Consider the following 41,772-nt stretch of genomic DNA (forward strand, 5'->3'; position numbering starts at 1 on the left):
GTGTTAGATGTATGTGGTTTTTTTTTAAAACACTTTAAGAAAGGAAGACAGGTTGGCGTCATTTTTTGTTATGCCAAGTTTATTTCGAATGTTATCCCGATGTTTTTCAATAGTGCGAAGGGATATATTCAGCAGTTTGGAGATTTCTTTGCTTGTGAGTCCGCTTTTTATCATATTGCAAATTTCAATTTCTCTTGGGCTGAGTTTATATTTTTTCTTCGTCAGGTTTAAGCCGAATGGAGAGGTTAATTCCTCTATATTTTTTTTTAATAAATCAAGATACTTTTGCGAATCTCCATCTATTTTGAGTTTTTGTATTACCGGCAGCAGTAAAGTTTCCACATTGGCGATTATATTGTCTTGCATCTGTTTTTTCTCGATTTCGAGTCGTCCGAGGATTTCACCAAGGGCAATATTCTTTTGCGTAATTTCCTGTGTTCTTTTTTTAAGGGTCTCCTCTAACGATTTCGTATAGTTTTTTTCTATTTGCCTGAGTCTATGAAATTCAACGGCCTTCTCCAAACTATTCATCAGGATTTCCGGGTTAAATGGTTTAAAGATGAAATCAAACGCCCCTTCTTTTAAAGAGGAAACAACATAATTTATATCTGCGTATGCAGTGATTAGAATTACCGGTATTTCGGGATCAAATCTCCGGAATTCTTTGAGAAGTTGTATACCCGATATGCGCGGCATTTTTATATCCGTAAGAACGGTATTAATGTTGTTCGTATTTATCATTGCCATTGCCTCTTCCGGCCTGGGACAAATGACTGCATTGTATCCATATTCTTTGATAAGGGCAGATAAAAAATCAAGGACAGTAGTGTCGTCATCAACAACAAGTATATTTTTCCCTTCGTTTTCGTTTATGTTATCCATTGTTTTTTTCATTTCATGATGTATTTAAGAGGATGTATAAGTATAATTATTCGTTAAGAAATTTTATATTTATACCATACTATCTAAGGAAGAAACAATGGATTTGGATACAAACAGCAACAAAACGGCGCAGGAACTTTCTCTTTCTGCAAAGCAGGTAAGCACAGTAATAGCCCTTTTGGATGAGGGAAATACGGTGCCTTTTATTGCGAGGTATCGGAAAGAAATGACCGGTAGCCTGGATGAGGTGGCGATATTGGCAATAAGAGACAGGATAACCCAATTGCGTGAACTGGATAAACGAAGAGAAACTATTTTAAATTCATTGACAAAGCAGGAAAAACTTACCCCTGAATTAGAAAAGGCGGTGAAAGAAGCAGAAACCCTAACGGCGCTTGAGGATATTTATCTGCCTTACAAGCCGAAGAGGAAAACGAGGGCAACTGCCGCAAGGGAAAAAGGGCTGGAACCATTCGCGAAACTGATTTTTGAACAGAAAGAGTTTGATGTGCATACCGAAGCTGCCCGTTATATTGATGCGGAGAAGGGGGTAACTACAGAAGAAGAAGCATTGCAGGGAGCCAGAGACATCATTGCCGAATGGGTCAATGAGGATGCGGATACGCGGAAGGCAATGAGGGAACTGTTTCTTAAGGAAGGTATTCTTACCTCAGAAGTGATAAAAGGAAAGGAAGAGGATGCGCAAAAATATAAGGATTATTTTGAGTGGAAGGAGCCTGTCGCTACCGTTCCTTCACACAGGATGCTTGCCATGCGCAGGGGAGAAAAAGAGCAGTTTCTCTTGCTGAGCATAGCGCCCCCGCAAGAGATGGCAATCGATCTTTTAAAACGAAAATACCTTGTTTCGGAAAACGAGATATCGGCACAGGTGGAACTAGCCCTTATGGATGCGTACAAAAGGTTGCTGAGCCTCAGCATGGAAACAGAGATACGGTTGAACGCCAAGAAGGAAGCAGACGAAGAGGCGATACAGGTGTTTGCGAAAAATCTCAGACAATTATTACTGGCATCCCCGCTGGGACAGAAAAACATTCTCGCCATAGACCCCGGTTTCCGCACCGGATGCAAGGTGGTATGTCTGGATAGACAGGGTAAGCTGCTCCATAATGAAACAATTTTTCCGCATGAGCCGCAAAAGAAGATTGCTGAATCGGCTTCAGCGCTGCAAATCCTTTGCAAAAAATTTGCGATTGAAGCAATCGCGATAGGAAACGGCACGGCGGGTAGAGAAACGGAACGTTTTGTAAAAGGCATGGACTTGCCCGGCAGTATTATTACCGTGATGGTAAATGAAAGCGGGGCGTCCATATATTCTGCCAGCGATATTGCCAGGGAGGAATTCCCTGATTATGATATAACCGTTCGCGGTGCAGTATCTATTGGCAGAAGGCTGTCTGACCCCTTGTCAGAATTGGTAAAAATAGACCCCAAATCCATTGGTGTGGGACAGTATCAGCACGATGTTGACCAAACGGCTCTCCGGCAGTCACTCGATGATGTGGTAATGAGCTGCGTGAATTCTGTGGGTGTGGAACTGAATACGGCAAGCAGTGAATTGCTTTCATATGTTTCCGGACTCGGACAGCAACTGGCAAAAAAGATCGTTGAATACAGAAACGAACACGGGCCCTTCCGTAGCAGGAAGGAACTGGTTGAAGTGCCGAGGCTTGGTGATAAGGCGTTTGAACAGGCGGCAGGGTTCCTGAGGATAAGGAACGGCGAAAATCTTCTGGACGCCAGCGCAGTGCATCCTGAAAGTTATTATATTGTTGAAAAAATGGCGGAACATTTAAATTGCGGCGTAGAAGATCTCATGAAAAACCCTGCGTTTCGCAGCAAAATCGACCTTAAGAAATACGTGACTGAAGAAACAGGACTGCCAACGCTCAATGATATTCTCAGTGAATTGGATAAACCCGGACGCGACCCCAGGGAAAAGTTCGAAGCCTTTTCTTTTCAGGATGACATTAACGCAGTAGAAGATCTGGAAACAGGGATGACATTGCCTGGGATTGTCACCAATATTACCAATTTTGGGGCATTTGTGGATATAGGGGTTCATCAGGACGGGCTGGTGCACATCAGCAACATGGCGGATAAATATGTTAAAAACCCTGCGGACGTTGTCAGCGTTCATCAAAAAGTAATGGTGACAGTAATCGAGGTGGATATTGGAAGAAAGCGGATTTCACTTTCAATGAAGAGCGACCCTTTCGGGAAAGAAAGAAAATAAGGGAACCGGGCTACTACGAAGGACGAGGGACGATAGACGAAGGTAGCCAGACCGTCTCGGTCTGGGTATGTCTGGGTATGTGGGACGAAGGACGATTTACGAAGTACGATTTAAAATTTCCGCGGGTTCAGGTTTGTAACCTGAACCAAACGTTTTATGCTTCCAATCCCACCTTATATTAGCAGAAAAATGCCAAATAAATCCCAGATGACAAACAGGGTTTTTACCGCAGTACATGACCTCATTATACGCATAAACTCATAGGTTCAGGTTGCAAACCAATGTCATTAAGTTAAGCTACCTGCCATAAAAGTCCCCCTTAGAAAAGGGGGATAAAGGGGGTTGTCTTGGTCAAATAATCCTTAACTTAATGACATTGGGTTGCAAACCTGAACCCGCCTGGAGGTACGAGGTACGATTTAAAATCGTAAATCGTAAATCTAAAATCATGTAACATTTTAGTTTTTTGAAAACATATTGCAGTTTAGCTTTGGGTGGCACGGACAAGCTGTGCTTGTCCGTGCCACCCATGTTGAGCAAAAATATGTGTATCAATTTTCAAAAATTTAAAGTGTTGTAAAATCATAAAGTTTTCCGCAAAATTTTACCGCTTTTAATGCCGGAGTGTTTACCCTTCTGCACGGTAACGTTTCCATTTACAATTACATATTCAACTCCCACCGAATATTGATGAGGGTTTGCAAAGGTACTCTTGTCAGTAATTGTTTCCGGATTAAAGATTGTTATGTCGGCAAAATATCCTTCTTTTATGAAACCCCGCTGGTCTAATCCCGCCTTTTGGGCAGGGAGGCCTGTCATTTTCCGGATCGCCTCTTCTACCGAAAAAAGCTTTTTTTCTCTGCAAAACTTCCCCAATATCCTGGAAAACGTCCCATAACTTCGCGGATGAGGGTTGCCCTCAGCAAGTACGCCCTCGCCAGATCGGGTGGAACTATCGGAACCCACGCATACAAAATCCCAACTCAATATGCTTTCCAGATTTTTTTCAGACATATTAAACAAAAAAATATCCACCCTGGTATCCTCTTCTATCAGAAGGTCTAGCACCTCCTCCAGCGGGGGTTTCTTCTGTATCGCAGCGATTTCTGCAATAGATTTACCAGTCATCCACCTGTTTTTCTGAGTAGAAACAGAAGAAATAACTATATCTGACCAAAATGGCGCCTCATCACCTTTTGACATCTCTTCAGCAATGCGCTTTCTTACCGCACGGTCTTTTAATCTTTGGATTTGATCTTCTATACCTCCATCGTATACCCAGGCAGGCAAAATGACGTCGAGGTCTGTTGCTGCTGCTGTATAGGGATAGCGGTCACAGGTAACATTCACCCCTGTGTTTATTGCATATGCTATCAATGCCTTTACCTTCTCCAATTTGTGCCAATTTTCCTGTCCCATTGTCTTAATATGCGATATCTGCACATTAACGCCGGTCTCTTCCGCCACCTTTATCGCTTCAGCAATGGCATTTTCCAGGTCTTCGCCTTCATTTCGTACATGGGTTGCATAGAGTCCGCCATATTCATTCACCCTATTGCACATTGTTACCAGTTCGTCAAATTCCGCATAACAGCCCGGCGGATAAACCAGACCGCTGGACATGCCAAAAGCGCCGGCTTTCATAGCTTCTTCCAGGTACTTGCACATTACCGATAATTCAGCTTTAGTAGCAACCCTGTTATCATATCCTACAGCACACGCTCTGATATTCCCATGACCCACAAGAAAAGCCCTGTTTACAGAACTATTTATCCCTTCCGCAACATCAAAAAACCCTTGAGCAGAACGCCATGAGGGAACGATGCCGTATTTTGACAATCCTTGCCTGCGCCGTTCCAGTAATTTTCCCCGCAACGGAAAAGCAGATAACCCACAATTGCCACAAACCTCCGTAGTGACGCCGTCCAGTATTTTGCTTTCACTTTCCCGACACGCAAGCCACAGAAAATCGCTATGAGAGTGAATGTCAATGAATCCCGGAGCAACGATCATCCCCTCTGCATCAATTCGTGTGCAGGTATTACAGGAAATACGATCTTCTATTACTTCAATCTTATTTCCCTTTATACCAACGTCCATTTTTTTACCGGGCATTCCGGTACCGTCTATCAATAAACCTTTTTCTATTATCAGATCAAGATCCAATTTTCGCATTATCTCTTTTCGCTCTATTCTGTAAACCTGGGGGGGGAAGGGATTTTATTCTTCTACTAATGAGGATGGTTTATCCAGCCCCAATACTGTATCTACATCTTTGTGGAGTGAATCGAGGTCTGTCTTGATGGTGTCGATGTGCCTTTTGCAGTGTGTGGAGGAGCAACCGGTAAAATAAGTAAGAGCTACTATTAAAAAGACTGGCAGAAAGAAGTGTACTTTAAAAGAATTTCGTTTCATGATTAAATGTCCAAAAAATAAGTGTTCTTTTTATAAATGTTTCATCCGGCAAAGAAAATCGGCAATCGGCAATCTACAGTCGGCAAATTGCAGATTGTGAACTGTAGAAATTATTATAAAAACTCGGCGCGGGTTCAGGTTTGCAACCGTTCGGCTGAGCTCACGAAGAACGGTTGCAAACCTGAACCCGCATGGGACTTCTTTGCATTTTTTGGCAAAATATTTAATTTTTTAATTAGTGCAATCTGTGTAATCTGTGGTTCCACCTTTCGTACTTCCTGCCTGGTTGGTTCTGGCGACCCCAGCTTAGGATTTAGGATTTTAAATCGTACTTCGTAAATCTAATATGCTTTTCGCTGCCTTGATGAGGGTATTTTTAGAATACGGCGGTATTTGGTGACCGTTCTCCTGGCTATGTCTACCCCTGAGGCGCCTAATTTATCTGCAACCTCTTCATCGCTCAATGGGTTTGATTTATCTTCTTTTGCAACAATTTCAATAAGTTTCTGCCGGATAGATTCCCATGATTCCATATTACCGTCGGCATTCTGAAAACCTCCCGTGAAGAAAAATTTCATTTCAAAAACGCCCTGCGGGGTTTGAATATATTTATGGGCAATTGCACGGCTCACCGTTGAAACATGGACGCCAACAATATCGGCAACGTCCTGCATCTTCAATGTTCGCAGGCGGTGAACTCCTTCATCTAAAAACCCCTTTTGCATGCTTACAATTTTGCATGCTACTTTATATAATGTACTCCTCCGTTGCTCTATGGCGTCAACCAGCCATTTAGCAGATTCAATCTTCTTCTGTATATACTGGCGCGTTGAACTATCAATATTGCCTTCACTCAAAGATTTTCTATAAAAGGAGCTAATATGCAAATGTGGTATATTCGCATTATCAATCAAAAATACCTCATATTCCCCGTCAATTTGTTCTACCTTCACTTCAGGGACCACATAAGGAATTGTTTCATCGTTAAATACAGAACCTGGTTTTGGGTTTAGTGTACGAATAAATTCTACCTGTTTTTTGATAGTTTCAAGACTATATCCTGTTTTCTTTGCTATGGCAGGATATTTTCTTGATTCGATTTCTAATAAATAATTTTGCAGAAGATCCTTTGTTATGTGGTAATTCGGATCACGATTGTCTAACTGTAACAGTAAACATTCCTGTAAATTTCTCGCTCCGATACCAGGCGGCTCCAATGTCTGTACAATTTCTAACGCCTTTTCGGCGTCCGCCAAAGAAACAGGTTTTTCAAAAGACGAAACTATTTCTTCTAACGGACCGGATAAATATCCGGAGGTATCAACAGAATAAATAATATTCTCACATGCTTCATAAAGATGTTCAGGAACTTCCATAAGCGATAACTGCCCCAGCAGGTAATCATGAAGCGACATTGGTTTGGCGGCAGTATTTTCCAATGCCTCTTGTTTCTGATCACGTTCATCAGAAAGGGCACTCTTCCGGATTGTCGTCTTCGAATAATATTCATTCCAATCTTCCGCCATCTCATTATGCCGGTCAACCTCTGCCTTTTTGGCGTCATCCCATTCAGTTTGAGCAGCATTTTCTCCGGCAATTGAGCCGTCTTCTGAGACAGGGCTATCTTCTTTCGGTTGTTCAACCACCTCCTCAAGAACCGGGTTATCCATCAGCTCTTGCTGTACGCGCTCTGCCAGGGCCAATAACGGAAGCTGGAGTATTTCTATAGACTGAATTATCTGGGGAGACAACTTCATCTTTTGCTGGAGTTGCGGCAATAAAGAAGACTGCATTTTCATTAAAAATCACCTTCCCAAAAATTAACTATAAATATATGGTGTTGTGTTTCAGTAAAAAGCATACGTTAAACTAGTTCCTCATCTCATTCCTATCACTGACCGCATCGGCTACGATAGCAGTATTTGCATATTCAAGATAACTGCCAGTCGGCAACCCGCGGGCAATCCTCGTAACTTTAACGCCAAATGATTGTAATTGTTTATATATATATACGGCGGTTATATCCCCTTCCATATTCAAATTAGTGGCAAGTATCACCTCTTTAACGCCGTCGTCTTTTACTCTTTGCAAAAGTCTGCCAATAGTAAGTAAGTCGGGGTCAATACCCTCAAGGGGGGAAATATGTCCCTGGAGTATATGATAATGGCCGTTATATTTGCCAGTTTTTTCAATAGTTAGTAAATCTGCGAACTGTTCAACAACGCAAATAATTGAACTATCCCTGCGTATATTACTACAAATATGGCACGGGCTATTTTCTGAGACGTTAAAACAAACAGTACATATTTTCATATATTTCTTTACATCGCGAATAGCGTACGCCAGCTTCATAGCATCGTCAACCGGCTGTTTTAAAACATAACAGGCTAACCGTTCTGCGGTCTTCTGCCCAATCCCAGGCATTTTCCCAAACTCACTAATAAGTTTATTCACTGTTTGCGGATAAGTATTCAAAGCACATACCTCTTTATGATCAATGAACGAATCATCCCCCAAACATTCCTGACATGCCGGGAATATTTAGCCCGCCGGTAAATTTCCCCATCTCGGATTGATATAATTCCTGAGATTTTTTCAACGCCTGGGAAACGGCGGAAAGGATAAGATCTTCCAGCATCTGAACATCTTCCGGGTCTACCACTTCCGGGTCAATTTTTATAGAAAGGATTTCCTGCTTCCCATTCATGTGTACCGTAATCATACCGCCACCGGAGGTAGCCTCTATTACACGTTCTTTCAAATCTCTCTGGGCATCCTCCATCTGCTTTTGCATTTTCTGCGCCTGCTTCTGCATCTGTTTCATCATTTCTGTCATATTGCCAAAACCCTTCATTTCACCCCCCTATCGGTTAACTTTAATAACACGACCGTCAAATAATTCTAACGTTTTTTTTACTGCCGGTTCTGAAAACACCGTATCGTTTATTTGCTGTACACCACCACCATTGTCTAAACTTTGGTTCTGTCTGTTCTCTTCCGGCTCTTCTTTTTCAAATAGTACAAGCTTCAGTTCCCTAAAGCCCGGCACTACTTCTTTCGCACAATTTTCTATAAGTTTTTTTTCTTCCGGTTGCTCCAATCTTTCTTTCTGAAAAAGAAATTTTCTGGAAAATGCAACTACCAATACTCCCGCATCGCTGCTTACCAGCCGGCCTTCCTTGAAAAACGCCCAGGTAGATTTCTTCTTTTTCTGAATACTTTTAAGGATATCCCCCCATACCTCGTTTTTTTCCCTCGCGATTCCGGAAGTTATTTTTTCTTCTTTTGTGGGAGGTATCACATCGCCTTCTTCTATTGATTTTTCCGACACTGTCTGCCGGGCAAGCGATTCCGCAGGAAGGAGAATATCATCACTTCTCTTGCCAGTGATATTGTCAACTTGTTCCAGTTTTCCCTCTAATGCCGTTATGCGTCCAACAAGGTCAGACAATACGCCGATAGATTCCATCCGGCACAGTTTTATGACGGCCATTTCCGCAGAAATCCGCTGCAGTAAAGAATCCGTAGAGCGTATCCTCATCACGGAAAGCATTTGGATCATATACATAAGTGTATCGCCTGAAAATGATTTTTCAAAGCTATGAATAAAAGACTCGTCATACTCAGCCCATGCTGCATCCGGACCACAGGAAGAAAATACCAAAAGATCTCTTAACCGCAGAAGCAACTGATCAATAAACTCCGCCGGAGTCTTTCCCTCATTCAAAATATCATCCACAATTCTCAGCGCGCCTGAAGCATCTTTGTTCACAAAACACTCAAACATACTATAAATCTTATCATCATCAATATACCCCAGCACATAATTCACATCCGCCGATGTCACCTTATCATCACAGAAAGAAAATAGTTGATCGAGTACAGACTGTGAATCCCTTAATCCTCCCTTTGCATATTTTGCAATCGCATGGAGGGCAGCGGACTCTATTTGTTTCCCTTCCGTTTTGCATATTTCCAAAAGGTGTTTTTCAATATCATTAACGGAAATATTCTTAAAATCAAATCGCTGGCACCGCGATTGAACTGTTTCAGGAAGACGGTTTGCCGCAGTTGTCGCAAATATAAACTTAACATGAGATGGAGGTTCTTCGAGGGTTTTAAGAAGGGCATTAAATGCTTCGCGGGTAAGCATGTGTACTTCATCAATAATGTAAATTCTATACCGCGCTCTCGATGGGGCAAACCCTACATTTTGGCGTATATTTCTTATTTCATCAATTCCGCGGTTTGAGGCGCCGTCAATTTCCAGAACGTCTATGTCGCTTCCTTCGGAAATGCTCTGGCAGATATCGCATACGTTGCATGGGGTATCAGTAGGTCCATTAACACAATTTAACGCCTTTGACAGTATACGCGCCGTAGAGGTCTTGCCTACGCCCCTCGGACCGGCAAACAGATAAGCATGGGCTACCCTGTCGGTACGTATTGCATTCCCAAGGGTTTTTACTATAGGCGCTTGCCCTACTATGTCGCTAAAGGTTTGAGGTCGGTATCTACGGGCTAATACTACATAAGACATTGAAAAATCACCTGCATTCCTTTTCAACCATACAGTTTTTTAACACACTTCAGTAACTTCTCAATAAGTTGTTGAATCTCTCGGTAAAAACCACCACATAAAAGGTTTTATAAACGGCCGTGCACTTTTTTCGTGCCCCCTTCTGTTAGTTTACCAATGCAGTTAGCTCAGGCCAGACTAACTCACGGCACATGAGGACAAGTGTTTATGGCTGCTTGCTTCCGCATCTGACCAGATTCGCATCGTCTCCCATTGCATGAGATCCAACCTTCATCACCACTTACATTAACAAAGATAACAGTCGTGAGCCCTCAGAAAAGCGATCAATCCTGCTATAGCGGGTTGCAGGTTACAGGGTACCGCTAGCTCCCCATCTAGCACGGCCAATTTTTTAATGATGGCGGAGAGGGCGGGAGTCGAACCCGCGATACCGTTTTAAGCGGTATACGCGCTTTCCAAGCGCGCTCATTCGGCCACTCTGACACCTCTCCGTCTTTAATCTTCCAGTGCTATTCATTTAAAAAACATACGATTATTTCCGTCACCCTTCATCGCCACTTGCAATAAAACGTTACCACATTTTACCTTTTTTGATGGCGGAGAGGGTGGGATTCGAACCCACGTTCCGCAACCGCGGAAAACGGTTTTCGAGACCGTCCCGTTCAACCGCTCCGGCACCTCTCCGGTTTTTACCTATAAAAAATACGAAATACGAAGCACGAAACAAATCCGAATAACAAAGCATAAAATTCAAAACACATTTAAAACATACAACAATGTGAAGCATGAAATCCGAGAGACGAAAGAGGCTTTTGTTTAGAATTTCAAATCATTTTGTCATTAGAATTTGTTTCGGATTTCGTGTTTCGTATTTCACAGTTACCGGATTTCACCAGTAAATATTTTGCCAAAAAAGTGCAAAGAAATTACTGCTAAGGTACTAAACGTTTACTTAGTGCGGCAATTCTCTAAAAAAAATCTCTTTAATATATCCCTGCATTCATCAGCAAGGATATCGGGTATTACTTCCAAACGGTGATTCAACTTAGTATTTTGGACAAGATTCATGACGGACACGCAAGCGCCCGCCTTTTTATCAACAGCCCCATACACAAGCTTATCAATCCTTGACTGCACCAAGGCCCCGGCACACATTGCGCAGGGTTCCAGAGTTACATAGATAGTAGACCCGGTTAGTCGCCAATTTTGCAAATACTCAGCCCCTTGGGTTATCGCTATCATTTCCGCATGGGCTGTCGGGTCTTTAAGCATTTCCCTTTGGTTATGCGCACGGGCAATAATCCGGTTATCATACACAATTACGGCGCCTACCGGAACTTCATTAATATCCGCAGCCTTTTCCGCTTCTTTAATCGCTTGCCGCATAAAATACTCATGATTACTGCTTGCGCTTTCCATACCCATTGCCTTATTTAATACTATCATGTTCTCTGTGTGTTTCGTGATTAAAATCTTTTTGGTTGCGGCTATGCTGCGTTGCGAGATAGGTATAAAATTTCAATCCCGGTATTGTTAAGAAAATAATATATATCCGCACTCTTTAATTATGAATCAATTCCGATGCCGTTCATCATCTATGATAAAACACCTCAGCTTATTTGATATGCATTCTATAGGGGCAAAACACAAACGGGTATAGGAAAGATGATAGATCGTTAAGTAAAAACGCGCCCAGGAGGACTTGAACCTCCAACCTCCGGATTCGTAGTCCGTGACTCTATCCAATTGAGCTATGGGCGCAAAGTCTTAAAGGCTTTAAAAAACTGTACACTTAAAACACCAGGCAACAACAATATCGTTGGCGATATTTACAGCATTTACATCAAAATCGTGAGTGTTTTGAGCTAAAGTGCTGTAAGTTTTATATTCGAATGTTTTGTCATGTTTGTCGTATTTAGTAAATAACGCATGGTTTGGAAATTTTATAAGAAACGTTCGTTTTAGTCAAGAAGCATTTCAACAAGCTTGAAAGTCAAAAGGGAGCTATTTACCGTTGGAAAAACAATAGTGGATAATATAGAATTAAAAAAGATTTTATAATCCTACATTTTTAGAAGTACGATTTACGAAGTACGATTTTTTAAATCTAAAATCTAAAATCGTAAATCCGAAAAGGAGGTTTTGCAGGCAGCGATAACCGTTGAAAATCAGGCAGAACAATGATAATATTCTAACCAGGAGGCTAAAATATGCCAATAACCAAAGAACTCAGCAATATCAGAAAGTTAGAAGCAGTCGGATTCCCGCATGAACAAGCCGAGGTGCTTACGGATATAATAGAGGAATCCCACGTTGACGGACAGCAGAGTTTAAAAGACTTTATCGGCAAAATGCACGAAGACACAAACAGGCAATTCGACGAGATTAATAAAAGATTCGATGACGTTAATAAAAGATTCGACGGCATTAATAAACAATTCGATGAGTTTCGCAAAGAAATGCACACAGAAATGACTACTTTGGAATGGCGCATAAAGGCCTCACACTCCTATCTTTTCATGAAAATATTCGCTATCGTCGCAGGCTGCACGAGCATTGCAGTTGCAGTCGCAAAGATATTATAATCCCCTCCCCCCTCCACATCGGGTCATAAACTATAGAAATCAGACAGCACAACGATAATATTCTATGCAACCCTCGCCATCGCAAAATTTTTGCGGTATACTGTATGAGTCCACAAATAGGGATTTCTAAAATTGTAACACTTTAGTTTTTTGAAAAAGTATGGGCGAAGCATTTGCCCGTTTGGGCATAAACGCATTTATGACAATTTACAGCAAATGCTTCGCCCCTACACTGCGATTATTGGAATTTTTCATAAAACTAAAGTGTTACCTAAAATTAGATTTAACTTTTGTTAACATAAATAATTATAGCATCTCTGGAATCACATTTTGTGAACCCCTTGAGTATAGTTCAGAATAGAGAAAAATTACCCATGCAAATAAATTTAAAGCTATTTTTTAATGAAGAACAAGAAGATTGGGCGAAATTAACACCTGAACAGAGACACATTGAAAGCTCTAAACTTTGGCCGATATATTTAGAACTTAGAGGGAGTTTTGATCCAGAACCCGATTCACAAAGCCCTTTTGACTTTCCAGAATTGCAGCGTTCGATACCTGCTCATGGGAGGCCAGGCGTGCATTTTATACGGCGGATCTGAGTTCAGTCGTGATATAGATTTTTCTATCGGAATTGATACAAAGAACATTTCAGCGACGAGGTCATGCATGCCATTTCCGTTGCAATGCAGAAGGGATAGAAGGCTTGCGCATTGACATGATGGCTAAAATGCGAGGCTGCTCCGATTTTGAGCAATTATGGGAGAGAATGTCCATTGTGAAGTTGCCGGAGATTGGTGAGATGGGTATTCTTTCACTACCGGATTTAATTCAGACTAAAAAGACGCAGCGCGAAAAGAACTGGCCCATGATTCGCCGTCTCATTGAAACCGACGTCACGCAGAGTTATAGAAAAGCCGGGAAAGAAAAGATCGTTTTCTGGCTCATGGAATGCAGGACTCCTGTTTTACTCATGGAAATAGCAAGGAAAAATGCTGCATTATGTAAAAGTCTTATACCTACCCGGTCCCTGCTTAAAGCAGTATTAAACCAAAACGTGGAAGAAATTGAATCTCTCCTCATACAAGAAGAAAGCGCCGAAAGGAAAAAAGATCGGGAATATTGGCTGCCATTAAAAAAGGAATTGGAGCAATGGCGCCTTGGCCGTAAATCATAACTTTAATTCTGTGTTAAAACAATACAGAGGATGCCTGTCTCACGCCGGAATCATATTTGTAAAGTTGCAGGACATTTATGATGCCTGCGACGTATTTTGAAAAACCCCGCCGCTGGAGATTGAAATGCCGGATAAGATCGATCATCCATAGGGGTACCTGCATGGTGTAGCACTTGAGTTCCAGTATGACGTTGCATTCCGGGGCAAAAAGCGTTTCGTCATCCAGCGGAACCAATTTATTCTCGTCCGGAATAATACAATATCCCTCTGCCGGCTGATATCTCAGATCGGTGTCGAACGTTACCCTCGCATATTCATTCACATTGGATACATATGCCTTCCTCCAATATTGAGACAACATTTTAGGCGTTGCATTATAGAAATATGCCGTCTTCAGGAAATGCGTTTTGGACGAATTCGGGTCAAAATCTTTTTCTTCACACAATGAATAATCCTGGTCTTCAAACATCCTGCGCCAGTTTTCATCATAAAGAGGCGCCCTGTATTTATTGATGATATCCCCGGTCTTCTCTTTCACTTCAAGAAAGCAATGATACTTTCCGGAATGGGGATACGAACGAATCCTCAGATGAAGTCTCCTGTTACATTTGTCCAGCCTTTGCATAAGAAATAAATAATCTGGGGTATCAAAATGCAGATTGTTTATGCAATAAAAACCATTATCAGTATTTGAAGAATATTTGTCGGGAGAACAATAAATAGAAGCAAAACGCGAAATGGGTTCTATCATTTCCTTTGGAATGACAAATTTCGACTCGTATCGCTTTCGGATAGTTAGCGCTGTCTCTTCAAACATATATTTATAACTCAATTTGCCCTAAGTCCGGGGAAAGATAATTTCGAATAGGGCGTCTGGTTAATTGCCCTGAAATATCCAGGTATTCAAGGTACTTTGTGTAAATTTCATATTGCTTTTGCTTAATGAGGATGTCCGTTTTAACAATGCTTTCCTGCATATCCAGCAGCATTAGCGGATCGACGCCTTCTGTTTCCATATATTTTTTTAGTGCTGATTCCGTGCCGCCAGTTGTTTTTTCTTCCATAAGCACATCATACTGCCGAAACATGTTGTTCATTTCCCCGGAAAGTAATCGCACATTTTCTCCCAGAGACCTTTTTAGTTCTTCGTGTTCGCCCTTTGCAGATAAAAATTGAAGTTTTCTGCGATTGACATCCATGCGGTTGGAACGAATGAAGGGGAGGTTTATGCCTACTCCAAAAGAAATTGAATCAGACGGACGGCCGCCTTCATCATTGTCATATGCGGCTTCAAAAAAATTGAGGTATCGCTTCCCCTCTGCTTTTTCAAGTTCAAGCATGCCTTGTACGATTTCTTTATCGTAATTGCTGTTTTTTAAATAAATGTTATCGTCGTCAACATGGTGGTCAAATTGCAGAAATGTTTTCCTCACCAGATCGACGCCGGCCAAGGTTTCTCCTTTCAGCGCAATCGAATTTTCTGTCTGCATACACAACCGGATTGATTCCTCAACGGCGCTTATTTTATTTTCCAGCCCGATAATCTCAATCTGTAACTCCACCAAAGTATCTTTCGCTTTAATAAATTCTGTTATCCTGAAATCAGGGGTATTTATCCTGCTGTTTAAAACAATCGCTTTATCTTCATGGACGAGCATTAGTTTCTTTTTCAAGTCCAGGTAATCCAATTCCTTCAACAAGTTTATTACCAGGATGTACCGTTTTTTTAATGCCCTGTGCAGGAGCAAATCATACTGCGTTCTATTTGATTTTACCGTTGCATGGTATACCTTTTCCCCTGCCTTTGTTTCTCCCTGTCCGTTAGGATACAAACGCAGGGAATAACGCTGTCCGGAATGTTCAAAACCCTCATCCGTTCGGGTTCGGAATTCGACCTTGTTAAGGAAAGGCGTATTTGGAGAAGTGGTGTGGAGAAAGGATATCTTTTCTTCCTGATTCTTTAAGAGAAAGTCGTTTTTTGCCGAAGACAGAAAATCCCCTATGGCAATCTCAAGTCCTGCTGAATTGCGGCATAATACCTGTGAAGAAACGAAGAGGGACAAAAAGAACACCGCAAAAAAAAAGAAATGCGAAGGGTGTTCTTTCCTGAGAAAAAGAGCAGTGCGTTGTTTTTCAATATAGCTTTGCTGCCGGTTAAACATAAAAAATACCTGAACAAAACATACCCATCTATAAATCATCGGCTATTTTTAATTCCATAATTTTTGAAGGATGATTGTCTCCATTATCAAAAGTAAGCAGCAGTGTATTGTCGTCCGGATTAAAAGTAACGCCTTCAGGTTTAAGGTGTTCGAAATGCCTCATATGGGTAAGGACGTCTTTCCCTATATCATAGACCCATAAGTCGCCGGCTCTTTTCTTTTTTCCGTTCATTCTGATTTTGCTATATGAAAGTATATATAAATTGTTCCTGTATAAAGAAAGGCCTGATATGCCCACCGGCGTTTTCGTACTGTTGTTTTGCAGCGAAAACTCTTTCCATAATTCGATATTCCCTTCCTCCAACAGTTCTTTATCGAAGACTTCGTGAATATTTCTGATCTTAAAGATAACTGCCTTTCCTTTGTTTAATGGCCATTTTAAACCAAGGTAAAGCGCATCTTCATGGTAAAACATCCCTTCGATATTCATTTTTATAGCATTGTCCCCATAAGCAATACATTGCGCCCATTGTGCATTTTTATCTTTCCCGGCAGCGACATTCAGCAGGTCATATAAATGAACTTTTTTATCCACTACAAAAGAATAGCCGCTCAGCTTTATTCTCAGAAGATGTTTTCTTTTGTCCGGAAGTTTTTTTTTATTACCTCCGTTGCTTTGTGAACACACAACAAAGATATTTCCCTCTTCATCTGTCGTAATGGCTTCCATATCGTCAATTTTGTTTACACCTTCTAAATAAACGGCGTCGTCGATGTTTCCTTTATTATTCATTACATAGAGTATTAATTGATCATTTTGTGTCGTATCGCTGATAACAAGGTATTTTTTTATATCTTTCAGATAGATAATGCCGGAAGCCTCAATATTAACGCCGCCGGTTAAAGACTGGTCTGCCTGTATGGCAACCGGTTCTCCGGGATTATTATTTACAGGGTATTTTTCAGCGACCGTTGCTCCGGCGCTGTTGTTTTCCGAAAAGAGGTAGCTCTTAACAATTTCTGGCGTGTGTTTTCCTGTTTCGTGTTCAACGATTATGATGACCTTTTCTCCTAATAAGAGACGGTTGTCTTCGGGGATTTTCACAAACACCTCTCTGCCATAAAGCGGTTGTGCGGAAAGTATATTTCTTAATCTGTTTGGATATTCAATGTTCCTGTGTCCTACTGCCACTACCTCGCCGGTCAGGTTGTATGAAGGGTTTGTAGCAGAGACGATTTTTGTTTTCTGCCCAACGTAAACACTGGAATACATATTTTCGGGTATATAGCCGGTTATGAACCCCGGTGATACTGTGTGAAGTTTCAAAATGGCGTCATGGGGAGAGACTTGCTCACCCGCCTTGCATAAGACGGTGCTAACCTTTCCTGATATAGGCGCAGAGACCGAGAGTTTGCGTTTTTCTTCCTCTAAAAGCGCCAATTCTTTCCCGAGTCTTTGGATTTGTGTTTCAAAAGGATTTTCGTCCGATTTCAGATTCCCTTCAATGATCTGTTCCCGGCCTTCCGTTTTGATTTGCATCGGGGTCTTAGAAACGGCACTGTTTCGGTAAGCGTAATATTTTTGCAGGCTTTTTAGTTCCGGAACGAGTTTTCTGTTAACGTTATAGTGCTCCTTAAGTTCTTTTAATTTATGGGAAATGTCATTTATGTCTTTGTCTAACCAGGAGCTGGCAAGCAACACAAGCGGATCACCCTTATTTACCTGCTGTCCGGGAAGGACGTATACCTCCTTAACTTCCACCGCCCTGTTTGAATTAATAACAATTTCCCTTGTTTCCGCAGCGCCATAAAAGGTCGTAGTTTCATTCCGGTGATTAAATGAAATTACTACAATTATCGCAACTGCGATAATCCATGAAATATAAAGGGGTTTGATGCTTCTCATTTATACTGTGCCTGAAATGCGGGAAAATGAAAATACCATTCTATCTCCAGATGTTATAGTCGTGCTTAATAATTGAGGTTCTTCTGCGGTATTCGGCTCAAGATGTTATTTGCGGGTTCCGGTTTGTAACCAGAACCCAACGTTTGTTTATAACTCTACCGTTTTTTCCTGCATTAATAAATGCACGCCGTTTATTGTTTCTATTTTTTTAAGGGCAGTGATAAAATCATCATTCCTTTTCCCCCTTTTCAGTTTTATATGATAGGCGTAATCAAGACGATTGCCCTGCGCCATATCGCGGAGTGTAATGAGCGCAAAGATTTTACAATAGTCATGAAGCACCTTTTCAAGCATATTTTTTGAAGAGGGAATGTTTTCAAGGTTAAACCGCAGCATGCCGTCAAAATAACTGGTTTGTCCGAATGGGGAAAAATACAGGATAACGGCAATAACGCAAAAACCAATGGCGCCGCCTGCCGCAATAGTATACCCTTTAACTCCTACAGAAATACCTGCCGCGAGGCTTGCAAACATGAAAATAATATCTCTTGGGTCTCTGAAATTGGTTCTGAACCGAACAATTGCCAATGCGCCAAGCATACCGAGCCCCCTTGCAAGGCTGTCCCCTATCGCCTGCATAACGGTTGCCGCCACTACGGAACTGAGGATGAGCGCCTGAACAAAATTTCTTGAGTAGGAAAGCCCCCGAAAGGTCTTCTCATAAGTAATTGCAATTAAGGTTGAAAGCACAAACGAAAGGAGTACGGCATAAATGACTGATATTGGCGTGGCATTGCCTGAATGTAGTTGTAATTTTAAAATATCTAACATTTTTAATGGTTCTCATTATTTGCGGAAAATAGTTTATCCATTTGGTTTTTTGAAATATATACAGTTACCGTATGCATGTCAATAGAATATGTGAGCAAATATAAGGGTTTTGCATGGTTGCCATTAACGCTGCAATTGATAAAATGCATGGTTTACAGTGAAGCGTTTTATTTTCCATTTGACAAATTTGACTTGCTCAAAGTAGAATCCCGAAAGTCTTTCATGCATCAGACCGCTCTTTTATTTACTATTACTATGTTCGATTACAGGTGATTTCTCATTATTGCAGAAATAAAAAGGGAATCCATGCCGCAAAACAGGATTTGCGGCGAGGAGCGGACCCGCCGCTGTAACCGGGGACGAACGTCACAACGCCACTGGAAAAGCCACTTAAAAGGCTTTCCGGGAAGGAGTGACCAGTAGAACGATCCGGGAGCCAGAAGACCTGCCTGTAATTGCTTCACGAAATCTTCGATGGTAAAGAAGGTGAAGTTTTTGAGTGTAATCATTTTTATGAGAATAGGCGGCAGGCTTATTTTTTCAATAAAATAGAAACCCATATCTTCAACATTGAAGGTATGGGTTTTTTTGTTTTACGGGAGAAAGTTTTGAAAAGTACAAAAATGTTTATGTTGATTATAGCAGTTTTTTTGCTCGTGTTCCTTGTTTCAGATAAGGCTGCATATGCAATGCACATTACAGAAGGAATTCTGCCTTCAGAATGGGCAGTAACATGGTTTGCCGTATCGATTCCTTTTTTAGGTATTGGAATTTACCATGTGAAACGGAAGAAAAGAGAGATGCATAGTTACCTGCCGTTAGTTGGCATGCTGGGGGCGGCAGTATTCGTTTTTTCGTGCTTTCCCGTTCCTGTTGTAGCATTAAACGGAATGGCAACATCACATCCATGCGGCACAGGCATGAGCGCTATTTTGCTGGGACCTTTTGTCAGTGTACTGATAGCGGGCATTGCCTTGCTTATCCAAGCCTTATTTCTGGCGCATGGCGGACTAACAACGCTGGGTGGGAATATATTTTCCATGGGTATTTTAGGCTCTTTCTCCGGATTTTTTGCGTTTAAAATAACCCGGCGCTGCGGCATGCCGTTGTTTTGGTGCGGCTTCTTTGCAGGGGTAATTTCTGATTTATTTACTTATTTGGGCACCTCTATTGAACTGGGATTGCTCGTGATAAATAATGGCGGGTCTTTCTTCAGGGCGACCGCAGAAATATTTGGCGTCTTTATGATGACCTCGCAGGGGGTCTTATGTATTGTGGAAGGCGTGGTTGTGGGGTTTATTCTGGTTTTTATAGAAAAAAGAAGGCCGGATATTTTGGTTCAACTTGGGATGATAAAGAAAAATGCAAAACCTGTTTAAACTTACCGTGTGTATCTTTTTTTTATTTTATTTGGCCGGGATGGTTTCATTTTTATCTGCGGCGCATGCAGATAATTTTGAGATGATTCGTGCAACCGAACATGAAAATCAGGCAAATGCCTCTGAAATGGCCGGAACAGTTCCTCCAGGTGAAGGCGAAGGCGCGTGGACCGGAATTGATGTGAGCATAGTAGGGAAATATGCCAGCCAGTATGGACGTCCACCCCGTGATCCTTACCTTAATACTGACCAGGGGGATTTGCTACTATTTGTATTCACCCTTGCCGGTGTAATAGGGGGCTTTGTTATAGGGTTTAACGTCAGAAAGATATTTTATGAGAAATAATGCAGTATCTTAAGAGGTAATGCCTCAGACCGGCAAAAAGGATTTTAACCACAGAGCAGAGAAAGTTTTTTAGAGAAGGTGTCTCATTATGGGATTTTTTCATCTCACATTTACCGACAGGTATGCCCGGAGGGATAACTGGTTGACCAGGATTGATGTAAGGGTCAAGTTGATCTATATCTTATCAATGCTGGCAATAAATATATGGGCAAAAAATGTTTTTGTGTCCCTCTCTTTTCTTTTCATATCGTTCGTTTTTCTGCTTACACTGAAAATTTCCCCTCTGACAATAATAAAAAAGATGGTATTGCCATTATTATTTGCGGTTATGATGCTCGTGGTCAAGGGGTTGCATGAAGGACAAGAGGAATGGTTTTCTTTTTCCGTTGGGGGATATATCATGTCCTTAAAGAAAGAAGGTCTTCTTGGCGGGCTGCAAACCGGAAGCAAAATACTTGGGGGGATTTCTCTGGTAATTTTATTTGCCTTTACTACAACAATGAGCAGGCTAAATGCAGGACTTAAATGGTTTCGCATGCCGGATACCGTTCTGGAACTTATGTCTTTTATGTATCGGTACATTTTCCAATTATTGGATGAAGTGTCTGCAATCTGGTTTGCGCAAAAGGCGCGTTTAGGGCATGCCTCATGGTTAAAAGCGATAAAATCCCTCGGGATTTTGGGTGGAATGCTTATTATCCGCGCTGTTGAAAGGGCGGAGCGTACTTCTGAGGCGATGTATGCACGAGGCTATAAGGGAGGATGTACATTAACCTGTCATTTAAAGCCCTTGGGTAAAAATGAATATATTTATTTCTCAGGGATGATCCTCTTTCTTCCTTTTCTTCTCTATGCGGGGAATATACGGATATGGTAATACTTCAGGCTAAAAATATCCGGTATAAATATTCGGATGGGACGCTTGCCCTTGGCGGGGTATGTTTGGATATTGAAAAAGGTGCATTTTTGGCAATCCTTGGGCCAAACGGGTCCGGGAAAACCACCTTATTGAAACATTTCAACGGTTTATTGAAAATACAAGAGGGGGAGGTTCTTTTAGACGGAAGGCCGTTACGGAAGCACCCTTCCCGTGAGATAGTTCAACGGGTAGGTATTGTGTTTCAGGATCCTAATGATCAATTGTTTGCTCAGACAGTACAGGAAGACGTGGCATTCGGGCCTATGAATTTAGGGCTTTCAAAGGAAGAAATTGAGCGGAGAGTGGAAGAGGCGTTGACGTTAGTGAATATGCGACACTGTGCAGATAAATTTGTCGGGTATTTAAGCTATGGACAGAAAAAAAGGATTTGCATTGCCGGGGTGCTCGCAATGAGGCCGGAAATTCTTATACTGGATGAACCCACGAGCGGTTTAGATCCAGCCGGAGTAACACAACTTATGAGGCTGCTTCAGAGACTTAACCGTGAATGTGGGATTACCATTATTATGGCAACAAATGTGGTAGATGTTGTGCCTGTTTACATGAGCAGGATGGCCGTTATGTATGAGGGAAATATTGTGTGTGAAGGCACGCCGGAAAACGTTTTCTCGAAAACAGAGGAATTGGAGAAGATGTATCTAGAATTGCCGCAAATAGCGCAACTTATGAGGCTGTTAAGGGATAAAGATTACATTTCAATGGCAAATTTACCCCTTACCATTGGTGAAGCAAGAAAATTTTTGGTACAAAAACTGAATGGGAGTCATACGGCAAAATCAGCCGCATTGAATATTTCAGAAGCCGGGTTTTCAGGCATAGAATCCGGAGTGTAATATGTTTAAGGGTCATGGCGGATATAAAGAGTATACCAATATACATAAAAAAAACGCAGTTCTTGATTTCAGCGCGAACATTAATCCACTCGGATATCCGGAAGGCGTGCACAAAACAGTTTTCGAAAATTTCGACGATATATTGCATTATCCCGATATTGATTGTTCCCGACTAAAAAAATACATTGCACGGAAAATAGCGCATTCTGCGGACGAGATTGTTGTAGGAAATGGCTCTACGGAATTATTTTATCTGGCGCCCCGCGCTTTAAAACCTGCAAAAGGAATTATCCTGCAACCGTCTTTCAGTGAATTTCCAGAGGCTTTAAAATGCAGCGGCGCAGAAGTCGTCCGGTATGCCCTGAATGACGAAGACGATTTTTCTTTCCACTACAATAAAAATTATTTCCAGGATGAAAAGGCGGGCATGCTTTTCCTCTGCAATCCGAATAATCCCACCGGATTATTAATTGAGAAGCGTGCGCTATTGGCAATGATACGACGGCATTCGAATGTAATGTTTGTAGTAGATGAGGCATTCATGGATTTTGTGGATGAGCCGGAGAGATACACGGTGATAAATGAAGCAGGCACACTTGAAAACCTCATTGTAGTGCGGTCTCTTACAAAATTTTACGGATTTCCGGGTTTGAGAATAGGATATCTCGTCGCCCACGCAAACGTAGCGGAAAAGCTTATGGAATATAAGGAACCATGGACGGTCAATACCTTTGCCCAATATGCCGCAATGGTTTCAATGGAAGACAATGCGTTTATTGCCGCAAGTAAAGAATTCATAAGAAACGAACGGGCGTTTTTATACAAAGAGTTGTCAAATATTCGAGGATTGATTCCTTATAAACCCGCAGCGAATTTTATCTTTGTTAAAATCAGCGCAGAAGGGATAAATTCTGTTTTTCTGAGTAAATGGATGCTGGAGCAGGGCATCGCTATTCGTGATTGTTCCAACTTTGACGGACTCAACGACGGGTATTTTCGTATAGCGGTTAGAACTAGGGAAGAAAATACAAAGTTAATCAACGTATTTAAAAAAGTCCTGTCCAGTCGGGTTTGCAACCCAATGTCATTAAGTTAAGCAGTCGGCAAATTGCAGATTGAGGATTGAGGATTGTTTTCGTATTTGTTTGGTTCTGGCTATGCCAGTTTAGGGACGTGATTATTTATGAAAAACAAATCAATAATGATACAGGGCACCGGTTCTCACGTAGGAAAAAGTATTCTTGTATGTGCCTTGTGCCGGATATTAAAACAGGATGGTTTTAGCGTGGCCCCCTTTAAGGCGCAAAACATGGCGCTGAATTCTTTTGTGACAAAAGAGGGCAAAGAAATGGGGCGTGCACAGGTAGCGCAGGCAGAGGCGGCAAAAACAGAGCCTGTGGTTGAAATGAATCCTATTCTTTTGAAACCTACTGGAGATTGTGGTTCCCAGGTTATTGTTATGGGAAAACCCGTTGGGAATATGACGGCAAAAGAATATTATCAAAAAAAGGGAGAGTTGGTTTCGGTTATACAGGATGCCTACACTGCCTTACAACGGCAATTTGATATTATCGTTATAGAAGGGGCGGGAAGCCCGGCGGAAATAAACCTGAAAGACGGCGATATTGTTAACATGGGAATGGCGAAAATGGCTTCTGCCCCGGTATTGCTCGTTACGGATATAGACAGAGGAGGGGCATTTGCCTGGATAGTGGGAACAATGGAACTGCTGAATACCGAGGAGAGGGAAAGGGTGAAAGGCATTGTCTTTAATAAATTCCGGGGGGATAAAAATATATTGAAGCCAGGGCTGGAGATGATCGAAGGACGCATCAAACGTCCCGTCATCGGCGTAGTGCCATATCTACATAATCTGAACATTGACGATGAAGATTCCGTTTCACTCGAAAGCTATAAGAACAATAACAATGGGGCAGAAAATAGGTGTTTGGATATTGTAACAATTAAACTGCCCCGCATATCTAATTTTACGGACTTTAATGCACTGGCGCAGGAAGACGATGTAAATATGAGGCTTGTGGATAATGCGGATGATATTGGCAAGCCGGATATGCTCATTATCCCTGGCACGAAAAATACCATAGGCGATTTGCATTTTTTGAAGGAAAGAGGTATTTTCAACAAAATCATAACCCTTTCAAATAGCGGAACGATGATTGTTGGTATCTGTGGCGGCTATCAAATGATGGGGAAACAGATTAATGATCCCTATCATGTTGAATCACAAGCGGACGGTGTGCAAGGTTTATGTCTGGTTAACAGCATTACTACTTTTGAAACAACAAAACAAACGTTTCAGGTAAAAGCAAAAGTTGGGGCGTACAAGGCATTCGCCGGCATGCAGGAGGACATTCAGGGGTATGAAATCCATATGGGAAGCACACGATTCGAAGATGCGGGCTCCTGTACGCCCTTTGCAAGGATTATTGAACGGGCGGGCAAGCAGGTTGATATCCCGGATGGGTGCGTATCCCATGATGGAAATATTATGGGAACATACATACACGGGATTTTTGATAACGACGGGTTTCGTTCCGGACTCTTATTTTATCTGAAACAAAAAAAAGGCATTCTTGCCACAAGAACCTCTTCCATAAATACCCAAAAGACAAAAGACGATAATTATAATGCGCTGGCAGAGTCAATCAGGGAAAATATAAATATGAATATGTTATATGATATATTGCAGATTCCATAACACAGCAATACCGCAACCAAAGATACCCCCCCACCGCAATAAAAAATCCGAATTTCGAATTTAACAATTAAAGGTGTTTATTTTGGAAAGTTCTGCCTGATTTCCTGTAAAATTTTATCGCCGCCATTGTCCAGCATCCTTTGAGCAAGTTCATTTCCAACCGCAACTGCTTGATTAGCAGGTCCCTTGTGACTGTCCCGTATAGTACGTTCTCCGTCAAGCGTACAGATAACCGCTTCGAGGTATACTTCATCCTTAAGTACTTTGGCATGCGCTCCGATGGGAACCTGACATCCGCCCTGGAGTTTTGCCAATAAAGCACGTTCCGCCTCTACTGCAATCCTGGTGTGCAGATCATCCATTTTCGACAGTATTTTATTCACCCGTTCATCATTTTTGCGTATTTCTATTCCGAGTGCTCCTTGTCCTACGGCGGGTAACATAATTTCAAAAGGAATGATTTCACTGATCTGTCCGGTATAGCCTATTCTTATCAAACCTGCATGGGCAACAATAATACCATCTAAATCGTCAGCCTCGAGTTTCTTAATACGGGTATCAAGGTTGCCCCGAAGATCTACGATTTCAAAGTCGGGCCTTAACGCAAGGAGTTGTGCCTTTCTGCGCAAGCTGCTGGTACCGATACGCGCATTTCCCGGCAGTCTTTCAAGGGTGACGTTTTTCGCACTTATGAGAACGTCGCTGGGATCAACCCGCTTTGGCATTGCCCCGAGGGTTAATTTCTCAGACACCTCTGTAGGAATGTCTTTTGCGCTATGCACAGCAAGATCAATTTTTTCCTTAATCAAGGCAACTTCCAGTTCTTTGGTAAAAACGCCAACGCCTCCCAGACGTGACAACGGCACATCGGTAATCTTATCTCCGCTGGTAGATATTTTTTTTATTTCAAATTCAACACCGGGGTTTAATTTCTTGAGTTCTGAAATAACCCAATTTGTCTGGGTCAATGCAAGCTTACTTCCCCGCGATCCAACGATAATAGGTTTTCCTTTTGGCAATGCAAATACTCTCCATTTAAAAGGTTAAATAGTAATAACATGCACATGTATTTTTAACTTTATTTAGTGTAGCGATAATAGCATAATACACCGTATGAGTCAAACTCCTTTGTTAACGGAGAAATTACTTTTGATAGATTAGAAAATGATAAAGTCCGTTGTCTTTTCATTTTCGATAAAGGAAGATAAAGGAAGATAAAGGAAGGGATTATGAAAACCACCATATTCAAAAGAGTTCTTTATAGTTTGTTATTATGTATCGTTATTCAAAATTTTTCGTTTGCCGATGATCTTCCCTTCAGTGTGCATGTTGCGGACGCACCGGGCGAGGTTTTCGTTGGAGATCAAATCCCCATAACGGTAATTATTACCATTGCTCCGGGGCATTACATTTATAAGGATCAGGTAAAACTGGTAAGCAGCGAACCTTACCTCTATGAGGTTTTTTTTACAAAACTTCCTGAAGGAAAAACAAAAACAGATCCCTTTCTGGAGAAAGAAGTAAGCTTCTACGAAGGAGAGGTCGCGATAGCTGCGTATGTACAATTGACGGATAATGTGCCTGTAGGCCCTTATACGGCTCGCCTGAAGGTACACTATCAGGGATGTTCCGATACAATTTGTTTCGCCCCAAAGACGGATGAATTGCTCTTGCCATTAAAAATCAATCTCTCCCCGGACATAACTTTCACGGGGAAAGCTGAAGCGGAAGATGTCTCGCGTGTATTGCAAAAAGAGGATGCAACCTCGGACGTAAGCGATATGCAGAAAACTATCGAGGATAAGGGGCTTATTTTATCATTTATTTTTATTTTTCTGGCAGGAATAGGCTTGAGCTTTACCCCATGTGTATATCCAATGATTCCCATTACCGTGGCGGTAATTGGCGGACAGGCTTCCGGCGAGCGGCAGGGAAGAAGAAATTCCCTGAGGGCATTCCTACTGTCTTTGATTTATGTGCTGGGCATTTCCATTGTATATGCTGCGTTGGGAGTAACGGCAGCATCAACCGGCGCACTGTTCGGCGCCGCATTACAAAGCCCGTGGGTTATTGGTTTTGTTGTGGCGGTATTTGTAGCGCTCGCTATGAGTATGTTTGGATTTTACTACTTGCGCGTACCGTCTTTTATTTCAGACCGGCTTGGCGGTAAAACAGGAAGGGGCGTTGCCGGTGTTTTTGTCATGGGTTTGATTTCAGGAATTATCGCGTCGCCGTGTATAGGCCCTATTCTTGCAAGTTTACTGGTATATATTGCGAGTACTGGAAATATCTTCTTAGGTTTCTGGATGCTGTTTGTCTTTGCGTGGGGATTGGGAGTTCTACTTATTGTGCTGGGAACTTTTTCAGGCGCAGTAAAGGCGCTTCCCAGGTCCGGCGCGTGGATGGAAACCGTTGAGCGGATATTCGGTTTTCTTTTGATAGGAGCGGCTTTTTATTACCTGCGGCTCATTATTCCCGAAGGGGCTTTTATTATTTTACTCGGCATTTTCCTGATTGTTGCCGCGATTTTTTCGGGAGGGTTTGATAAATTAACATTTGACAGCTCTCGTTTTCAGCATGCAAGAAAATCATTTGGCCTGATAGCATTTATCTTCGGAGTATATTTTTTACTTGGATACATGGTAAACAAAGGATTCATTTTGCCGCCGCTATTCACTGATACAAATACCAGAATTGGCAGTGTGAACAACGCGGAAATACATTGGATTACAAATGAAAAAGAGGGTTTGGAAATAGCAAAAAAGGAAGGGAAGACGGCAATAATTGATTTCTGGGCGTCGTGGTGTTCTGCCTGCATGGAATTGGAAAAAATCACTTATGTTGATCCGCGGGTAATAGAGGAGTCGAGGAAATTTGTCAATATTAAGATAGATGCTACAAACGCGGAAGATCCGGAAATAAAAAAACTTTGGAAAAAATACAAGATTGTCGGTTTGCCAACGATAGTGTTCGTTAATAAAGAAGGCGTCGTCCTGAGGGACAAAACAATAACGGGTTTTATCGATGCAAAAAAATATTTGCAAGCGCTAAAAAGCGTGGAATAGCGCTAGTTGGCCAACGGAAAGGTTTTATTTTGGAATTTTTTATAATCTCTGGCAAATAGTATGCTTAATGCCCTCTCAAAATGTAATTTATTTAAAAACATGAACTCCGAAGTAGTATACACGGGACAAACGGAAAAAACCGCGCTGCTTAAACCAAACATTTTAGGCTAATATTAATACTGATATATAAACAGACTACTAAAATGAAACTACCAGGAAATACTCTGATTTCTCGTGAGAAGCTGATACAGTATTTATTAGTTCCGAGAAAACGAAATGATAAATCACAATGGTTAGCCAGGGCAGGATACACTCTTGAAAACTGGTATTTGCTGAAAAATGACTTGCATAATCAGATTTTATCGCTTGATGCCATACCCATTGAAAATACACAATACGGCCAAATGTATAAAATCAAAGGCACATTAACCGGGCCGAATGGAAAAAATTTGACAGTACATACAATTTGGATGACTGAAAATGAAACAGGAAACACAAAATTCATCACGATGTATCCGGACAAATGGAGATATATAAATGACATATAAATTATTTGAAGAAGTTGTTTTATTAAAAGATATCCCTGAAAAAAAGTTGCAGAAAGGCGACGTTGCTACTATTGTTGAGTATCACCCTGTTTCTAAGGGTGAAGATGGATATTCATTAGAAGTATTTAATGCACTTGGAGACACCATAGCTGTGATAACGGTACCTGTGTCAGCAATTGAGCCTTTAGCAGAAAACGAGATTTTTAGTATTCGTACATTGGTGGTAGAAGGAAAAGATTAAGAGACAGGGTTACTCTTTATAATTCGGAACCCTTTAGTTCCTATTAGGGCGGCCACAAGTGTAGCCACTACGCATCCCTGCAATTTTTTTAATCCGTGAAATCTGTGTAATCTGTGGTTCCCCTTACGTATTTCGCACTTCATATTTCATGCTTGTTTGGTTCTGGCTATGCCAGCTTAGTTTTTTGTCTTTCTGCCGATTTTATTTTCTGTGCCGTTTATGATGCGTTTGATATTGGATTTGTGCCGGAAAATGAGAAATAATGAGATAAAGATAGAAAATAATGTTAAAGACAGCCCACTGCCGAAGGGTTCGTTATTTAACAGGATTATGCTGATTATTAATACTACGGTACCGACCATTGATCCTAAAGAAACGTAGCGGGAAATAAAAGTGGTTAATAACCACGCGGCTACTGAAATGAACAGAGGTAAGGGAGCTAACCACAGAAATACACCGCACCCGGTTGCGGCGGCCTTGCCTCCTTTAAAACCTAAAAAGACCGGAAAGGTATGCCCCAATATAACACCTACGCCGCACAATATAGTGAATAGGCTGCGGCTTTGTCCTGACGTCACGTAATCAAAAATTAAAACAGGAAGAAAACCCTTCATCATGTCAAGAATGAAAACCAGTATCCCGTACTTTTTCCCCATTACCCGCCACACGTTGGTTGCACCAGGATTGCCGCTTCCTGCCTGACGAATGTCAATGCCTTTTGCCACCCTGGCTACAATAAACCCAAACGGAATGCTCCCAATAAAATATGAAATAACCGGACTTATTATATTTATCATGAACATGGATGAACCTTCTTTAAAAATGTTTTAATACAACCTCAGAACACGCCACCAAAATTTGTGAAACGTGTGCGGCGAATAATAGCGACGAATGTATGCCTTCCAATCTCTGTCTATCGCCGGGTCGGCCGTCATGTATGCTTTGAAAAATCGTATCCTGTCTGTTTTTGATACAGGGGAAAGCGGCTTTTCCGTTTTTTTACCTTGCAGCCAATAATATTTTTCAAGGGAACGGTCTAAACGCAGCAAATTCTTAATTCTTTTACCGATAGTTAATTGACGACAAACCGTTGATTTGTCCAAATCAATTATGTACGCTTCAAATGTTCCCCCGGAAATCTTCTTTAAGAGCATATTTTTTAAATGTAAGTCCGCATGGTATATTCCCGCGTCATGCATTTTTCTTATCAATTTTGCCAGGATAAAAATAACAGATTTTTTTGACTGGACATCTACTGCTGGTTGTTCATTGAGAAAGTCTATTAAATCAACGGCGTCTGCAATTTCCTTCGATATGAAATTGGCCGAATAAAAAATGCCCCATCTCTTTTTTTTTGTTACGGCAATGGCTTCCGCGGAGGGTATGCCGTTTTTTCGGGCAACTTCATGTACATAGATTTCATTTAATGGCCGGTCGCCATAAAAGAATACATTTCCTAAAAGCCTGCCCAACATACCGCCATGTTTATAGTTTCTGACAATGAGTCTTTCACCGCCGTTTTTTTTAATAGGAATGGCCGGATAGCGGCCTCTTCCCTGCTTTATCCGAAAAGAATCCTGATTGCCTGCTTCTGACACCAATGGAGGGGAAATTATGTCTGCAATAAATTCTTTATAATCTTCTTTTACACATATGATGGTCTTATTGCTTCTCATGATGGAAAAATGCGGGGGTATTTTTGTTGTATGTGGCATACAGTTCATATACTGTCGGGGTAAAGCCTTAGGGAAAAAAGGGGTGATTTAAACCATCGGTTATGATGTACGAATTACGATTTACGAGGTACGATTTAAATCCCAAATCCCAAATCCCAAATCGTAATTCGTAAATCTTATAGAAATATGCATGGGTGTTTTATTATATATCACGAATTCCTTGAATACAAACGCAAAGTTCTATTCCTGCATTGTGATGAACTGTGCCGTATAACGGGTTAAATTGGAGTTGCAAATACACATTTCGGCGGGTACATTAACCCGAAAGATGAACTGTCGCAGAAAAAAGCCGTAAAAAGACGGAGATAGGGTTTTCAAATATGAAAATAAGGAAAAACAGCCTCAATCCGAAAAATATTTTAGTTGTTCGCCTGGGCGCTATGGGTGATATTATTCACGTGATTCCTGCCGTAAAAAATGTAAGAGAAGCATTGCCCGCCAGCAAAATTACATGGCTTGTTGAGGATAAGATTAAGGATTTGGTTGAAATGGTTCCCGAAGTGGATGAAGTGCTTGTCTTCCCCCGGAAGCGATGGCAATCATGGTTATTGCGTCCGGAACGATATTTTCAATTCATTTCAGAAATGTTTGCCTTTTTCAAACAATTAAACATGAAAAGGTATGATGTTGTATTGGACTTTCATGGTAATTTTAAAAGCGGACTTTTGGGATATCTAAGCGCCGCAAAAATACGGGTGGGGTTTTCCAGGGGATATTGTAAAGAATTCAATTATATTTTTACGAATGTGCATGTTACTCCGCGGCAAAAGACCATGCACAGAATTGAAAAATACATGTCGCTCGTTCAGGGATTAGGCATCGAAGCAGATTATAAAAAACCGGTGTTTTCTGTTCCGGAACAAGACAATAATTATATTGACGATTTTATCCTCAAAAACCATTTGGGTCAGAAACACCTGGCGATTATTCATCCGGGAACAAGCCTGTTTGGCAAATACAAGAGATGGCCTACGGAAAAATATGCGCGCTTGTCAGACAAGTTGATAGAGGATTTCGGATATGCAGTGGTTTTTACGTGGAGCGGCCCGGAATATAACATTGCAGAGGATATCCGGTCGCACATGCATTTCCCGGCGACAATTGCATGCAAGACAGCATCGGTGAAGCAGTTGGTTGCGTTATTGCAACGTGCGGACATTTATATTGGAGGGGATACCGGGCCTACCCATCTTGCATCATGCCTTGGGATTCCTACGATAGCGGTTTTCGGGCCAAAGGACCCGGTTGTTTACGCACCCTATGATGAAAATGCGTCGGTGGTGAGAAAAGACATTCATTGCAGTCCTTGCGAAAAACGCAGGTGTGACCATATTACATGCATTCACTCAATAACTCCTGACGATGTATACAGCGAAGTGTGTAAACTACGGAAGAAAAGAGGTTTGACTTTTTAAATATTGCCTGATAATATATCGCTTCGCTTTACTATTAATAGAAGCCGATATTTAGGAGAGATTTTGTTTTGGAAACAGAGGATATTTTCGCTTCAATCGAACCCCTCATGGATGAGGTAGAAGCCAGATTTTATAAAGAATTACAACCGCAGAATAACTCACTTGCAGACCTCGTTGTACATATAAGTAAATATAAAGGGAAAAGGCTGCGTCCCGCCTTAACGCTGCTTTCGGGCAAATGTATAAGCGATACGGCGCCCCAGCATATTGACCTTGCTGTTGTTGTGGAAATGGTGCATACCGCGACATTGGTGCATGATGATATAATCGATGAGGCTGCCATGAGAAGGCATGTCGAAAGTATGAATTCAAAGTGGGGACGTGAAATATCCATTCTGTTTGGGGATTATTTGTTTTCGCGCGGCTTTACCATCCTTTCCGCCCTTGATTCTCAAATAGCGACCCTGCTGCTTTCTCAAACGGTAAATACGATGTGCGAAGGCGAGTTGATTCAGTTGAAAAGGCGCTATGATGTAGGGCTTAGTGAAGAAGATTATATTGATATTATTGAAAAGAAAACCGCTTCATTGTGCGCCACAAGTTGCCGTTTAGGCGCCACCTTCGCCGGGGCAAACCATAAGCTTTCGGAGATGATGTCAAATTACGGTTTAAAAGTTGGCACCGCCTTTCAGATAATAGATGATTGCCTTGATTTTATGGGAGATGAAGATGAGGTTGGCAAGTCGCTGAATACGGATATTAAAAAGGGGAAACTCACCTTACCGCTTATCCGGCTGGTGCATCAACTCCCAGTAAGCAAGAGGGAATCAACAAAGGAGTTGATCTTTAAAGGCCATTTAGATGAAAAAAAGGACGCTATCGTAGAATTGCTTACCGAACATGATGCCGTAGAGTACGCATTTGACAGGGCAAGAAGCATTGTGAAACAGGCGCAGGATGTGATAGCGCCGCTTCCCGATTCTCAATACAAGACAGCGCTTATTGAACTGGCAGATTATATCATTGCCAGGAAAAAATAAAAAAGAAGAAAGGACGGCTTTATGTTTTCCATACCGGGTAGTTGGGAGTGGATTATAATCGGGTTGATTGTTTTTCTCATATTTGGCAAAAGACTGCCAGGCATTATGAAAAATGCCGGAAGAAGTATTGCTGAGTTCAGGAAGGGCTTTAAAAACGTTGAAGAAGAAATAAACGAAGTGAAAGAAATAAAAGGCAATATCGATAATATCACTAAATTTAAGCTTAATTGATGTTTGCCGGCTATTTTATTAACTGCATCTTCCCGCAAATAATCACGAGCATTCCATTAATCCTCAAACACACCCAAGCCTGACGCATTAGTAATAGTTAACTTGTAGTCAGCAGCCCTTTCCAACAAGCTTCAACCTCATCATTTCTGCGAAAAGCCTTACCTCATATTCGATTCCTTTCTGAAGATCGTTTTCAATTGCGTAGTTGATACATTTTTTCATTTCTTTCAACACCCTTGCATCCCGTTCCAGCAATGTTTTTGCAATTTCAATCGTATGTTTCAAAACATCCTTATGAGGCACGATCTGATTAACAAGCCCCCATTCCAGCGCGGTATCCGCCCGTATCAGTTTCCCAAGGAACAACATCTCCTTTGCCCGCGCCACCCCAATCAATCGCGGAAGTCTTTGAGTAGCGCCCAAACCAGGAATAATTCCAAGCTCCGGTTTGGCTTCCGGCAGACTGTAAAAGGATATGTCTGACGCAATACGCAGGTCGCACAACATTGCCAGCTCCAGCCCTGCACCAATGGTAACTCCATTTATTGCAGCAAGAACGGGTTTTTTGCAATTCTCTATCTCAACAAATATTTCATGCGCCTTGCGGAATCTTTCGTAATTTTTTTCTGCGACAAGACCGGAAATCCATGACCCAAACAGCTCGTCACGATCTGCCCCGTCACTAAAAACCCCCCGAATCCTGCTTGCAATGATAATCGCTCCGATTGAGTCGTCCCCTTCATATTGATCCATCTTGTCGTAAATAGCATCCAACAACCATGAACCAATAGAGTTTCTTGGCGGTTTTTTCATATAAATAATGCCGATTGCCTTGCCGTTTTCCGCTTTTATTTCTTCAAATTCAATGTGGTCGTACCCTGAGGTATCGCCACGATTCATCCGAATGTCTTTCATAAATAATAGCCCGATTATTTACCTGTTTGATTTTCTATTGAACATATAAGCTTAACGTGCTTAAAAATTTTGATTTGTTTAAAAACATGTAACACCGCTGGCACACGAAACCTGGGTTTAAAAAGGAGAATATTTTTTCATCATAGTATTCTTCCAAAAAGGCTTATATTTTTAACGCCACCTGAAATCCTTCATGAATAGCCTCTAATGCCGTTCGCACCTTAACGCAGTCGCCTATGCTGTAACTCTCTGAAAACTTACGGGATATTTCATCCTGCAGCTCCGCATTAGGACGATAACCCGCCGCAACAATTATAGTATCCGCCTTTATTAAATGCTCCTGCCCGTCTTTTTCATACACAATGCCACTACCCTCATGGCCGTCAACAATTCTTTTTACTTTTACTCCCGTTTCGGCATGTATCCCGGCATCTTTCAGCTCGTTGAGCATAATCCATCGCGTTGAAACGCCAAACCCGCCCCCAACCTTCCGTTTCATCTCCAATAGTGTGATATTTCTATGTCCGTGAGCTGTACATTCCACTGCCTCATCCGCATTAATCACTTTATGTTTCAGCAAAAAACAGGCAACCTCCGGGTTCATTGCTCCCTGTTTTGCCGCAAAGAGAGCAACCTCGCTACCAACAGTCCCCCCCCCGATAATTACTACATTGCTTCCCAGCGGCGTCTTTCCCTCCAAAACACTACTTGCAAGGCAAACGTTTTTTGAATCAATGCCAGGCAGGTCAGGCATGATGGGCAAACCCCCGGTTGCGAGAATAACGGCGTCGGGGTGCTCTTTTTCAATAAAAACACTATCAACTTCAACGCCCGTATGTATTTTGACATGCAGTTTTTTCAACTGTTTTTCGAGATAGTGTATGATATTTCGCACCTCATTACGTCCCGGAGGAATACAGGCATATTGCAATTGTCCCCCAAGGGTATCTTTTCTTTCATACAAAGAAACATCATGTCCCCGTAATGCCAGAATACGGGCGGCTTCCATGCCTGCAGGCCCGCCTCCTACTATAACTACTTTTTTTATCCTTTCCGATTTTGTTATCGCATATTCAGCCTCATGCCCGGCCATTGCATTGTAAATGCAGGAAACGGCCTTAAAATTGAGCAGCGAATCAAAACACCCCTGATTGCAGGCAATACACGTCCTGATATCATCATAACGTCCCTGTTGATATTTGTTGGGCAACTCCGGGTCTGCAATAAGCGGCCTGCCAACAGACACAGCATCTGCACGGTCATTATCAAGTATTTCTTCCGCCAGAGAGAGATCGTTAATCCTGACGGAAGCAATCACCGGCACATTGACGTGTTCCTTAATTTTTTCAGAGAATAAGACGTATGTCATCCTGGGAATTACCATTGACATGATAGGTATCCTGCTTTCATGCCAGCCGGGAGATACATTAAACGCATCAGCCCCCGCCTTTTCTAATATTCCCGCTATTTCAACAGAATCGTTGATCCTGATCCCGTCTTCCACGAAATCATCCCCGGATAACCTGAAAATAACGGGATAATCCCCCCCTGCCTTTTCCTTTATTGCAATTACCAATTCCTTTGCAAACCTCGTTCTGTTTTCCAGGCTTCCACCGTATTCATCATCACGTTTATTCGTCGCAGGGGAAAAAAACTGATTAATAAGATATCCCATACCGCCATGAAGCTCCACTGCGTCAAACCCCGATTTCTTTGCCCTGACCGTTGCACTCACGTATCCGTCAATAACCTTTTTTATTTCCGGTATTGTCAATGCATGAGGTTCCTGTCTGATATTTCTATGCGCCAATTGCGAGGGGGCAACGGGTTTCATTTTTGTGAAAAATGAAGAGGCGCTCCTTCCCCCGTGAAGCAATTGAGCGGCAACGCACGTTCCATAAGCGTGAACAGCGTCGGTCATTTTTTTGAGTCCGGGAATAAATTCATCTTTATCAAGCCCTATAATGCTCTTCCACACCTTGCCGTTCATTTCGGGATAACAACCGCCCACAACAATAAGGCCAACCCCCCCCTTTGCCCTTTCAATATAAAACTGAATGATGCGGTCATTAATACCGCCGTCAGTAGTAAAACCCAAGTCCATGGCAGACATGAAAAGCCTGTTTTTTACCCGCATCCGTCCAATTTTTATTTCCTGGAATAGTTTATTCATAATAAAATTTATTGTAAAAAATAGTAAAAACCGCGGCAATAAAGATAATTACCGTGGTAATGGAATGAAATGCCCCTTTACGTGTTAAATACAAATAAGAGGGGAAATGGAAACCAAAAGCTATTGGCAGGAGATATATTTTTAATCAAATACGCAATACTCGTTTACCGTTAAAAAAACAGACACATTTGCTCTAATTCTTCACATTCAGGAACGTTACGATTATAAAAATCATTTAACTTTTTGTCAAGGCAATCAAAAAAAAGGTAACACTTTAGTCTTTTGAAACTGGAAATTGTCATTTGTAGTGCGACGAGGTTCGTCGCACTACATAAACTTAGTAGGCTTAGATATCAAGTGAGGAGCAAAGCATTTGCATGTTCCTCTCGTTCCCAAGTAGCGGCAAGGCATGCCTTGCCGCTACTTGGGAACGAGCGTTTTTACTTTTTCAAAAAACCAAAGTGTTAAAAATTGTTACAAAAAAATGCAAAATTTGCATCGGCAAAAAATTAAATAAAATGTGCATCGGGTTACGCGCGAATACTTTGTTTGTGTGTATTTAACCAAAGGCATACGTTTTCCATCATATATCTATAAAGTATGCAAGTATTTGATAAGCTAAATGTTATGCGTTGATTGCAGATATTGCAAAGCGACATCCTTTATTCGTTTCATTTTCTTGGGTATTTTATTTATTAATTATCAAACAATTAACGTTAATAGTTGTAATATAAATAGTTATATTTAATACCAAAAACCCTTTCTTTTACTGGCATACTATTTGTTTTATTGTGTAGATAAGAAGCTCTCGCACATAGGAAATGGGACATTGTTTTGCAGGAATAAGTACTTTAAAAAAAACAATACGAACAATTTTAGAAATACTTCTTGAGAAAAAAATTGTCATGAAAATAATTAAAAACAATGAAATTGACAAATCAAAAATATCAGATGAATTGTTTAACATTGTCAAACTTGTATTCAGGGATAAAATGGACTGGAACTGTCCTGTGGAAGTTTGGCGCATGTGGATTAAAAAAGAAACAAAATCATGGGACAATTTTGTTCAGTGGTTCCTGGACTATGATAAAAACATTGATTTGAAATTGCGGGAGTTTTTGCACATGCATAATGGCCAATTTGAGGCGTTTACGAAAAACTGGGTTGCAGAGGATGAACAAACATCGTTTTATGAATTTTATGCAGAAAAGAAATGGGAAGAGGTTTTATCAAATATACAGAAATTTTTCACAAACACAGCAAAAACGTAAACAACACAAAACCACCCTCAAATCGGTTGAGAGAATTCCTAATGGGTAATCCATGGGGACACTGCCATTCACTTCCTACCATTCACTTCCTACCATTCACTTCGTTTGCTACTTTTTTGTAATACTTTAGTTTTTTGAAAAATTCCAATATTAGCGATGTTTGCCGCATAGTGTAGGGGCGAAGCATTTGCTATAAATTGTTATAAATAAGTTCATACCCAAACGGGCAAATGCTTCGCCCCTACTTTTCCAAAAAACCAAAGTGTTACGATTTGTTTGGCTTATAGCAACTGGAACGAAGGCTGCCGAGGTTAAGCCCGAGAAAAAAGACTTAACTTTTTGGCAAAAGACTGATAGATTGATTATGAGGGCAAGGAAATACAAAAAATCATTGAGTAGAAAAAAATGACATTGCAAAAGCGTGGAAGAAGCATTTTGAAAGCTGAAATTGTAAATATATCCAGTTTTGGTATCTGGCTATATACAGATGGGAAGGAGTATTTTTTGCCTTACGAAAAGTACCCTTGGTTTCAAGATGCAAAAATAAGGGAGATTCAGAATGTACAGCTAATCCACGGCTCGCATTTACATTGGCCGGACCTGGACATCGATCTGGAAACAGACTCTCTGGAAAATCCAGAAAAGTATCCTCTGGTATACAAACCATCAAAGGATGACACCTATAAGATAAATTAGGCCTTCGGCGACTTTTTCGATGATGTAGGGCGAAGTGCCGCTTCGCCCGAACGAAGCAATCGCTTCGTTCTACAACTTTGAAATTCCTGAACGTTTAATGTAGTGCAACGAGGTTCGTCGTACCAAAAAAAGTTGTGCGATAAGGAATAGGGTCTACTCGAATAATGCGACTAAGATACGAGGGAGTGATTCTTGATTTATGCGATAATAGGTGATATACACAGTAATTATGAGGCGCTTACTGCCGTTGCAGATGAAATACGAAAAGAACGTGTCGATGAAATATGCTGCGTAGGCGATATTGTTGGTTATGCCGCAGAACCAATTTTGTGCCTTGAATTAATACAACAAATAAGTTGTAAAACTGTTGCAGGCAATCACGACTGTGCCGTGGCAGGGAAATTCCCCGTAAGTTATTTCAATAAAGCCGCAAGAGAAGCGGCCATATGGACGTCAAACCAACTTTCACAAAGTTATAAAGATTATTTGAAAAATTTACCCCTGCTTGAGAAATGGAACGACATTACCCTTGTGCATGCTTCTTTAAACAAGCCGGAATTCTTTGACTACATAACAACCCTTGCAGACGCTAAATTGAGTTTTGATAAACTACATACATCTGTCTGCTTTTACGGCCATACCCATGTGCCTTCGGCATTATTTCTAAATGAGGGTTCTATCCGGTTGGAGAAAGGGCAGGTCTTTGATTTGAATAATGTAGAAAAGGCACTCATAAACGTGGGGAGTGTTGGACAACCGCGCGATTGGGATTTGAGGGCATCTTACGCTATTTACAACACCGAACAAAAAACCGTACACATCAAGCGGATCAAATACAATATTCTCTCTGCAATGGAAAAAATTTATAAGGCTGGACTGCCTGGAGAAAACGCCTTACGGTTAGGAGGTTAAAGTATATGGATTCCCACAAACATACTGATAATTTTTCAGAAAACGCGCTGGAACGCGATATCTTCGGTAGCATAAAGGATAAAGAAATAGAAAGCGTGAAGTGCGATCGATGGATGGGCGGCCCACGCGGGCCTGAGAAAATAACTTTTAAAGATGGAAGTATCGCAATGTTTAAATGCGATATCCGGCACTACTGGATGGCTGACAACCCGGATACTCCCATCAGGGAAACTATTGTTTATAAAATAGACACCATAGTAGGGCTTGGATTAGTCCCGAAAACGATGGTAATTGACGATACCATTAACAATACACGATATAACGGTTCAATTCAGGAATGGGTAAAAAACGCGAAAGACGGATATCAAATAGATAAAATGACTCTTAAAGAAAAAGAGGATTACGAACGACTACTAATCTTTGATTTTATAATCGGCAACAGCGACAGACACCTGGGAAATATATTATTTACTGATGATGACAAAATGCACGCTATTGATAATAACGCATGTCTTATTATTGATAAAGATGAAGATATTCTGGCATTTCCGGATACGATAATTGATTTTTTTAATAAAAAAACTATTACGGATATTCCCCACGTTGTTGAGTTGATAGAAACATTTTACGAAAATAAAAAAATAATATTGAATTTGATTGGGAAATATGTGCACGACAATACAAAATTGGCGCAATTGATGGTGGAGTCTAGGATTAATTATTTGTTTAATATGCTGAAAAAAAAACAGCCTTTCCCCCTAAAATACTCAGAATGGCGGAAGGGATTGAGCGCGGAAGTTCAAAGCATTTTGCAGCAAGACCAACCTCCGTTCCCCCTTGGTTTATTAAAATGAATGTTGATTAATGATATTACTCAGAAAATCAATAGTGTCCTGCGATCCCTTTGTGTGGTAGATTAAAATATTTGTATCTATTAGGAACTTATTTGCGGACATTACGCTCCCAACTCTCCCTTAATCTTCTTGTTTCAACCCCTACATCGATATTTTTGTATATTCCTGCGGTCTCTTTAACGATTCTCATAACCTCCGTTTCTGAAACACCTTCTTCCGCAATATCGTAAACGAGATGGGCTTTTATCTTTCCGCCGGGCAATTTTTTGTCAACATGCTTTAGCTGCCCGTCCTCTATGATAACCTCAGCAATTTTATGTCCCATTATGTTTTCTCCTTCCATGTGATTTGTAAAATCCTATCAATTCGGTTTATTGAACTTGTAATTGCCAATTGAAATCTATTTCAGATATTCTTATAATTGTATTTTCTACTATTCAAAAAAAAGATCTCAATCTTAAAGAAGACGATGCGCTTAATGTTACAAAAACCCCCGCTATCATATAACACATTCAAGTAACCTTAGAACAAATTTAAAAAAGCAGTTTTATTATGTCAATAAAGTCCAAGTTACTCATATTTGCACTCAGCATTTCGCTCGTACCCATTTCCATAATTACAACGTTATACTATTTCAATGCCAGAAACACAATCGAGAAACAGACACTGGAATGGTTGACGGCAGTTGCTGAATCAAAAAAGGTTCATATATTGTCCTTTCTGGATGCAAAAAAGAGTCAGGTCATTGATTTCAGTTCTGACGGATATATAAGAAACAACCTTAAAATAATTGCGAAAAGAGGGTCTCAAGGCCATGTAGTCAATAGACTAAATAAACACCTTGCCGCGGACAAGAAACCATTGGACGCCCATATAGAAGCGATAGCCATTTTGGACATTAATGGCAAAGTTGTTGCCTCTACAAGCACGAACTGGATCGGAAGGGATATGTCCGGAGAGGAGATATTTACGAATTGCGTGAGTAAAAACTACGGCGAGGCACACATCAATAAGACTTATTATGTTCCTTATCTGAGTGTAAACTGCATATTCATAGCAGCACCTCTTACCAGCAGACAGAGCGGAGAGACAATGGGTGTTATTATCAATGCCTACGATATAGCTACCCTTGATGAGATTGTAACCAAGCGTGCTGGGATGGGAAAGTCAGGAGAGATGTTGTTGGGTATGAAAGACAAAGATAATATCGTATTCCTGACATCCCTGAAGTATGCTTCAGACACACCATTTGGCAGGTCCATTCCCATGAATTCTTTTGAAGCCAAACCTATGAGATTGGCGTTGAGTGAAAAGGGCGGCGCTGTAATAGCGCCTGATTACAGAGGTATAGATGTAGTGGCTGCTTATCAACACATACCTCATGTAGATTGGGGACTGGTAACAAAAATAGACAAAGAAGAGGTCTTTGCCCCCATTGAACGTATGAAAATTTTTACTATTATCCTCGGAAGTACAAACACCCTACTCGTTATTGCAATTTCAATCATTGTTTCAAAAAAGGCACTAAGACCTATCCACATGCTGGTAGAAGGAACAAAGAGGGTCGCAAAGGGGGATCTTGCATTTAGAATCGAAGCCGTAAAGAAAGATGAAATCGGACAACTTGTCACTTCTTTTAATGATATGACATTTCAACTGGAGGAATCAGAGAAAAAGCTAAATGATTATATGCATAATCTTGAGGA

At 41.2% G+C, this 41,772-nt stretch carries 37 protein-coding genes, 3 tRNA genes, 1 other RNA gene, 1 pseudogene and 1 riboswitch; of the genes and pseudogenes, 20 read left to right on the top strand and 22 right to left on the bottom strand.

All coding sequences use genetic code 11. The annotated features are described in order from the left end of the window. Window positions 1–24 precede the first annotated feature (24 nt). Complete coding sequence (locus tag ABJL82_RS03560) at window positions 25–882, bottom strand: DNA-binding response regulator (RefSeq protein WP_347273342.1); 858 nt, start codon at window positions 880–882, stop codon at window positions 25–27. A gap of 97 nt (window positions 883–979) precedes the next feature. Here ABJL82_RS03560 and ABJL82_RS03565 point away from each other — a divergent pair, with 97 nt between their 5' ends. Continuing rightward, on the top strand, window positions 980–3,136 hold the full coding sequence (locus tag ABJL82_RS03565) for a Tex family protein (protein ID WP_347273343.1): 2,157 nt from the start codon (window positions 980–982) through the stop codon (window positions 3,134–3,136). A 582-nt stretch (window positions 3,137–3,718) separates the two neighbouring features. On the opposite strand, the gene ABJL82_RS03570 is transcribed toward ABJL82_RS03565, so the two are convergent. The 11 genes from ABJL82_RS03570 to ABJL82_RS03620 all read right to left on the bottom strand — a co-directional run bounded on the left by ABJL82_RS03570 (window position 3,719) and on the right by ABJL82_RS03620 (window position 11,852). Continuing rightward, window positions 3,719–5,311, bottom strand: coding sequence for a D-aminoacylase (locus tag ABJL82_RS03570; RefSeq protein ID WP_347273344.1), 1,593 nt, complete (start codon window positions 5,309–5,311; stop codon window positions 3,719–3,721). Between the two features lie 45 nt (window positions 5,312–5,356). Then, window positions 5,357–5,551 carry a hypothetical protein gene (locus ABJL82_RS03575; RefSeq protein ID WP_347273345.1) on the bottom strand — a complete coding sequence of 65 codons (195 nt, stop codon included), beginning with the start codon at window positions 5,549–5,551 and terminating at the stop codon, window positions 5,357–5,359. Window positions 5,552–5,892: 341 nt separating this feature from the next. Beyond that, complete coding sequence (rpoN, locus tag ABJL82_RS03580; protein ID WP_347273346.1) at window positions 5,893–7,350, bottom strand: RNA polymerase factor sigma-54; 1,458 nt, start codon at window positions 7,348–7,350, stop codon at window positions 5,893–5,895. Between the two features lie 70 nt (window positions 7,351–7,420). Next, complete coding sequence (recR, locus tag ABJL82_RS03585; protein ID WP_347273347.1) at window positions 7,421–8,026, bottom strand: recombination mediator RecR; 606 nt, start codon at window positions 8,024–8,026, stop codon at window positions 7,421–7,423. Window positions 8,027–8,057: 31 nt separating this feature from the next. Next, on the bottom strand, window positions 8,058–8,405 hold the full coding sequence (locus tag ABJL82_RS03590) for a YbaB/EbfC family nucleoid-associated protein (protein WP_347273348.1): 348 nt from the start codon (window positions 8,403–8,405) through the stop codon (window positions 8,058–8,060). Window positions 8,406–8,414: 9 nt separating this feature from the next. After that, window positions 8,415–10,091, bottom strand: coding sequence for a DNA polymerase III subunit gamma/tau (gene dnaX, locus ABJL82_RS03595; RefSeq protein WP_347273349.1), 1,677 nt, complete (start codon window positions 10,089–10,091; stop codon window positions 8,415–8,417). Window positions 10,092–10,208: 117 nt separating this feature from the next. Beyond that, window positions 10,209–10,474, bottom strand: an RNA gene (gene ffs / locus ABJL82_RS03600) — signal recognition particle sRNA large type. A gap of 15 nt (window positions 10,475–10,489) precedes the next feature. Further along, window positions 10,490–10,582 (bottom strand) — tRNA-Ser (locus ABJL82_RS03605). A 103-nt stretch (window positions 10,583–10,685) separates the two neighbouring features. After that, window positions 10,686–10,775 (bottom strand) — tRNA-Ser (locus ABJL82_RS03610). A gap of 264 nt (window positions 10,776–11,039) precedes the next feature. Then, window positions 11,040–11,537, bottom strand: a complete 498-nt coding sequence (gene tadA, locus ABJL82_RS03615) for a tRNA adenosine(34) deaminase TadA (protein ID WP_347273350.1) — start codon at window positions 11,535–11,537, stop codon at window positions 11,040–11,042. Between the two features lie 241 nt (window positions 11,538–11,778). Continuing rightward, window positions 11,779–11,852: transfer RNA gene (locus ABJL82_RS03620), tRNA-Arg, on the bottom strand. 449 nt (window positions 11,853–12,301) lie between these two features. Here ABJL82_RS03620 and ABJL82_RS03625 point away from each other — a divergent pair. Together ABJL82_RS03625 and ABJL82_RS03630 are read left to right on the top strand one after the other, a co-directional pair. Then, the gene (locus tag ABJL82_RS03625; RefSeq protein WP_347273351.1) at window positions 12,302–12,676 is read left to right on the top strand and encodes a hypothetical protein; all 375 of its coding nucleotides are present in this window, start codon (window positions 12,302–12,304) and stop codon (window positions 12,674–12,676) included. 769 nt (window positions 12,677–13,445) lie between these two features. Beyond that, window positions 13,446–13,853: a hypothetical protein gene (locus ABJL82_RS03630; RefSeq protein WP_347273352.1), complete on the top strand. Its 408-nt coding sequence runs from the start codon at window positions 13,446–13,448 to the stop codon at window positions 13,851–13,853. Between the two features lie 13 nt (window positions 13,854–13,866). On the opposite strand, the gene ABJL82_RS03635 is transcribed toward ABJL82_RS03630, so the two are convergent. The 4 genes from ABJL82_RS03635 to ABJL82_RS03650 all read right to left on the bottom strand — a co-directional run bounded on the left by ABJL82_RS03635 (window position 13,867) and on the right by ABJL82_RS03650 (window position 18,752). After that, a complete protein-coding gene (locus ABJL82_RS03635; protein WP_347273353.1) occupies window positions 13,867–14,670 on the bottom strand; it encodes a polyphosphate polymerase domain-containing protein in 804 nt (267 codons plus the stop codon). A 4-nt stretch (window positions 14,671–14,674) separates the two neighbouring features. Further along, a complete protein-coding gene (locus ABJL82_RS03640) occupies window positions 14,675–16,054 on the bottom strand; it encodes a hypothetical protein (RefSeq protein ID WP_347273354.1) in 1,380 nt (459 codons plus the stop codon). After that, a complete protein-coding gene (locus ABJL82_RS03645) occupies window positions 16,044–17,921 on the bottom strand; it encodes an efflux RND transporter periplasmic adaptor subunit (protein WP_347273355.1) in 1,878 nt (625 codons plus the stop codon). The genes ABJL82_RS03640 and ABJL82_RS03645 overlap by 11 nt, the downstream gene beginning before the upstream one ends. A 147-nt stretch (window positions 17,922–18,068) precedes the next feature. Further along, the gene (locus ABJL82_RS03650) at window positions 18,069–18,752 is read right to left on the bottom strand and encodes a DUF4956 domain-containing protein (RefSeq protein WP_347273356.1); all 684 of its coding nucleotides are present in this window, start codon (window positions 18,750–18,752) and stop codon (window positions 18,069–18,071) included. Window positions 18,753–19,002: 250 nt separating this feature from the next. Beyond that, a riboswitch (cobalamin riboswitch) is annotated at window positions 19,003–19,220 on the top strand. Between the two features lie 140 nt (window positions 19,221–19,360). Between ABJL82_RS03650 and ABJL82_RS03655 the strand changes: the two genes are divergently transcribed. The 6 genes and pseudogenes from ABJL82_RS03655 to ABJL82_RS03680 all read left to right on the top strand — a co-directional run bounded on the left by ABJL82_RS03655 (window position 19,361) and on the right by ABJL82_RS03680 (window position 24,969). Beyond that, window positions 19,361–20,131 carry an energy-coupling factor ABC transporter permease gene (locus tag ABJL82_RS03655; RefSeq protein ID WP_347273357.1) on the top strand — a complete coding sequence of 257 codons (771 nt, stop codon included), beginning with the start codon at window positions 19,361–19,363 and terminating at the stop codon, window positions 20,129–20,131. 166 nt (window positions 20,132–20,297) lie between these two features. After that, window positions 20,298–20,477 (top strand): annotated as a pseudogene (locus ABJL82_RS03660) (cobalamin biosynthesis protein CbiM); the annotation flags it as partial. An 88-nt stretch (window positions 20,478–20,565) separates the two neighbouring features. Then, window positions 20,566–21,354, top strand: a complete 789-nt coding sequence (cbiQ, locus tag ABJL82_RS03665) for a cobalt ECF transporter T component CbiQ (RefSeq protein WP_347273358.1) — start codon at window positions 20,566–20,568, stop codon at window positions 21,352–21,354. After that, a complete protein-coding gene (locus tag ABJL82_RS03670) occupies window positions 21,348–22,250 on the top strand; it encodes an ATP-binding cassette domain-containing protein (RefSeq protein ID WP_347273359.1) in 903 nt (300 codons plus the stop codon). Before cbiQ ends, ABJL82_RS03670 begins: the two co-directional genes overlap by 7 nt. 1 nt (window position 22,251) lies before the next feature. After that, window positions 22,252–23,346 carry a threonine-phosphate decarboxylase CobD gene (gene cobD / locus ABJL82_RS03675; protein WP_347273360.1) on the top strand — a complete coding sequence of 365 codons (1,095 nt, stop codon included), beginning with the start codon at window positions 22,252–22,254 and terminating at the stop codon, window positions 23,344–23,346. A gap of 87 nt (window positions 23,347–23,433) precedes the next feature. Further along, window positions 23,434–24,969: a cobyric acid synthase gene (locus ABJL82_RS03680; RefSeq protein ID WP_347273361.1), complete on the top strand. Its 1,536-nt coding sequence runs from the start codon at window positions 23,434–23,436 to the stop codon at window positions 24,967–24,969. A 77-nt stretch (window positions 24,970–25,046) separates the two neighbouring features. On the opposite strand, the gene hemC is transcribed toward ABJL82_RS03680, so the two are convergent. Next, the gene (gene hemC, locus ABJL82_RS03685; protein WP_347273362.1) at window positions 25,047–25,988 is read right to left on the bottom strand and encodes a hydroxymethylbilane synthase; all 942 of its coding nucleotides are present in this window, start codon (window positions 25,986–25,988) and stop codon (window positions 25,047–25,049) included. A 210-nt stretch (window positions 25,989–26,198) separates the two neighbouring features. On the opposite strand from hemC, the gene dsbD reads away from it, so the two are divergent. The 3 genes from dsbD (at window position 26,199) to ABJL82_RS03700 (ending at window position 28,823) form a co-directional block, all read left to right on the top strand. Continuing rightward, window positions 26,199–28,034: a protein-disulfide reductase DsbD gene (gene dsbD / locus ABJL82_RS03690; protein ID WP_347273363.1), complete on the top strand. Its 1,836-nt coding sequence runs from the start codon at window positions 26,199–26,201 to the stop codon at window positions 28,032–28,034. Window positions 28,035–28,237: 203 nt separating this feature from the next. Beyond that, window positions 28,238–28,582: a DUF6883 domain-containing protein gene (locus tag ABJL82_RS03695; RefSeq protein WP_347273364.1), complete on the top strand. Its 345-nt coding sequence runs from the start codon at window positions 28,238–28,240 to the stop codon at window positions 28,580–28,582. Beyond that, complete coding sequence (locus ABJL82_RS03700; protein ID WP_347273365.1) at window positions 28,572–28,823, top strand: DUF4926 domain-containing protein; 252 nt, start codon at window positions 28,572–28,574, stop codon at window positions 28,821–28,823. Before ABJL82_RS03695 ends, ABJL82_RS03700 begins: the two co-directional genes overlap by 11 nt. Before the next feature lie 176 nt (window positions 28,824–28,999). Here ABJL82_RS03700 and plsY read toward each other — a convergent pair whose 3' ends face one another. Together plsY and ABJL82_RS03710 are read right to left on the bottom strand one after the other, a co-directional pair. Then, window positions 29,000–29,626, bottom strand: a complete 627-nt coding sequence (gene plsY / locus ABJL82_RS03705; protein WP_347273366.1) for a glycerol-3-phosphate 1-O-acyltransferase PlsY — start codon at window positions 29,624–29,626, stop codon at window positions 29,000–29,002. 24 nt (window positions 29,627–29,650) lie between these two features. Further along, entirely contained in the window at window positions 29,651–30,538 is an 888-nt protein-coding gene (locus ABJL82_RS03710) for a lipopolysaccharide kinase InaA family protein (protein WP_347273367.1), read from the bottom strand. A 341-nt stretch (window positions 30,539–30,879) separates the two neighbouring features. Here ABJL82_RS03710 and ABJL82_RS03715 point away from each other — a divergent pair, with 341 nt between their 5' ends. The 3 genes from ABJL82_RS03715 to ABJL82_RS03725 all read left to right on the top strand — a co-directional run bounded on the left by ABJL82_RS03715 (window position 30,880) and on the right by ABJL82_RS03725 (window position 33,245). Beyond that, window positions 30,880–31,974 (top strand): glycosyltransferase family 9 protein, encoded by a 1,095-nt coding sequence (locus ABJL82_RS03715; RefSeq protein ID WP_347273368.1) that lies wholly within the window; start codon window positions 30,880–30,882, stop codon window positions 31,972–31,974. 68 nt (window positions 31,975–32,042) lie between these two features. Then, on the top strand, window positions 32,043–33,014 hold the full coding sequence (locus ABJL82_RS03720) for a polyprenyl synthetase family protein (protein WP_347273369.1): 972 nt from the start codon (window positions 32,043–32,045) through the stop codon (window positions 33,012–33,014). Window positions 33,015–33,035: 21 nt separating this feature from the next. After that, on the top strand, window positions 33,036–33,245 hold the full coding sequence (locus ABJL82_RS03725) for a twin-arginine translocase TatA/TatE family subunit (RefSeq protein ID WP_347273370.1): 210 nt from the start codon (window positions 33,036–33,038) through the stop codon (window positions 33,243–33,245). Between the two features lie 108 nt (window positions 33,246–33,353). Here ABJL82_RS03725 and ABJL82_RS03730 read toward each other — a convergent pair whose 3' ends face one another. Next, window positions 33,354–34,160 carry an enoyl-CoA hydratase/isomerase family protein gene (locus tag ABJL82_RS03730; protein WP_347273371.1) on the bottom strand — a complete coding sequence of 269 codons (807 nt, stop codon included), beginning with the start codon at window positions 34,158–34,160 and terminating at the stop codon, window positions 33,354–33,356. A 163-nt stretch (window positions 34,161–34,323) separates the two neighbouring features. Further along, window positions 34,324–36,333: an FAD-dependent oxidoreductase gene (locus ABJL82_RS03735; RefSeq protein WP_347273372.1), complete on the bottom strand. Its 2,010-nt coding sequence runs from the start codon at window positions 36,331–36,333 to the stop codon at window positions 34,324–34,326. Between the two features lie 905 nt (window positions 36,334–37,238). Between ABJL82_RS03735 and ABJL82_RS03740 the strand changes: the two genes are divergently transcribed. The 4 genes from ABJL82_RS03740 (at window position 37,239) to ABJL82_RS03755 (ending at window position 40,066) form a co-directional block, all read left to right on the top strand. After that, window positions 37,239–37,604 (top strand): hypothetical protein, encoded by a 366-nt coding sequence (locus ABJL82_RS03740; RefSeq protein ID WP_347273373.1) that lies wholly within the window; start codon window positions 37,239–37,241, stop codon window positions 37,602–37,604. Between the two features lie 435 nt (window positions 37,605–38,039). Further along, window positions 38,040–38,300 (top strand): DUF2442 domain-containing protein, encoded by a 261-nt coding sequence (locus ABJL82_RS03745; RefSeq protein ID WP_347273374.1) that lies wholly within the window; start codon window positions 38,040–38,042, stop codon window positions 38,298–38,300. A gap of 192 nt (window positions 38,301–38,492) precedes the next feature. Beyond that, a complete protein-coding gene (locus ABJL82_RS03750) occupies window positions 38,493–39,212 on the top strand; it encodes a metallophosphoesterase family protein (protein WP_347273375.1) in 720 nt (239 codons plus the stop codon). 5 nt (window positions 39,213–39,217) lie between these two features. Continuing rightward, window positions 39,218–40,066: a hypothetical protein gene (locus tag ABJL82_RS03755; protein ID WP_347273376.1), complete on the top strand. Its 849-nt coding sequence runs from the start codon at window positions 39,218–39,220 to the stop codon at window positions 40,064–40,066. A gap of 88 nt (window positions 40,067–40,154) precedes the next feature. On the opposite strand, the gene ABJL82_RS03760 is transcribed toward ABJL82_RS03755, so the two are convergent. Continuing rightward, window positions 40,155–40,391, bottom strand: a complete 237-nt coding sequence (locus ABJL82_RS03760; protein WP_347273377.1) for a hypothetical protein — start codon at window positions 40,389–40,391, stop codon at window positions 40,155–40,157. A 227-nt stretch (window positions 40,392–40,618) separates the two neighbouring features. Here ABJL82_RS03760 and ABJL82_RS03765 point away from each other — a divergent pair. After that, a partial coding sequence (locus ABJL82_RS03765) for a cache domain-containing protein (protein ID WP_347273378.1) occupies window positions 40,619–41,772 on the top strand: 1,154 nt, incomplete at its 3' end.

It is taken from the genome of Candidatus Kuenenia sp. (assembly GCF_039794105.1).
In the GTDB taxonomy this organism is placed as follows: Bacteria; Planctomycetota; Brocadiia; order Brocadiales; family Brocadiaceae; genus Kuenenia.

Bases quoted from the DNA above. Each gene is read 5' to 3' on its own strand.
- ABJL82_RS03560 (WP_347273342.1), bottom strand. From the start codon at position 882: ATGGATAACATAAACGAAAACGAAGGGAAAAATATACTTGTTGTTGAT.
- ABJL82_RS03565 (WP_347273343.1), top strand. From the start codon at position 980: ATGGATTTGGATACAAACAGCAACAAAACGGCGCAGGAACTTTCTCTT.
- ABJL82_RS03570 (WP_347273344.1), bottom strand. From the start codon at position 5,311: ATGCGAAAATTGGATCTTGATCTGATAATAGAAAAAGGTTTATTGATA.
- ABJL82_RS03575 (WP_347273345.1), bottom strand. From the start codon at position 5,551: ATGAAACGAAATTCTTTTAAAGTACACTTCTTTCTGCCAGTCTTTTTA.
- rpoN (WP_347273346.1), bottom strand. From the start codon at position 7,350: ATGAAAATGCAGTCTTCTTTATTGCCGCAACTCCAGCAAAAGATGAAG.
- ABJL82_RS03590 (WP_347273348.1), bottom strand. From the start codon at position 8,405: ATGAAGGGTTTTGGCAATATGACAGAAATGATGAAACAGATGCAGAAG.
- dnaX (WP_347273349.1), bottom strand. From the start codon at position 10,091: ATGTCTTATGTAGTATTAGCCCGTAGATACCGACCTCAAACCTTTAGC.
- tadA (WP_347273350.1), bottom strand. From the start codon at position 11,537: ATGATAGTATTAAATAAGGCAATGGGTATGGAAAGCGCAAGCAGTAAT.
- ABJL82_RS03625 (WP_347273351.1), top strand. From the start codon at position 12,302: ATGCCAATAACCAAAGAACTCAGCAATATCAGAAAGTTAGAAGCAGTC.
- ABJL82_RS03630 (WP_347273352.1), top strand. From the start codon at position 13,446: ATGTCCATTGTGAAGTTGCCGGAGATTGGTGAGATGGGTATTCTTTCA.
- ABJL82_RS03635 (WP_347273353.1), bottom strand. From the start codon at position 14,670: ATGTTTGAAGAGACAGCGCTAACTATCCGAAAGCGATACGAGTCGAAA.
- ABJL82_RS03640 (WP_347273354.1), bottom strand. From the start codon at position 16,054: ATGATTTATAGATGGGTATGTTTTGTTCAGGTATTTTTTATGTTTAAC.
- ABJL82_RS03645 (WP_347273355.1), bottom strand. From the start codon at position 17,921: ATGAGAAGCATCAAACCCCTTTATATTTCATGGATTATCGCAGTTGCG.
- ABJL82_RS03650 (WP_347273356.1), bottom strand. From the start codon at position 18,752: ATGTTAGATATTTTAAAATTACAACTACATTCAGGCAATGCCACGCCA.
- cbiQ (WP_347273358.1), top strand. From the start codon at position 20,566: ATGGGATTTTTTCATCTCACATTTACCGACAGGTATGCCCGGAGGGAT.
- ABJL82_RS03670 (WP_347273359.1), top strand. From the start codon at position 21,348: ATGGTAATACTTCAGGCTAAAAATATCCGGTATAAATATTCGGATGGG.
- cobD (WP_347273360.1), top strand. From the start codon at position 22,252: ATGTTTAAGGGTCATGGCGGATATAAAGAGTATACCAATATACATAAA.
- ABJL82_RS03680 (WP_347273361.1), top strand. From the start codon at position 23,434: ATGAAAAACAAATCAATAATGATACAGGGCACCGGTTCTCACGTAGGA.
- dsbD (WP_347273363.1), top strand. From the start codon at position 26,199: ATGAAAACCACCATATTCAAAAGAGTTCTTTATAGTTTGTTATTATGT.
- ABJL82_RS03695 (WP_347273364.1), top strand. From the start codon at position 28,238: ATGAAACTACCAGGAAATACTCTGATTTCTCGTGAGAAGCTGATACAG.
- ABJL82_RS03700 (WP_347273365.1), top strand. From the start codon at position 28,572: ATGACATATAAATTATTTGAAGAAGTTGTTTTATTAAAAGATATCCCT.
- plsY (WP_347273366.1), bottom strand. From the start codon at position 29,626: ATGTTCATGATAAATATAATAAGTCCGGTTATTTCATATTTTATTGGG.
- ABJL82_RS03710 (WP_347273367.1), bottom strand. From the start codon at position 30,538: ATGCCACATACAACAAAAATACCCCCGCATTTTTCCATCATGAGAAGC.
- ABJL82_RS03715 (WP_347273368.1), top strand. From the start codon at position 30,880: ATGAAAATAAGGAAAAACAGCCTCAATCCGAAAAATATTTTAGTTGTT.
- ABJL82_RS03725 (WP_347273370.1), top strand. From the start codon at position 33,036: ATGTTTTCCATACCGGGTAGTTGGGAGTGGATTATAATCGGGTTGATT.
- ABJL82_RS03730 (WP_347273371.1), bottom strand. From the start codon at position 34,160: ATGAAAGACATTCGGATGAATCGTGGCGATACCTCAGGGTACGACCAC.
- ABJL82_RS03735 (WP_347273372.1), bottom strand. From the start codon at position 36,333: ATGAATAAACTATTCCAGGAAATAAAAATTGGACGGATGCGGGTAAAA.
- ABJL82_RS03740 (WP_347273373.1), top strand. From the start codon at position 37,239: ATGAAAATAATTAAAAACAATGAAATTGACAAATCAAAAATATCAGAT.
- ABJL82_RS03755 (WP_347273376.1), top strand. From the start codon at position 39,218: ATGGATTCCCACAAACATACTGATAATTTTTCAGAAAACGCGCTGGAA.
- ABJL82_RS03760 (WP_347273377.1), bottom strand. From the start codon at position 40,391: ATGGGACATAAAATTGCTGAGGTTATCATAGAGGACGGGCAGCTAAAG.